This is a genomic window from Pseudomonas sp. RIT-PI-q (assembly GCF_001297125.1).
Lineage (GTDB): Bacteria > Pseudomonadota > Gammaproteobacteria > Pseudomonadales > Pseudomonadaceae > Aquipseudomonas.
Genome location: NZ_LHPC01000056.1, coordinates 57,076 through 114,746, shown reverse-complemented (window position 1 = coordinate 114,746; position 57,671 = coordinate 57,076). Strand labels below are relative to the sequence as shown.

The 57,671-nt window shown below is 59.8% G+C and carries 47 protein-coding genes and 1 tRNA gene (2 of these 48 only partly in view); 19 read left to right on the top strand and 29 right to left on the bottom strand.

The window, feature by feature from the left end:
- Positions 1 to 1,363, top strand: partial view of a two-component system sensor histidine kinase CreC gene (creC, locus tag AEQ67_RS30340; RefSeq protein WP_059407437.1) — the 3' portion only. It extends 56 nt beyond the left edge of the window; the window shows 1,363 of its 1,419 coding nt (coding positions 57-1,419); its start codon lies beyond the left edge, outside the window; the stop codon is at positions 1,361 to 1,363.
- Positions 1,364 to 1,497: 134 nt separating this feature from the next.
- Positions 1,498 to 2,868, top strand: a complete 1,371-nt coding sequence (gene creD, locus AEQ67_RS30335; RefSeq protein WP_059407436.1) for a cell envelope integrity protein CreD — start codon at positions 1,498 to 1,500, stop codon at positions 2,866 to 2,868.
- A gap of 181 nt (positions 2,869 to 3,049) precedes the next feature.
- Here the strand turns inward: creD and AEQ67_RS30330 are convergent, their stop codons facing one another.
- The 8 genes from AEQ67_RS30330 to AEQ67_RS30295 all read right to left on the bottom strand — a co-directional run bounded on the left by AEQ67_RS30330 (position 3,050) and on the right by AEQ67_RS30295 (position 12,381).
- On the bottom strand, positions 3,050 to 3,679 hold the full coding sequence (locus tag AEQ67_RS30330; protein WP_059407496.1) for a glutathione S-transferase: 630 nt from the start codon (positions 3,677 to 3,679) through the stop codon (positions 3,050 to 3,052).
- 315 nt (positions 3,680 to 3,994) lie between these two features.
- The gene (locus AEQ67_RS30325; protein WP_059407435.1) at positions 3,995 to 4,174 is read right to left on the bottom strand and encodes a hypothetical protein; all 180 of its coding nucleotides are present in this window, start codon (positions 4,172 to 4,174) and stop codon (positions 3,995 to 3,997) included.
- Positions 4,171 to 5,301, bottom strand: coding sequence for a PepSY-associated TM helix domain-containing protein (locus AEQ67_RS30320; RefSeq protein ID WP_059407434.1), 1,131 nt, complete (start codon positions 5,299 to 5,301; stop codon positions 4,171 to 4,173). The genes AEQ67_RS30325 and AEQ67_RS30320 overlap by 4 nt, the downstream gene beginning before the upstream one ends.
- 72 nt (positions 5,302 to 5,373) lie before the next feature.
- The gene (locus tag AEQ67_RS30315; protein WP_059407433.1) at positions 5,374 to 7,803 is read right to left on the bottom strand and encodes a TonB-dependent siderophore receptor; all 2,430 of its coding nucleotides are present in this window, start codon (positions 7,801 to 7,803) and stop codon (positions 5,374 to 5,376) included.
- Between the two features lie 216 nt (positions 7,804 to 8,019).
- Complete coding sequence (locus tag AEQ67_RS30310) at positions 8,020 to 8,994, bottom strand: FecR domain-containing protein (RefSeq protein ID WP_059407432.1); 975 nt, start codon at positions 8,992 to 8,994, stop codon at positions 8,020 to 8,022.
- Complete coding sequence (locus AEQ67_RS30305; RefSeq protein ID WP_059407431.1) at positions 8,991 to 9,509, bottom strand: RNA polymerase sigma factor; 519 nt, start codon at positions 9,507 to 9,509, stop codon at positions 8,991 to 8,993. Before AEQ67_RS30305 ends, AEQ67_RS30310 begins: the two co-directional genes overlap by 4 nt.
- A 227-nt stretch (positions 9,510 to 9,736) precedes the next feature.
- Positions 9,737 to 10,444 carry a 3'-5' exonuclease gene (locus AEQ67_RS30300; RefSeq protein ID WP_059407430.1) on the bottom strand — a complete coding sequence of 236 codons (708 nt, stop codon included), beginning with the start codon at positions 10,442 to 10,444 and terminating at the stop codon, positions 9,737 to 9,739.
- On the bottom strand, positions 10,441 to 12,381 hold the full coding sequence (locus AEQ67_RS30295) for a putative nucleotidyltransferase substrate binding domain-containing protein (protein WP_059407429.1): 1,941 nt from the start codon (positions 12,379 to 12,381) through the stop codon (positions 10,441 to 10,443). The genes AEQ67_RS30300 and AEQ67_RS30295 overlap by 4 nt, the downstream gene beginning before the upstream one ends.
- A gap of 254 nt (positions 12,382 to 12,635) precedes the next feature.
- Between AEQ67_RS30295 and AEQ67_RS30290 the strand changes: the two genes are divergently transcribed.
- Positions 12,636 to 13,097 carry a response regulator gene (locus AEQ67_RS30290; RefSeq protein WP_059407428.1) on the top strand — a complete coding sequence of 154 codons (462 nt, stop codon included), beginning with the start codon at positions 12,636 to 12,638 and terminating at the stop codon, positions 13,095 to 13,097.
- A gap of 194 nt (positions 13,098 to 13,291) precedes the next feature.
- Here AEQ67_RS30290 and AEQ67_RS30285 read toward each other — a convergent pair whose 3' ends face one another.
- The gene (locus AEQ67_RS30285) at positions 13,292 to 15,481 is read right to left on the bottom strand and encodes a malate synthase G (RefSeq protein WP_059407427.1); all 2,190 of its coding nucleotides are present in this window, start codon (positions 15,479 to 15,481) and stop codon (positions 13,292 to 13,294) included.
- 562 nt (positions 15,482 to 16,043) lie between these two features.
- On the opposite strand from AEQ67_RS30285, the gene AEQ67_RS30280 reads away from it, so the two are divergent.
- A complete protein-coding gene (locus AEQ67_RS30280; protein WP_059407426.1) occupies positions 16,044 to 16,562 on the top strand; it encodes a glycine cleavage system protein R in 519 nt (172 codons plus the stop codon).
- Between the two features lie 215 nt (positions 16,563 to 16,777).
- Here AEQ67_RS30280 and rarD read toward each other — a convergent pair whose 3' ends face one another.
- The 5 genes from rarD to AEQ67_RS30255 form a co-directional block, all read right to left on the bottom strand.
- On the bottom strand, positions 16,778 to 17,665 hold the full coding sequence (gene rarD / locus AEQ67_RS30275) for an EamA family transporter RarD (protein WP_059407425.1): 888 nt from the start codon (positions 17,663 to 17,665) through the stop codon (positions 16,778 to 16,780).
- 153 nt (positions 17,666 to 17,818) lie between these two features.
- The gene (locus AEQ67_RS30270) at positions 17,819 to 18,793 is read right to left on the bottom strand and encodes a serine/threonine protein kinase (protein ID WP_059407424.1); all 975 of its coding nucleotides are present in this window, start codon (positions 18,791 to 18,793) and stop codon (positions 17,819 to 17,821) included.
- Positions 18,794 to 18,966: 173 nt separating this feature from the next.
- Positions 18,967 to 20,868 (bottom strand): PhoX family protein, encoded by a 1,902-nt coding sequence (locus AEQ67_RS30265; protein ID WP_059407423.1) that lies wholly within the window; start codon positions 20,866 to 20,868, stop codon positions 18,967 to 18,969.
- Between the two features lie 241 nt (positions 20,869 to 21,109).
- Complete coding sequence (locus AEQ67_RS30260) at positions 21,110 to 21,874, bottom strand: TOBE domain-containing protein (RefSeq protein ID WP_059407422.1); 765 nt, start codon at positions 21,872 to 21,874, stop codon at positions 21,110 to 21,112.
- A 162-nt stretch (positions 21,875 to 22,036) separates the two neighbouring features.
- On the bottom strand, positions 22,037 to 22,777 hold the full coding sequence (locus AEQ67_RS30255) for a ComF family protein (protein WP_059407421.1): 741 nt from the start codon (positions 22,775 to 22,777) through the stop codon (positions 22,037 to 22,039).
- Positions 22,778 to 22,869: 92 nt separating this feature from the next.
- Here AEQ67_RS30255 and bioB point away from each other — a divergent pair, with 92 nt between their 5' ends.
- From bioB to AEQ67_RS30200, 11 genes are all read left to right on the top strand, one after another.
- Complete coding sequence (bioB, locus tag AEQ67_RS30250) at positions 22,870 to 23,925, top strand: biotin synthase BioB (RefSeq protein ID WP_059407420.1); 1,056 nt, start codon at positions 22,870 to 22,872, stop codon at positions 23,923 to 23,925.
- Positions 23,926 to 24,098: 173 nt separating this feature from the next.
- Positions 24,099 to 25,277, top strand: a complete 1,179-nt coding sequence (bioF, locus tag AEQ67_RS30245) for an 8-amino-7-oxononanoate synthase (protein WP_059407419.1) — start codon at positions 24,099 to 24,101, stop codon at positions 25,275 to 25,277.
- Entirely contained in the window at positions 25,270 to 26,001 is a 732-nt protein-coding gene (locus AEQ67_RS30240; RefSeq protein ID WP_059407418.1) for an alpha/beta fold hydrolase, read from the top strand. Before bioF ends, AEQ67_RS30240 begins: the two co-directional genes overlap by 8 nt.
- Positions 25,994 to 26,806, top strand: a complete 813-nt coding sequence (gene bioC, locus AEQ67_RS30235) for a malonyl-ACP O-methyltransferase BioC (RefSeq protein WP_059407417.1) — start codon at positions 25,994 to 25,996, stop codon at positions 26,804 to 26,806. The genes AEQ67_RS30240 and bioC overlap by 8 nt, the downstream gene beginning before the upstream one ends.
- A complete protein-coding gene (gene bioD / locus AEQ67_RS30230) occupies positions 26,803 to 27,483 on the top strand; it encodes a dethiobiotin synthase (protein WP_059407416.1) in 681 nt (226 codons plus the stop codon). Before bioC ends, bioD begins: the two co-directional genes overlap by 4 nt.
- Before the next feature lie 107 nt (positions 27,484 to 27,590).
- Complete coding sequence (locus tag AEQ67_RS30225; protein ID WP_059407415.1) at positions 27,591 to 27,887, top strand: hypothetical protein; 297 nt, start codon at positions 27,591 to 27,593, stop codon at positions 27,885 to 27,887.
- Positions 27,888 to 28,163: 276 nt separating this feature from the next.
- Entirely contained in the window at positions 28,164 to 29,969 is a 1,806-nt protein-coding gene (locus AEQ67_RS30220; protein ID WP_059407414.1) for a phenylacyl-CoA dehydrogenase, read from the top strand.
- A gap of 537 nt (positions 29,970 to 30,506) precedes the next feature.
- Positions 30,507 to 32,651, top strand: coding sequence for a cytochrome c peroxidase (locus AEQ67_RS30215; protein WP_082377993.1), 2,145 nt, complete (start codon positions 30,507 to 30,509; stop codon positions 32,649 to 32,651).
- A 285-nt stretch (positions 32,652 to 32,936) separates the two neighbouring features.
- Positions 32,937 to 34,226, top strand: a complete 1,290-nt coding sequence (locus AEQ67_RS30210) for a GGDEF domain-containing protein (protein ID WP_059407413.1) — start codon at positions 32,937 to 32,939, stop codon at positions 34,224 to 34,226.
- 90 nt (positions 34,227 to 34,316) lie between these two features.
- On the top strand, positions 34,317 to 36,113 hold the full coding sequence (locus AEQ67_RS30205; RefSeq protein WP_059407412.1) for an acyl-CoA dehydrogenase C-terminal domain-containing protein: 1,797 nt from the start codon (positions 34,317 to 34,319) through the stop codon (positions 36,111 to 36,113).
- Between the two features lie 503 nt (positions 36,114 to 36,616).
- Positions 36,617 to 38,395, top strand: a complete 1,779-nt coding sequence (locus tag AEQ67_RS30200) for an acyl-CoA dehydrogenase C-terminal domain-containing protein (RefSeq protein ID WP_059407411.1) — start codon at positions 36,617 to 36,619, stop codon at positions 38,393 to 38,395.
- Positions 38,396 to 38,622: 227 nt separating this feature from the next.
- Here AEQ67_RS30200 and AEQ67_RS30195 read toward each other — a convergent pair whose 3' ends face one another.
- Entirely contained in the window at positions 38,623 to 39,552 is a 930-nt protein-coding gene (locus tag AEQ67_RS30195; RefSeq protein WP_059407410.1) for a LysR family transcriptional regulator, read from the bottom strand.
- A 169-nt stretch (positions 39,553 to 39,721) separates the two neighbouring features.
- Between AEQ67_RS30195 and AEQ67_RS30190 the strand changes: the two genes are divergently transcribed.
- Both AEQ67_RS30190 and AEQ67_RS34445 read left to right on the top strand, forming a co-directional pair.
- Positions 39,722 to 41,005 (top strand): aspartate aminotransferase family protein, encoded by a 1,284-nt coding sequence (locus AEQ67_RS30190; protein WP_059407409.1) that lies wholly within the window; start codon positions 39,722 to 39,724, stop codon positions 41,003 to 41,005.
- A gap of 208 nt (positions 41,006 to 41,213) precedes the next feature.
- Positions 41,214 to 41,372, top strand: coding sequence for a YqaE/Pmp3 family membrane protein (locus AEQ67_RS34445; RefSeq protein ID WP_007904205.1), 159 nt, complete (start codon positions 41,214 to 41,216; stop codon positions 41,370 to 41,372).
- A gap of 132 nt (positions 41,373 to 41,504) precedes the next feature.
- Here AEQ67_RS34445 and AEQ67_RS30185 read toward each other — a convergent pair whose 3' ends face one another.
- The 10 genes from AEQ67_RS30185 to AEQ67_RS30145 all read right to left on the bottom strand — a co-directional run bounded on the left by AEQ67_RS30185 (position 41,505) and on the right by AEQ67_RS30145 (position 52,456).
- Positions 41,505 to 43,328: a S9 family peptidase gene (locus AEQ67_RS30185; protein ID WP_059407408.1), complete on the bottom strand. Its 1,824-nt coding sequence runs from the start codon at positions 43,326 to 43,328 to the stop codon at positions 41,505 to 41,507.
- Positions 43,294 to 44,469 (bottom strand): pyrroloquinoline quinone biosynthesis protein PqqE, encoded by a 1,176-nt coding sequence (pqqE, locus tag AEQ67_RS30180; protein ID WP_059407407.1) that lies wholly within the window; start codon positions 44,467 to 44,469, stop codon positions 43,294 to 43,296. The genes AEQ67_RS30185 and pqqE overlap by 35 nt, the downstream gene beginning before the upstream one ends.
- A complete protein-coding gene (gene pqqD / locus AEQ67_RS30175) occupies positions 44,441 to 44,716 on the bottom strand; it encodes a pyrroloquinoline quinone biosynthesis peptide chaperone PqqD (RefSeq protein ID WP_059407406.1) in 276 nt (91 codons plus the stop codon). The genes pqqE and pqqD overlap by 29 nt, the downstream gene beginning before the upstream one ends.
- A complete protein-coding gene (pqqC, locus tag AEQ67_RS30170; RefSeq protein ID WP_059407405.1) occupies positions 44,713 to 45,465 on the bottom strand; it encodes a pyrroloquinoline-quinone synthase PqqC in 753 nt (250 codons plus the stop codon). The genes pqqD and pqqC overlap by 4 nt, the downstream gene beginning before the upstream one ends.
- Positions 45,466 to 45,595: 130 nt before the next feature.
- Entirely contained in the window at positions 45,596 to 46,507 is a 912-nt protein-coding gene (gene pqqB, locus AEQ67_RS30165) for a pyrroloquinoline quinone biosynthesis protein PqqB (RefSeq protein ID WP_059407404.1), read from the bottom strand.
- 72 nt (positions 46,508 to 46,579) lie between these two features.
- Positions 46,580 to 46,654, bottom strand: coding sequence for a pyrroloquinoline quinone precursor peptide PqqA (gene pqqA, locus AEQ67_RS34440; RefSeq protein WP_009045898.1), 75 nt, complete (start codon positions 46,652 to 46,654; stop codon positions 46,580 to 46,582).
- Between the two features lie 155 nt (positions 46,655 to 46,809).
- Positions 46,810 to 49,233, bottom strand: coding sequence for a pyrroloquinoline quinone biosynthesis protein PqqF (gene pqqF / locus AEQ67_RS30160; protein ID WP_059407403.1), 2,424 nt, complete (start codon positions 49,231 to 49,233; stop codon positions 46,810 to 46,812).
- A 48-nt stretch (positions 49,234 to 49,281) separates the two neighbouring features.
- The gene (locus AEQ67_RS30155) at positions 49,282 to 50,076 is read right to left on the bottom strand and encodes a carbon-nitrogen hydrolase family protein (RefSeq protein WP_059407402.1); all 795 of its coding nucleotides are present in this window, start codon (positions 50,074 to 50,076) and stop codon (positions 49,282 to 49,284) included.
- Between the two features lie 12 nt (positions 50,077 to 50,088).
- Positions 50,089 to 51,771, bottom strand: coding sequence for a flavin monoamine oxidase family protein (locus AEQ67_RS30150; RefSeq protein WP_059407401.1), 1,683 nt, complete (start codon positions 51,769 to 51,771; stop codon positions 50,089 to 50,091).
- Positions 51,772 to 51,994: 223 nt separating this feature from the next.
- Positions 51,995 to 52,456: an Lrp/AsnC family transcriptional regulator gene (locus tag AEQ67_RS30145; protein ID WP_046045363.1), complete on the bottom strand. Its 462-nt coding sequence runs from the start codon at positions 52,454 to 52,456 to the stop codon at positions 51,995 to 51,997.
- A gap of 174 nt (positions 52,457 to 52,630) precedes the next feature.
- On the opposite strand from AEQ67_RS30145, the gene AEQ67_RS30140 reads away from it, so the two are divergent.
- Both AEQ67_RS30140 and AEQ67_RS30135 read left to right on the top strand, forming a co-directional pair.
- The gene (locus tag AEQ67_RS30140) at positions 52,631 to 54,985 is read left to right on the top strand and encodes a glucose/quinate/shikimate family membrane-bound PQQ-dependent dehydrogenase (RefSeq protein ID WP_059407400.1); all 2,355 of its coding nucleotides are present in this window, start codon (positions 52,631 to 52,633) and stop codon (positions 54,983 to 54,985) included.
- A 141-nt stretch (positions 54,986 to 55,126) separates the two neighbouring features.
- Positions 55,127 to 55,807 carry a peptidase M41 gene (locus AEQ67_RS30135; protein WP_059407494.1) on the top strand — a complete coding sequence of 227 codons (681 nt, stop codon included), beginning with the start codon at positions 55,127 to 55,129 and terminating at the stop codon, positions 55,805 to 55,807.
- A gap of 15 nt (positions 55,808 to 55,822) precedes the next feature.
- Here the strand turns inward: AEQ67_RS30135 and AEQ67_RS30130 are convergent, their stop codons facing one another.
- From AEQ67_RS30130 to AEQ67_RS30115, 4 genes are all read right to left on the bottom strand, one after another.
- Positions 55,823 to 56,251 (bottom strand): hypothetical protein, encoded by a 429-nt coding sequence (locus AEQ67_RS30130; protein WP_059407399.1) that lies wholly within the window; start codon positions 56,249 to 56,251, stop codon positions 55,823 to 55,825.
- Positions 56,241 to 56,843: a nucleotidyltransferase domain-containing protein gene (locus AEQ67_RS30125; protein ID WP_059407398.1), complete on the bottom strand. Its 603-nt coding sequence runs from the start codon at positions 56,841 to 56,843 to the stop codon at positions 56,241 to 56,243. Before AEQ67_RS30125 ends, AEQ67_RS30130 begins: the two co-directional genes overlap by 11 nt.
- A gap of 288 nt (positions 56,844 to 57,131) precedes the next feature.
- A tRNA-Ile gene (locus AEQ67_RS30120) sits at positions 57,132 to 57,208 on the bottom strand.
- A gap of 15 nt (positions 57,209 to 57,223) precedes the next feature.
- On the bottom strand, positions 57,224 to 57,671 hold the 3' end of the coding sequence (locus AEQ67_RS30115) for a bifunctional diguanylate cyclase/phosphodiesterase (RefSeq protein WP_059407397.1). The gene runs 3,299 nt beyond the window's last position; the window shows 448 of its 3,747 coding nt (coding positions 3,300-3,747); its start codon lies off the right edge, out of view; it ends in the stop codon at positions 57,224 to 57,226.

The window sequence follows — 57,671 nt, the reverse complement described above, 5'->3', positions numbered from 1 at the left end:
TTACTTCGTGCTCAACACCGTGATGGAAGAAATCCGCCCTGGTGTGCGCCAGTCCACCGAAGAAACCCTGGTCGATACCGCCAACCTGATGGCCGAGATCCTGCGCGATGATTTCAAGGCCGGCAGCCTCAATCACAACCGCTGGCCGGAACTGCTCAAGGCCTACGGTGAACGGCAACCGGCGGCGAGCATCTGGGGCTTGCCGAAGAATCAGGTCAACCACCGGATTTATGTCACGGACGCCAAGGGCATCGTCGTACTGGACTCCAGCGGTGCCGCGGTGGGCCAGGATTACTCGCGCTGGAACGACGTTTACCTGACCTTGCGCGGTGAATACGGCGCCCGCTCCAGCCGCAGCAATCCTGATGATCCGAACTCCTCAGTGATGCACGTCGGCGCACCGATTCGCGACAACGGGCAGATCATCGGCGTGGTCACCGTGGCCCAACCCAACAGCTCATTGCAGCCTTACGTCGACCGTACCGAACGACGCTTGCTGGTTTATGGCGCCGGGTTGATCGGTCTCGGTCTGCTGTTCGGCGCGCTGTTGTCCTGGTGGTTGAGCCGGGCGTTACGGCGATTGACTGCCTATGCGCAGGCAGTGAGTGAAGGCCGTCGGGTCGAGGTGCCGCATTATCGAGGTGGTGAACTGGAGCAACTGGCGACGGCGGTGGAGCAGATGCGTACGCAGCTCGAAGGCAAGGCCTACGTCGAGCGTTATGTGCACACGCTGACCCATGAATTGAAAAGCCCGCTGGCGGCGATTCGCGGTGCGGCGGAATTGCTCCAGGGTGAGATGCCGTTGGCCCAGCAGCAGCGTTTCGTCAGCAACATCGACAGCGAAAGTGCGCGGATGCAGCAGTTGATCGAGCGGTTGTTGAACCTGGCGCAGGTTGAGCAGCGGCAAGGGTTGGAGGAACGGGTATCGGTGCCGTTGGCCGCTTTGGTGGACGAATTGTTGAGTGCTCAGGCGGCGCGGATTGAAGGCAAACAGCTTCGGGTTGAACAGCGGATTGCGCCGGAGTTGAACCTGCTCGGCGAGCCGTTTTTGTTGCGTCAGGCACTGGGTAATCTGCTGGAAAATGCGTTGGATTTCACCCCCGTCGGAGGCGTGTTGCGATTCAGCGCCGCCAGGGTCGGGGAGCACATCGAGTTCAAACTGTTCAACGAAGCTGAGACGATTCCTGACTATGCGTTGCCGCGATTGAGCGAGCGTTTCTATTCGCTGCCGAGACCGGACAGTGGGCGCAAAAGTACGGGGCTTGGCCTTAATTTTGTTGAGGAAGTGGTTAAGTTGCATGGCGGTGCGATGAGCATCGGCAATGTCGATGGCGGGGTGGAAGTTATATTGCGCCTGGCTTAGGACCGAGGCGGCGCATTCGCGAGCAGGCTCGCTCCCACAGGGGCCGGGCCAGTCTCCACACACTCTCCACATTCCCCCCATAAATCCCTCACACACCCAATCCAGACTCTCCCCATCCAAACAGGGAGAGTCCCATGAACCGCAGCCTGACCCTAAAACTCGGGGCGATTGCCCTTCTGATTCTGTTGTTGCTGATCCCGCTCTTGATGATCAACGGCATCATCCAGGATCGCCAGCAACTGCGTGACGGTGTGCTCGAAGACATCGCCCGCAGCTCCAGTTACAGCCAGCAAGTGAGCGGGCCGCTGATGGTGGTGCCGTACCGTAAAGTCGTGCGTACCTGGAAGACCAACGAAAAAACCAACGTGCGTTATCAGGAGGTCGGCGAAGAACGCGGCCGCTTGTTCTTCCTGCCGGAGCGTTTCGAACTCGATGGCCAAGTGCAGACCGAGCTGCGTTCCCGAGGCATTTATCAGGCGCGGCTGTTCCACGCCGACAACCGCATCAGCGGCCATTTTTCGCTGCCGGCGCAGTTGGGCATCAAGGAAGATTTCGCCGATTACCAGTTCGACCAGCCGTTCCTGGCAGTAGGCATCAGCGATATTCGCGGCATTGAGAACGCGCTTAAACTCGAACTCAACGGCCAGAGTCTGGACTTCGTCCCCGGTAGCCAAGTGGGTTGGCTGGGGGAGGGCGTGCATGTAACGCTGCCGTCCTTGGATGCGAAGCAAGCCACGGAACTGGCGTTCGGTTTTGACCTGCGCCTGCAAGGCACCGGCCAGTTACAGATTCTGCCGGTGGGCAAGACCAGCAAGGTATCGCTAGCAGCCAATTGGCCACATCCGAGCTTCATCGGCAACTACCTGCCGGCCCAGCGTGAGGTGACCGATCAGGGTTTCAGCGCTAATTGGCAGACCTCGTTTTTTTCCACCAACCTGCAAGAAGCGTTGAGCAACTGCGTGTCCGGGGGAGGGTGCGAAGCGTTCAGCCGTCGCGGCTTCGGCGTGAGTTTCATTGACCCGGTGGACCAGTACCTGAAAAGCGACCGTGCGATCAAATACGCGTTGCTGTTCATCGTCCTGACCTTCGCCGGCTTCTTCCTCTTCGAAGTGCTCAAAAGCCTTGCCGTGCATCCGGTGCAATATGCACTGGTAGGTGTAGCGTTGGCGTTCTTCTACCTGCTGTTGCTGTCGTTGTCCGAGCACATTGGTTTTGCACTGGCGTATCTGTTGTCGGCGAGCGGTTGTGTGGTGCTGATCGGTTTTTATGTCTGCCATGTGCTGCGCAGCGTGCGTCACGGCTTGAGTTTTTCGGCGGGGTTGGCAGCGTTGTATGGCTTGCTTTATGGCTTGTTGAGTGCCGAGGACTACGCGCTGCTGATGGGCTCGTTGTTGCTGTTTGGGTTATTGGGCGTGTTTATGGTGCTGACACGGAAGCTGGATTGGTACGGGATCGGGCGGAAAGCGGCCAAGCCGCTGGCGTTTGATATCGGGGCGGTGGAATGAGCCGGTCGTTGGGGTTGCGCGAGGATCAGCGCTGGGGCGAGATATTGGTGACGCGGATTGTCCAGTTACTGCCAGTCGAACCTCGGTGGTGCCATCGCGGGCAAGCCCGCTCCCACAGGTACGGCGCTAGCCTTGTGGGAGCGGGCTTGCCCGCGATGGGGCCGGAACAGTCAGCGAAAATCTAGAGCTTAGGCATCGTCGCCAACATCGAAGGCCGCTGACTCACCTCAAAATACCAGGCCGCCAATTGCGGATTCGCCTCGCGCCATTCCAGATCCGGGTGGCGCAAATCCAGGTAACCCAACGCACACGCGACACTGATCGCCGCCACGTCGAAATGGCTGGTCAGCTCGGCAATCGCATCTTTTTCCAGCAGCGCCAGGGCACGGCGGATCTTGTCGCGCTGGCCGTCGAGCCATGCGTCCCAGTGTTTTTCCGGGGCGCGCAGGGCGACTTCGTAACGCGTCAGCACTGCCGCGTCCATGATCCCGTCGGCCATCGAGGCCAGGGTCATGCGGCGCCAGCGGGCGGAACCTTCGCGGGGAATCAGTGGGTTGCCGACGTGCTGGTGGTCGAGGTAATCGAGGATCACCCGGCTGTCATGGATGACGTTGCCATCGGCCAGGCGCAGGGCGGGGATCTTGCTCAGCGGGTTGTCGTCGATCAGGGCCAGGTCCGGGTCGACCGGCGTCAGCACGCAGTTTTGCAGGGCCACGCGGTCTTGCTGACCAGTTTCGTGCAACAGCACCATGACTTTGCGAACGAAGGGTGAGAGCGGGTTGTGGTAAAGGGTCATGCTCGGAGCGGACATGGCGACGTCTCGGTCGGTGGCGGTGTTGCGCAGCATAGCGCGTTGATGCGCTAGCTCAATAGGCACATGCAGGGCCAGGCAACCGACGTCGAGGCGCGCTCATCCTGTAGCAGCTGTCGAGCCTGCGAGGCTGCGTTCGGCTGCGCAGCAGTCGTGATCCGGCGGACGCGGTTTTCCTGAAAGAACACGGTTGCAGGTTTTACGACTGCTGCGCAGCCGAACGCAGCCTCGCAGGCTCGACAGCTGCTACAGAGGCGAGGGCAGCCTCGCAGGCTCGACAGCTGCTACAGAGCCGAGCGCGGCGGCTACAGATTCTTAGTGGCGTTGCAGCAGGCCGCGCAGGGCGAGGAAGGCAGGGACGCCAAGGCCTAGCCAGCTCAGGGCATCCCACACGCCATCGCCCAGCAACGCGGCGAACAATCCCGCGGCACTGAGCAGGGCGATGACCGTGGGGGTGGCGAAGACTTTCCAGAAGTTCGACTGCCGCGGTCTCATGCCGGGATCTCCATTTTTTCGAGCACGGGCTTCAAGGCTTTGCGCCGCACCACCCACAGATAAACCCCGCTGCCGAGCACGATGATGGTCAGCACATCCAGGGTCGCCCAGAGGATTTTCATCGGCATGCCGCCGTAATCACCGAAGTGCAGCGGCTGCGACATGCCCATGGCGTCCATGTACCACGGCCGCTCGGCCACGGCGGGGACTTGCAGGGTGCTGGCGTCGATCAGCACCGGTGTCAGCAGGTGCGACGTCAGGTGGGTGCTGCCTTTCATGAACACCGCGTAATGGTGTTCGCTGGAAAACCGCGTACCGGGGAAGGCGATGAAGTCCGGCTGCATGCCCGGTGCGACTTCCTTGGCGATGTCGAGCAAACGGGTCGCAGGCGCCAGTTGCATCAGCGGTGGCGCGTCGCGATACGGCGCGATCATCACGCTCAGGCTGTCGTTGCGCCACGCCGCGATCAGCAGGTCGGCGCAAGCACTGATGACACCGGTCACGCCGACCACCAGCGCCCAGGTCAGGGTCACCACGCCGATCAGGTTATGCAGGTCGAGCCAGCGCAGGCGGGGGGGTTTGTCCTGGCGCACGGTGGCGAATTTCAACCGGCGCATGAACGGCAAGTACAGCACCGGCCCCGGAATGATCGCCACGACAAACATCACCCCCATGAACGCCAGCAGCAATTTACCCGGCAGCCCGGCGAACATGTCCACATGCAGGCGCAGCATGACCATCATGAAACCGCCATTGGCCGACGGCATCTCCAGCGCTTCGCCGGTGCGTGCATCCAGCATGAAGGTGTGTGACGAATTCGGTTCAGTGCCGGCGGTGGCCGCCATGATGGTGATCGCCGCATTGGGCTCGTCTTCGTCGAAACCGAAATACTGCATGACTTCGCCAGGACGATGCTTTTCAGCCGCCTGCACCAATTGCTGCAAATTCAGCTGCGGGGTGTCCGCCGGCATCTGCTTCAACTCGGCGGCATCGCCTAGCAGGTGGTCGATCTCGTGATGGAAGATCAACGGCAGGCCGGTCAGTGCCAGCATCAGCAGGAACACCGTACAGATCAGGCTGGTCCAGGTGTGGACGAAGGACCAGCGGCGAATCGTTTTACTTTTCATTTCCAGACCTTCAGAAATACCAAAGCCGTCCTCGAAGGACGGCCTGGGTATTGAGCGTGTCAGATCAAGCGATTACCACTTGTAGGTAGCACTGGCGACGACACTGCGTTGGTCGCCGTAGTAGCAATAGAAGCTGTCGCAAGTGGAGATGTAATCCTTGTCGAACAGGTTGGTAGCGTTCAGTGCCAGGGAGGCGCCTTTCAGGCTGTTGTCCAGACGGCCGAGGTCGTAATGAACCGCCGCGTCGAACACGGTGTAGGCGTCAGCCTTGCCCAGCTCGGTGTTGGCCTGATCGCCGTAGGTGTTTCCGGTGTAGCGAACGCCGGCACCCACGCCGAAGCCGTCGAGCACGCCGTTGTGCCAGGTGTAATCGGTCCACAGCGAAGCCTGTTGGTTAGGCATCAGTTGCAGGCGATTGCCTTTGAACGTGCCATCTTGAACTTCGGATTTGGCCAGGGTGTAAGCGGCGATGACCTTGAGGTTCTCGGTCACGTCGGAAACCGCTTCCAGTTCCAGGCCTTTAACTTTCACTTCACCGGTCTGGCTGGTGATCGAAACGTTGTCCGAGTTGGTGGTGGTGACGGAGACGTTTTTCTGCGTCAGGTCGTAAACCGCGGCGGTCAGCAGGGTGTTGCTGCCGGGCGGTTGGTACTTGACGCCCAGTTCCCACTGTTTGCCTTCAGTCGGCTTGAGCGAATCGGTCGGCGAGGCCGTGGCATTGCTGGTCGGCTGGAACGATTCGGCGTACGACAGGTACGGCACAATGCCGTTGTCGAACACGTAGCTGATCGCCGCGTTGCCGCTGAAGTTCTTGTCTCGTTCGGTGTTGGTGGCGTCACCCTTGTTGAAGAACTTGGTGCCGGTGTGGACCCAATCCTCACGACCACCGAGGGTCAGGCGCCATTGGTCGAGGGCCATCTGGTCCTGCACGTACAGACCGGTCTGGTAAGTCTTCTGGTCGTAGTCGTAAAACGCTGCGGAGCGTGGCGGACGTACGATCGGCTGGCCATAAATCGGATTGTTGACGTTGGTGGTCAGACCGTCGCCAAAGATCGAGGTGTAGTTGGTATTGGTGCGCTGGTGATCGAGGCCGATCAACAGGGTGTGATGGATGTCGCCGGTGGCGAAGTCGCCCTGGAAGTTGTTGTCCACGGCAAACTGGCTGATGTCTTCGTCAACACTGGTGCTCGAACGACCTACGTTGCCCTCGGCATCGACCTGAGTGAACGGATAGGCGCCGGGGGTAAGGCCCTGGAACGACAGGTCTGACTTGGTGTAGCGCAGGTTCTGCTTGAACTGCCAGACATCATTCAAACGATGTTCAAAGGCGTAGCCCAGCGCGTAGTAGGTGCGATCGTAGAATTCCCAATCCGGATCGCCCAGATTCTTGTGGTGGGAAATCTTGCCGAGCGGCGAATGGATCTTCGTGCCTTGCACCGGCAGGAACTGGCTGGTGATGCCGGTATCGTCGCGGGTGAACTGGGTCAGCAGGGTGAATTTTGTGTCGTCGTCGATGTTCCAGGTCAGGCTCGGCGCAATGTTGTAGCGCTTGTTGTCGACGTGGTCGATTTGCGTGCCGCTGTCGCGCACCACACCACTCAAGCCATAGAGGAACTGACCTTCGTCGTCGATCTTGCCGGTGCTGGCGAAGTTGATCTGACGGTGATTGTCGCTGCCGTATTGCACCTGGATTTCATTGCTGGATTCGGCGCTGGGGCGGCGGCTGACCATGTCCAGCAAACCGCCCGGCGGGGTCTGGCCGTACACGGACGAGGCCGGACCGCGCAGCAGGGCGAGGCGGTCGAGGTTCCAGGTTTCCTGTTTCGGGTTGGCGTACACGCCTTTAGGCAGTGGCAGGCCATCGAGGAACTGGGTCGGTTCGAAACCACGCACGCGCAACCAGTCGGCGCGGGTGTCGCTGCCGTAGCTGCTGGCGGTGATGCCGGGCATGTAGCGCACGGCGTCGTCGAGGCTGTGCACGCTGCGATCATCCATCTGTTCGCGAGTGGCGACGGAAATCGAACGCGGTACTTCGACCAGTGCGGTGTCGGTCTTGGTGCCAGCAGCAGTGCGCTTGGCCAGGTAACCTTCCACCGGGCCCCATGCGCTTTCAGTCTGTTCCACGCCCATCACGCTGGTCGCTGGCAGCGCCATCACGCCTTCGGGCACGGCCACCAGGCTGAAGGTGCCAGCATTGCTTTGTTCCAGTTGCAGACCGGTGCCACGCAAGGCTTCGCGCAGGGCGCCGGCAGCGTCGAACTGGCCTTTGACCGGGGCCGAGGTTTTGCCCGCTGCCAGCGACGGATTCAGCGACAGCGCCAGGCCGGCCTGACTGGCGATCTGGTTCAAGGTGCTGGCCAATGGCGCAGCCGGCAAGTTGTAGGCGCGAACGCTGGACGCCTGTTCAGCGGCCATCAGCTGACTGCTGGCCAGAGGGGCGCAAAGGGCAATGGCAACCGCCAGCAAACTGGGGCGCAACAAGGTGTCTAGCGAACGGGACATACAGCGGCTCCTGAATGGAAATATTTCTCAATTGCCTAGGTGCCGGACGAGAATTCAAAAGTGATAGGGCTGGATGAAAATTATTTCGATTCAGTAATTGCGCTGTGTCTGAGCCGACGCCATCGCGGGCGAGCCCGCTCCCACAGGTCTTATGTCGTTCACAAAACCTGTGGGAGCGGGCTCGCCCGCGATGGCGTCGGCTCAGACACAGAAATATCAGGGCTTGGCTTCGGTCTTCGCCGCCACCGTCACCCACCACTGCGTATGCTGTTCAATCTGCACCGGCAGCGTCGGCAACAGCGCGCTCAGCGCCTTGTCGGTGTCATGCAGCGGGAAGCTGCCGGTGATTCGCAAGTCGGCAATCTCCGGTGCAACCCCCAAATGCCCGCGACGATAGCGACCGAGTTCATGCACCAGGTCTTCCAGCCGTGCGTTATCCACCACCAACATGCCGCGAGTCCAGGCATCGGCGCCGGGGTTAAGCGTGATGATCGGCCCGAGACCGTTGTTGCGCATCAACACTTGCTGGCCTTCGCGCAGAATCTGTTCCTCTGGGCTCGACTCGGGATGGGCGGCCACGGCGGATTGCAACACGCTCAGGCGCGTCCCTTCTTCTTCGCGCTTGACCAAGAACCGCGTGCCCAGTGCGCGCATGCTGCCTTCGCGGGTTTCGACGATAAAGGGACGGGCATCGCCATGGCCGGTTTCGACGAGGATTTCCCCTTCCTGAAGAATGATCAGCCGCTGCTTCTCATCGAAACGCACGTCCACCGCACTGTGGGTGTTCAGGTTGAGCAGCGTGCCGTCGCTCAGGCGCAGGGTGCGTTGCTCGCCGGTGGCGGTGCGCTGGTCGGCCAGCCAATAGTCGATTGGCAGGTAACGATCACCGGCGAACAGCCCCAGGCCGATCACCGCAACAATACTGGCCACGCCGCTGCCGAGTTTGCGCACTCGGCGGCGAATGCTTTCACGCGACTGCAACAACGCGGTGCGGGCCGGGCCGCTGGCGACGCTGAAACGCTGGTCGAGCATGCCCAACTGACGCCAGGCGCGGGCATGTTCTTCATGAGCGGCGTGCCATTTGGCGAACTCTTCGCGCTCCACCGGGTTGCCGGAATCCAGGGACAATTGCCAGGCAATCGCCGCATCCAGCACCTGCGCCGAAACCGGTTTGGAGCTGACCGGGTTCATACCGGCTCACCGTACAACGCGATGTAGCACTGACGAATGCCTTGCGCCAGGTACTGACGCACTCGCGGCACCGACACACCCAGGCGCTGGGCGATTTCCGCATGGCCGAGGCCGTCGAGACGGTTATACAGAAACGCCGCACGGGCCTTGCTCGAGAGCTTGCCGAGGAGGCAGTCGATGGCCTTGAGGTCTTCGAGGATCATTTGCTGTTCTTCCACCGACGGTTGCTCGCCGGCGGGGATCAGCATCAGTTCGGTGAGGTAGGCCTGTTCCAGCGCGGCGCGGCGGAAATAGTCGAACAGCAAGCCCTTGGCAATTGCCACCAGAAACGCCCGCGGTTCGCGAGGCTCCTTCAGTTCATCACGGCCCAGCAAGCGCACGAAAGTGTCCTGACTCAGGTCTTCGGCTCGTTGCGGACAGGCGACATTGCGTCGAAGCCAGGCCAATAGCCAACCGCGATGGTCGCGATATAACGCACCGACGAGCTCACTGTGGGGGCTTTGGACTGACGACACGCAGCATCACCGATTGGGAAGAGTTAACTAACGAGAATTGTTCGCGATTGTGTCAGAGGCGGGAGAGGTAAGCAATTGGCGCTGGTCGGGTAGGAAGTAAGAGGAAGACCCTGTAGGAGCGAGCTTGCTCGCGAAGGAATTGAGGGCGACGCGTTTATCCAGAATGCCCGCGTTATCGTTGACGTCCTTCGCGAGCAAGCTCGCTCCTACAGGGGGTTGCGTGAAACCTAGAAGGAATGCGTGTGCTGCCGCCGTTTCCACTGGTTCAACCGCTGTTGCAGATTCAACGGGCTATGAATCTGCTGTTGCCGCGCCCGGCTGAACAGAATCAGCGCCAGTTCGGCAGTGGCCAACGCGTCCGCACTGGCGTTGTGACGCTCGAAGACTTCCAGCTTGAACCAATCGATCCACTGATCCAGCCCCGCCTCGCGAATGTGTGCCTGCGGGCAAAGCAGCGGTGCGATATCCGCCACATCCAGGAACGGATGCTGCAACTTGTAGCCCAGATGATCTTTTAACGCGCGCCCGAGCATGTGCTGATCGAATGGCGCATGAAAGGCCAACACCGGGCTGTCCCCCAAAAATTCCATGAAGTCGAGCAGCGCCTGACCCGGATCGCTGCCGGCAGCAATCGCACTCGGGCCCAGGCCGTGGATCAATACGCTGGGGGCCAACTTCATGTCCGCGCATTGCAACGTGCGTTCGAACTGCTGGCTGAAGTCGATCGCTCCGTCCTCGATCACCACCGCACCGATGGACAGCACCTGATCCTTGTTCATGTTCAGCCCGGTGGTTTCCAGGTCGAGCACAACCCAGCGTTGCTCACGCAGGCTGCACTCGCCCAACTCGGCACCCGCCGGCAGGCGTTGCAGACGTTGTTGCAGTTCGCCGGACAACAGTGGGCCCGTGGGGCGCAGCCATGAAAACAGGCTCATAGCTGATACCGCAGGGCCAGGCTGCTTTGCAGGCGTTGAGCCTGGCGCAGGGACTCACGCAGGATCCGTCGATCAAGGTGGTTGAGGCTGTCGGGATCGACCCGGTTGGAGTAGGGCAAATTCTCCCGGGTCTGTAGCTGATGTTGCTGCATGCGGGTTTGCTGAATGAAGTGATACGCCTCTTCGTACGCCGCACCGTCCAGCCGTTCGATAACTTCTTTGTCCACCAATTGGCGAAAACGCTCCAGCGTATTGTTCGCCTCGATCCCATGGGCCAACGCCAGCAATCGGGCGCCGTCGACAAATGGGGTCAGGCCCTGGATTTTCAGATCGAGGGTGGCTTTTTCACCATTTTTGCGCGCCAGCACGAACTCACGGAAACGCCCTACGGGTGGACGGTTGCGCAGGGCGTTCTCGGCCATCATCCGCTGGAACAGCCGGTTGTCATTGACCTGATCGAGAATCCCTCGGCGCAGTTGCTCGCAACCTTGCTCGTCGCCCCAGACCACTCGCAAATCGAAATAGATGCTCGAACCCAGCAGGTTCTCCGGCGTCGCCTCGCGGATAAACGCCGCAAAACGCCGCGCCCATTCGGCCCGGGACAAACACAGCTCGGGGTTGCCGGCCATGATGTTGCCTTTGCACAGGGTAAAGCCGCAGAGCGCCAGGCTGTGGTTGATCTGTTGGGCGATGGGCAATAGCTTGCCGCGAATCTCTGCCGCGTGGGCCGCGTCCCGGGCTTCGAACAGAATGCCGTTGTCCTGATCGGTGTGCAGTGTCTGCTCGCGGCGGCCTTCGCTGCCGAAGCACAGCCAACTGAATGGGATACCGGGGTCGCCTTTCTCGGCGAGGGTCAGTTCGATCACCCGGCACACGGTGTGGTCGTTGAGCAGGGTGATGATGTGGGTGATCTGCGTCGATGACGCGCCGTGTGCCAGCATGCGCTCGACCAGTTGGCCGATCTCGCCGCGCAGTGCCACCAGGTTGTCCACGCGCTGGGCGCTGCGGATCGTCCGCGCCAGGTGCACCAGATCGACCCGTTGCAGGGAGAACAGGTCGCGTTCCGAAACCACGCCGCACAGGCGATGATCTTTCACCAGGCAAACGTGGGCGATATGCCGCTCTGTCATGGCAATCGCTGCATCGAAGGCGCTGTGGTCCGGCGACAGGAAAAACGGCGCCTGGGTCATGTGGCGCTCGATCGCTTCGTTGAAGTCGTTAGTACCGGCGGCCACCACATGGCGTAAGTCGCGCAGGGTGAAAATGCCCAGTGGGGCTTTATGCTCATCCACGACCACGATGCTGCCGACCTGTTGCTCATGCATCAAGGTCACAGCTTCACGCAGAGGTGTGGTCGGGCTGCACACCACCGGGTGGCGCATGGCCAATTCACCCAGACGGGTATTGAGCGAATACTGAGTGCCGAGGGTTTCCACGGCTTTTTGCTGGACTTGCTGGTTGACCTGATCCAGCAGGCTGCTGACGCCGCGTAGGGCAAAGTCACGAAACGCATTGGAAAGTGCGAACAGTTTGATGAACGCCAGCTTGTTCAGCTGTAGGCAAAAGGTGTCTTCGGCGGCCAGGTGTTCGGTGCGGGTCGCACGCTCACCCAGCAACGCGGCGAGGGGGAAACACTCGCCGGTGGTGATTTCGAAGGTAGTTTCAGTCCCGCCCTTGGCCGTGTGCGGGCGCTCACCCACGACCCGACCTTGTTTGACGATGTAGAAATGCTCAACCGGGCCATCGGCGGGTTTGATGATGCTCTCGTTGGGCGCATAAAAACGCAGCTGACATTGCTCAACCAGGTACGCCAGGTGCGCGTGTTCCATCTGATTGAAGGGCGGGAAGCGCTGAAGGAATTGCAAAGTGCCCTGGATGTTCTGCAACACCGCGGTTTTCCCTGCCTGTGTGAAGGCGTCCGCTTTACTCATAACCATTACCGCAGTCTTTTTTTGAATTGTTGTTGTCGGATGACTCGGCCATGGTCGGCCCCTGAGCGCAGGGTGCCCATTGGACGTAAGTCTAGGTAGGCATTGCGGGTGTCGGAAGTTAGGAAATGTCTGACGCAATTGTGGGAAAAACCTCCTACATTGGCTATAGGAAAACTTTCCGACGAAGTGCACATTGAAGGTCTACTTAGCGATGTCTGACGGATGAGCTAGGGAATAGAAATGAAAACGTAGAGTAAGCCATGTCCGACCACGATATTTTGAGTGACGCCGAGCGCGAGGCGCTGAGTGCCGTCATGCTGGAACCTGATCTGCCGCCGCAGCGGGTGCTGATCGTCGATGACGATAAAGACGCGCGCGAGCTGCTGTCAGAGATTCTTGCACTGGACGGGATTCGCTGCATAACGGCGGCCAGTGGCGAAACCGCACTCAAGATGCTGGTAGCAGAAGCGGAGATCAAAAAGCCCTCGATTGGCCTTTTGATCACTGATTTGCGGATGGGCAATGTAGATGGTCTGGACTTGATCCGTCAGATTCGTGAAACGGTACGCGCGGCGCTGCCGATCATCATTGTTTCGGGCGATGCTGACGTAAAAGACGCCATCGCTGCGATGCACCTGAGCGTCGTCGACTTCCTGCTCAAGCCTGTCGATACCGGCAAGCTGTTAACGCTGGTCAAGCATGAGTTGGGAATGAATTTGTAACGTTATCCCCCGTAGGAGCTGCCGAAGGCTGCGATCTTTTGATCTTGCTTTTAAAAAACAGAATCAAAAGATCGCAGCCTCGTTTCACTCGACAGCTCCTACAGGTCTCGTACTTTATTCAGGACGAGACAACAGAAACAAAAAAGCCCTGATCTCTCGATCAGGGCTTTTTTTTGTCCGGCATCAGCACTCAGTTACAGGCCATTGGCAGCCTTGAACTCGCGACGACGACGGTGCAGGACCGGCTCGGTATAACCGTTCGGCTGCTTGGTGCCTTCGACGACCAGTTCGACCGCCGCCTGGAAGGCGATGTTGCTGTCGAAGTTGGGTGCCAGCGGGCGGTACAGCGCGTCATTGGCGTTCTGGCGGTCAACCACCGGTGCCATGCGCTTGAGGCTTTCCATGACCTGATCTTCAGTGACGATGCCATGGCGCAACCAGTTGGCGATGTGCTGGCTGGAAATACGCAGCGTCGCACGGTCTTCCATCAGGCCGACGTCGTTGATGTCCGGCACTTTCGAGCAGCCCACGCCCTGGTCGATCCAGCGCACCACGTAACCGAGAATGCCCTGAGCGTTGTTGTCCAGTTCGTTCTTGATCTGTTCCGCGTTCCACTGCGGGTTCACTGCCAGCGGGATGGTCAGGATGTCGTCCACCGAAGCACGCGCACGTTTGGCCAGTTCGGCCTGACGGGCGAACACGTCAACTTTGTGGTAGTGCAGCGCGTGCAGCGCAGCGGCGGTTGGCGATGGAACCCAGGCCGTGTTGGCGCCGGCCAGCGGGTGAGCGATTTTCTGTTCGAGCATCGCCGCCATCAGGTCGGGCATGGCCCACATGCCTTTACCGATCTGCGCACGACCTTGCAGGCCGGTGCTCAAACCGATATCGACGTTCCAGTTCTCGTAGGCGCCGATCCACTTCTCGGCCTTCATGTCCGCCTTGCGCACCATCGGGCCGGCTTCCATGGAGGTATGGATTTCATCGCCCGTGCGGTCGAGGAAACCGGTGTTGATGAACACCACGCGCTCGCTGGCAGCCTTGATGCAGGCCTTGAGGTTGACCGTGGTACGGCGCTCCTCGTCCATGATCCCGACTTTCAGGGTGTTGCGCGGCAGGCCAAGGACTTCTTCGATGCGACCGAACAGCTCGTTGGTGAACGCCGCTTCTTCAGGGCCGTGCATCTTCGGCTTCACGATATAGACCGAGCCGGTGCGGCTGTTCTTGCGTGAGTTGTTGCCGTTGAGGCTGTGGATCGCCGCAAGGCTGGTCACCAGACCGTCGAGGATGCCTTCCGGTACTTCGTTGCCGTCTTTGTCGAGGATCGCGTCGATGGTCATCAGGTGACCCACGTTGCGCACGAACAACAACGAACGACCGTGCAGGCTCAATTCTTTGCCATCGACGCCGGTGTAGGTGCGGTCGGCGTTCATGGTGCGGGTAAAGGTCTGACCGCCTTTGGAGACTTCTTCCGACAGATCGCCCTTCATCAGGCCGAGCCAGTTGCGGTAGATCACCACTTTGTCGTCGGCATCGACGGCGGCGACGGAGTCTTCGCAGTCCATGATGGTGGTCAGCGCGGCTTCCATCAGGATGTCTTTGACGCCGGCAGCGTCGGTCTGGCCGACCGGAGTGCTGGCGTCGACCTGGATTTCGAAGTGCAGGCCGTTGTTTTTCAGCAGGATCGCGGTCGGTGCCGCTGCGTCGCCGTGGAAACCGATCAACTGGGCGTCGTTGCGCAGGCCGGTGTTGCTGCCGCCTTTAAGGGCGACCACCAGTTTGCCGCCAACGATCTTGTAGCCGGTGGAATCGACGTGAGTACCGGCCGCCAATGGCGCCGCTTCGTCGAGGAAGGCGCGAGCGAAGGCAATAACCTTATCGCCGCGAACCTTGTTGTAGCCTTTGCCTTTTTCCGCGCCGTCGGCTTCGCTGATGGCGTCGGTGCCGTAGAGCGCGTCATACAGCGAACCCCAACGGGCGTTCGAGGCGTTGAGCGCGAAGCGCGCGTTCATTACCGGAACCACGAGTTGTGGACCGGCCATGCGGGCGATTTCGTCGTCGACGTTTTGCGTCGTTGCCTGGAAATCGGCCGCTTCTGGCAGCAGATAACCGATGTCTTGCAGGAAGGCTTTGTAGGCCACGGCGTCGTGCACCTGGGCTGACCCAAGAGCTTGGCGGGATTGGTGCCAGCCATCGATACGAGCCTGGAAATCATCGCGATTGGCGAGTAGGGCTTTGTTCTTCGGTGCCAGGTCATGAATGACCTTGTCGGCATCGGCCCAGAACTTATCGGCGGTGAGGGCGGGACCGGGGATGGCTTCGTTGTTCACGAAGGCGAACAGGACTTTGGCGACCTGCAGGCCACCGACTTGAACGTGTTCAGTCATTGCTTGCCTCACTCTGCTCAGCTATTTCGCTTTTCAGCTCTTCAATTTAACAATGAAGCCTCTGGCATTTAAACCACAAACCCTGCGACCAGTGCATGCCATTTCTGACGGCTGGGTTGGGACCAATCAACGGCTTGGAGGCCTTGCTGACGGGGCTTTCAGGGATGCGACTGCGCCTGTAGGCAGACATCGATCCAACGTTATGTAGTGCGCGCTGCGGCATACTACATGATGAATTGCGCTTGTGAAAATTAGACTAATTACGTCGTTCTGCGACCCCATGACGCATTGCAGTCACGTCGGGGATCGGGATGTTCTCAAAAAACCATTGGATTGTTCCAGTTAAATATAAAAAGTTGTACACGATTTGCTTTTCGCAGGATGAGTGGCGGTGGTCCCCTTCGCGGGCAAGCCTCGCTCCTACAGGTCTTTGTCGTTCCCACGATCACGGTTTACCCGCAACCCTGTAGGAGCGAGGCTTGCCCGCGAAAGCGCCAGGCCTGCCAGCACAGAAACATCCCTTGCCTATACTTCTCTTTCAATAACAAAAGAGGGCTGCGCCATGGACCACCTCGTACTCACTGTTTTCGCTCCAGACAAGCCTGGGCAGGTCGAGCGCATCGCCCAGTGTATTGCCGAGCACGGCGGCAACTGGCTGGAGAGCCGCATGTCACGCATGGCCGGGCAGTTCGCCGGCATTCTTCGGGTGGGCGTGCCGGCCGAAGCCTACGATGAATTGGTCGATGCCCTACAGAAACTGTCGGTCCATGGCATTCGCGTATTGATCGCCGAAAGCGGCATCGAGCAATCCTGCACCTGGAAACCGATTGCGATGGAATTGGTCGGCAATGACCGCCCAGGCATCGTCCGCGACATCACCCGATTGCTGAGCGAGCAGGGGGTGAACCTGGAACGGCTGGTGACCGAAGTACGTCCGGCGCCGATGAGCAGCGAGCCTTTGTTCCACGCCGAAGCGATTCTCGCCGTGCCGCTGACGCTGTCTTTGGACGTGCTGCAATCGAGGCTGGAAACCCTGGCGGACGATCTGATGGTGGAATTGGTGCTGCGCAGCGAGCCCTGACAGGGTTATCCAAGTTATACGTGCACCTGCCTGTGGATAACCTGTAGAGACAGCCCGCCAGGCCACGTCGGCCGGGGCTCTTCAGGATCTGATCAAAAAACCAGCAGTTTCAACAAGTTGCGCACAAACGGCGGGGATCACGCTGTGGATAACCTTGGGAAGGATCGATGCAGGCCACGGGAGACGTGACCTGCAGAGGTTTGTTCGTTTTTTGATCAGCTACGGCGACGCAGACTCATCCAGGCGTCAATGCTGTAAACCGCCAGACCTGCCCAGATAAAGATGAATGCCACCAGTGTGCTGGACGACAAGTGTTCGCCAAACAGCAGAACGGCTTGCAGCAACACCAGCGTCGGCGCCAGGTACTGGAGAAATCCAAGCGTGGTGTAGGGCAAGTGCCGTGCAGCGGCGTTGAAACACACCAGCGGCACCAGCGTCACCGGCCCGGCGGCCACCAGCCACCAGGCTTCGGACGTGGTCCAGAACTCAGGCTGAGCGCTGGTGGCCGTCTGATTGAATAGCAACCAGGCAAGCGCAATCGGCACCAGCATCCAGGTTTCTACCACCAGACCGGGCAGGGCTTTGACCGGCGCCTGTTTGCGGATCAATCCGTAGAAGCCGAACGTCAGCGCCAGCACCAGCGACACCCACGGCAGGCTGCCGACTTGCCAAACCTGTTGCGCGACGCCGACTGCCGCCAGCCCCACCGCCAGCCATTGCATGCGTCGCAGCCTTTCGCCGAGGATCAGCATGCCCAGCAGCACGTTCACCAGCGGGTTGATGTAGTAGCCGAGGCTGGCTTCGAGCATGCGCCCGTTGTTCACCGACCAGACGTAAGTCAGCCAGTTGGCCGCGATCAGCGTGCCGCTCAGGGCCAGGATCGCAAATCGGTTCGGATTGTCACGCAGTTCGCGCCACCAGCCCGGATGCTTCCAGACCATCAGCAGCAAGGCGCCGAAAAGCGCGGACCAGAGCACTCGATGGATGATGATCTCCACGGCGGGCACGCTGGCGATGGCTTTGAAGTAGAGCGGGAAAAGTCCCCAGATGATGTAGGCACTCAGGCCCAGGATGTACCCGCGACGCGGGTTGGCAGCTTGCATGCAGAATCCTTGCTTAGGCAGCTAACAAAGAGGGGATTGTATCGATGTGTCACATTTTTTGTAGGAGCTGGCTTGCCAGCGAAAAACGATGACGCGGTGCATCAGGCAATACCGCGTCATCGTTGTTCGCCGGCAAGCCGGCTCCTACAGGGGTTAGAACAGTTTCAGCGGTTCTTCGTTGAGTGCGGATAATTGCTCACGCAACGCCAACACCTGATCGCCCCAATACCGCTCCGTGCCGAACCACGGAAAACTGCGGGGGAACGCCGGGTCGTCCCAGCGACGGGCGAGCCAGGCGCTGTAGTGCATCAGGCGCAAGGCGCGCAGTGGCTCGATCAGTGCCAATTCACGCGGGTCGAAGTCGTGAAACTCGTTGTAGCCATCCATCAATTCCGACAACTGACCCAGACATTCCTGACGATCGCCCGCCAGCATCATCCAGATGTCCTGCACGGCAGGCCCCATGCGGCAGTCGTCGAGGTCGACGATGTGGAACATCTCGTCGCGGCACATCATGTTGCCCGGGTGGCAATCACCGTGCATGCGGATGTTCTGGTGCGGCGTGGCCTTGTAGACCTCTTCCACACGCTTGAGCAGGTCGCGGGCCACGGACTCGTAGGCCGGTAGCAGGCTCTTGGGTACGAAATTGCCTTCGAGCAATGTGTTCAGCGAGTCCTGGCCGAAGTTCTTCACGCCCAACGCTTCACGGTGTTCGAACGGTTTTGTCGCGCCGACGGCGTGCAGGCGCCCCAGCAACTGGCCGAGGCGATACAGCTGATCGAGATTGCCCGGCTCTGGCGCACGGCCGCCACGGCGGGGGAACAGGGTGAAGCGGAAACCGTTGTGTTCGTGCAGGCTGGCGCCGTTGTGGATCATCGGCGCGACGACCGGTACGTCGCATTCGGCGAGTTCGAAGGTGAATTGGTGCTCTTCGAGAATCGCTTCGTTGGTCCAGCGCTGCGGACGATAGAACTTGGCGATCAGCGGCTCGGAGTCTTCGATGCCGACTTGATAGACACGGTTCTCGTAGCTGTTGAGCGCCAGAATGCGCGCGTCGCTGAGAAAGCCGATGCTTTCGACGGCATCGAGCACGAGGTCTGGGGTGAGGGTTGCAAACGGGTGGGCCATGCTGACTCCTGCGCGCAGCAGGCTGCCGCGTCCGGCCAAGCATGGTAGCGCAGACGGGCGCAGATAGGTGGTGACTGTGCGGACGCCTTCGCGGGCAAGCCTCGCTCCTACAGGGTTCGCGTTAATTTCGCGCATGACGTGTAGGAGCGAGGCTTGCCCGCGAAGAGGCCCGATCAGGCGCCGACGACCCCGCCATCTTCGCGCGAGATGGCCATCACCGAAGACCGCGGCTTGCCATTCGGCAGGTGCTCAGGGAACGTCGACCCGCCGTTCTCCCCCGGATGCTGAATCCCGACAAACAAGGTCTTCTGATCCGGCGAGAAGCTGATCCCCGTCACCTCACACCCCACCGGCCCGACCATGAAGCGGCGGATCTCGCCGGTTACCGGGTCGGCGCAGAGCATCTGATTGTTGCCCATGCCGGCAAAATCACCGGCGTTGCTCGAGTCGCCATCGGTCAGAATCCACAGCCGCCCGGCCTTGTCGAAACCCAGGCCATCCGGGCTGTTGAACATGTTTTGCGGGGTGATGTTCGACGAACCACCCTTCGGTGTACCGGCATGCACGCCGGGGTTGCCGGCGACCACGAACAAATCCCAGGCAAAGGTTTTCGAACCGTGATCGTCGCGGTCGGTGCGCCAGCGCAGGATCTGCCCGTAAACGTTCTTCTCACGCGGGTTTGGCCCGCCCACCGGTTGACCGTCTTCGCCGCGTTTGGCGTTGTTGGTCAGGGTGCAATAGACCTGGCCATCCTTGGGGCTGACGACGATCCATTCCGGACGGTCCATGCGCGTGGCTTTCACCACGCTGGCGGCGAGGCGCGCGTGAATCAGCACTTCGGCCTGGTCAGCAAAACCGCTGCTGGCGTCGATGCCGTTTTTGCCGTGGGTCAGTTCGATCCACTCGCCCTGGCCTTTCGGGTGATCGGCATTGCTGTCGCCCGCGTCGAAGCGCGCCACGTACAAGGTGCCGTGGTCCAGCAGGTCGTGGTTGGCCTTGGGGTTTTTGTGGTTGATCTTGTCGCGGCTGACGAATTTGTAGATGAACTCGCCGCGTTCGTCGTCGCCCATGTACACCACGGCGTGACCGTCGCTGGTTTCGGCAAGGGCCGCGTTTTCGTGTTTGAAACGGCCCAGTGCGGTGCGCTTGACCGGCGTCGATTGCGGATCGAACGGGTCGATCTCCACGACCCAGCCGTGGCGGTTGAGCTCGTTGGGGTTTTTCGCCAGGTCGAAACGCTCGTCGTGTTGATGCCAGTTGATCTCTTTACTGGTCGCCACCGCGCCGTAGCGTTTCTGCGCGGCGTCGAACTTCTGCTCGGCATTGCTGCTGCCGAAGCAGTCGGTGAAGTTCTCTTCGCAGGTCAGGTAGGTGCCCCACGGCGTCTTGCCGTTGGCGCAATTCTGGAAGGTGCCGAGGACATTCTTGCCGTGCGGGTCGGCGCTGGTTTTCACCAGTTCGTGCCCGGCGGCCGGGCCGCTCAGGCTGATCGGCGCGTTGCCGTGAATGCGCCGGTTGTAGCGCGAGCCCTGGACGAATTGCCATTGGCCGTTCTTGCGCTGTACTTCGATCACCGACACGCCTTCGCAGGCCAGCGCCTTGTGCACTTCATCTGCCGATTGCGGCATACCGCCGTGCGGGTAGAGGTAGCGATAGTTGGTGTATTCGTTGTTGATCGCCATCAGCGCCCGATCTTTTTCACCGGGAAATTCGAACAGGCTCATGCCGTCGTTGTTGTCGCCGAACTGGACTTCCTGTTGCTGGGCCGTGCCGTTGCCGCTCGGGTCGAACGCCGGGCCGTTCTTGTGCAGCGGCTGGCCCCAGCTGATCAACACCGAGGACTTGTAGCCCGGTGGCAGGCTGATGGCGTCGCTGGTGGCGGCGGCAATGCTGTCAAAACCCAACAGCTTGCTGGAGCCGGCACTGACACTGGCGGCCAGCACGCTGCGGCTCAGCAGGTTGCCGCCCATAAACATTGCCGCACCGCACAGGGCCCCGGCGCTGATGAAGCCACGACGGCTGAGGCCGACCATTTTCTCGAGGTCGGTGGATTGGTTGTCTTCTAATAGGCTCACATCAGGCTCCCTGCTGGTTTTTGCAGTCACCTTAATGAGCGCGCATGAAGCTTTTGTTGCAGTCCTCTTGCCGCAACTCTCGCGATCCCTGTAGCAGCTGCCGAAGGCTGCGTTCGGCTGCGCAGCAGTCGTAAACCCTGAGCACACGGTTTTCCTGATACACCGCGGTGTTGGTTTTACGACTGCTGCGCAGCCGAACGCAGCCTTCGGCAGCTGCTACAGGGATTGCGTGGGGCTTGGGTTAGAGCGGGGTGCCGAGCAAAATGTTGGAAGGGGCGAACTGCACTAACACGGGTTTGTTCGTGGTGAGATTGAGGTTTTTCAAGTGCAACGGTTCAGCCAGCGCGCACAGTGTCTGGCCATTGGGCAGGCCAATGCGCACTTCGCTGGGGCCGTCTTCGGCGTCGAGAATCTCTTCGATGATGCCCTTCAAGCAATTGTGTCCAGTCGTTGCAGTGCCCTCGACATCTAGCAGATCGAGCCAACCGGCCTTGATCAGCGCGACCACTTCGGTGCCGGTTTCCAGCTCCAGGCGCAGGGTGCTGTCGTGGGTGATCTGCGCATCGATGGTCAAGCCTTCGGCCAGTTCAAGACGGATCAGGTCATTACGTCCTTGGGCTTCGATCGCCACGACCTTGCCGTGCAATTGATTGCGCGCGCTGGTCCTGAGCATCAGTCGACCGAGCAAGTCGAGATCGCTGGCATCTTCGGCGGCTTCCAGCACCTGCGCCTGCAAGACTTGCAGCTTTTGGTACAGACGCAACACGCGCTCACCTTCGCTGGACAGTTTGGCACCACCGCCGCCCTTGCCACCGACGCTGCGTTCCACCAAGGGTTTCTGTGCGAGGTTGTTCAATTCATCGATGGCGTCCCACGCCGCTTTGTAACTCAGGCCGGCGCTTTTCGCGGCGCGGGTGATCGAGCCTTGTTCGGCGATGTGCTGCAGTAACGCGATCCGTTGCGGACGACGGACGATGTGCTGGGACAACAACGTAGGCAAGGACATGGCGAGACGCTTTGGCTGTGGCGATGGGGAAGACGTTGGCGGCTTGGGAGACGGGAGTCAAGTAGGAGCGAGCTTGCTCGCGAGGGTGTGTCAGGCGCATTGGTATCGACTGACACACCTTCGCGAGCGAGCTCGCTCCTACAGGGGGTTTGTGTCGTTAAGTCAGACTGTGTCGCCAGGTTTGGGCGTGCGGGCCAGGCAATAGACGTCGACCCGAGCGGCGCCAGCCTCCATCAACAGGCGAGCCAGGGCCTGGGCCGTGGCGCCGGTGGTCAGCACGTCGTCGACCAACGCCAGGTGACGACCCTTGATGAGCGCATCGGGCGCGAGGGCAAAGGCATTGCGCAGGTTCTTTTTACGCGCCTCGGCGTTCAGGTCCTGTTGGGCGCTAGTGTCCTGGATCCGCCGCAACAGGGTTTCGTCGCAGGGAATGTCGAGACCTGTGCTGAGCCAGCGCGCAAGCATTGCGGCCTGGTTGAAACCTCGTTCACGCAGGCGTTTAGCGGCCAGCGGCACCGGAACCAGCGCGTCTGGTCGGTCGAGGTCTTCACCGAAGCGGTGTTGCAGGGACTGGGCGAGGAGTTCTGCGAGCAGGTGACCGAACGGCCACTTCGCGCTGTGCTTGAAGCGGGTGATCAGGCTGTCGATCGGAAAGCTGTAGGTCCATGGCGCCGCGACCCTTTCGAAGGCCGGCGGTTGCTTCAAGCATTGGCCGCACGTCAGCCCCGACGCGGGTAAGGGCAGGGCGCAAGTCTGACAGTGGTCGCCAAGCCAGGGCAGTTCGGTTTCACAAGCGGTGCAGATCGGTGTCCTTTCATCGGATGCTTCGCCGCAAAGCAAACAAAACTGTTCGTTTTTTAACCAGATGTAAACCGGTCCTTCGTATCGTGGTTGACAGCGCATGAGTCTTCCTTAAATATGCCGAACATCCGTGTCGCGTCTGTGGGTATTCCGTCCCCCAGCCGCTTGCCCAGCATAAAACAAAGGAAACGCCCATGAGCGCCAGCACCACTGCAACCCTGCGTCATGACTGGTCTTTGGCCGAAGTCAAAGCACTCTTCGTTCAGCCATTCAATGACCTGTTGTTCCAGGCGCAGACGGTGCACCGCGCGCATTTCGACGCCAACCGGGTCCAGGTGTCGACGCTGCTGTCGATCAAGACGGGCGCTTGCCCGGAAGATTGCAAATATTGCCCGCAGTCCGGTCACTACAACACCGGCCTGGAAAAAGAAAAGCTGATGGAAGTGCAGAAGGTCCTCGAAGAGGCCGCTCGCGCCAAGGCCATTGGTTCGACCCGTTTCTGCATGGGCGCGGCGTGGAAACATCCGTCGGCCAAAGACATGCCATACGTGCTGGAAATGGTCAAAGGCGTGAAAGCCATGGGCCTGGAAACCTGCATGACCCTGGGTCGTCTCGATCAGGACCAGACCGTTGCGCTGGCCGACGCTGGCCTCGATTACTACAACCACAACCTCGACACCTCGCCGGAATTCTACGGCAGCATCATCACCACCCGCACCTACAGCGAGCGCCTGCAAACCCTGGCCTACGTGCGTGAGTCGGGGATGAAGATCTGCTCTGGCGGCATCCTCGGCATGGGCGAGTCCCTCGACGACCGCGCCAATCTGCTGATCCAGCTGGCCAACCTGCCGGAGCATCCGGAGTCGGTGCCGATCAACATGCTGGTGAAAGTCGCCGGTACGCCGCTGGAAAATGCCGACGACATCGACCCGTTCGATTTCATTCGCATGCTCGCCGTCGCGCGCATCCTGATGCCGCAATCCCACGTGCGCCTGTCCGCTGGTCGCGAAGCGATGAACGAGCAGATGCAGGCCCTGGCGTTCTTCGCTGGCGCGAACTCGATTTTCTACGGCGACAAACTGCTGACCACCGCCAACCCGCAGGCCGACAAGGACATGCAACTGTTCTCGCGCCTGGGCATCCTGCCGGAAGCGCGTGAAGAACACGCCGATGAAGTGCATCAAGCCGCCATCGAGCAGGCATTGGTGGAGCAGAAGAGCAGCGAGCAGTTCTACAACGCAGCCGTCTAACCCTTCGCTGACACTTCTGAAGGAATGCAAAACCCTGTGGGAGCGGGCTTGCCCGCGATGACGGTGTAACCCGCTCCATAGCGGGTGACTGATAGATCGCTATCGCGGGCAAGCCCGCTCCCACATTGGATTGCGCCAATCTTGAGTTTTGTGATCTGACCTTCGAGGCCTGCATGTCTTTCGATCTCGCCGCACGCCTTGCTGCCCGTCGTGCCGAAAATCTCTATCGCCAGCGCCCATTACTCGAAAGCCCCCAAGGCCCGGAAGTGGTGGTCGATGGCCAGCCGTTGCTGGCGTTCTGTAACAATGACTACCTGGGCCTGGCCAATCACCCGCAAGTGATCGAAGCCTGGCGTGCTGGCGCTTCGAAATGGGGCGTCGGTGGCGGTGCTTCGCACTTGGTCATCGGCCACAGCAGCCCGCATCACGCGTTGGAAGAAGCCTTGGCCGACCTGACCGGTCGCCCGCGTGCGTTGCTGTTCACCACCGGTTACATGGCCAACCTCGGCGCGGTCACCGCGCTGGTCGGGCAGGGCGATACGGTACTGGAAGACCGGCTCAATCATGCGTCGTTGCTGGACGCGGGGCTGTTGTCCGGTGCGCGCTTCAATCGGTATCTGCACAACGACGCGGCGAGCCTGGCCAAACGTCTGGAGAAGGCCACCGGCAATACGCTGGTGGTCACCGACGGCGTGTTCAGCATGGACGGTGACATTGCCGACCTGCCGGCGTTGGCGCGGGAGGCAAAGGCCAAAGGTGCGTGGCTGATGGTCGATGACGCGCACGGGTTTGGTCCGCTGGGCGCCAATGGCGGCGGGATCGTCGAACATTTCGGTCTGAGCCAGGAAGACGTACCGGTACTGGTCGGCACCCTCGGCAAGGCTTTTGGCACCGCCGGTGCTTTTGTCGCCGGCAGTGAAGAACTGATAGAGAGCCTGATCCAGTTCGCCCGCCCTTACATCTACACCACCAGCCAACCGCCGGCCCTGGCCTGCGCGACGCTGAAAAGCCTCGAACTGCTGCGCACCGAGCACTGGCGACGTGAGCATTTGAAGACGCTGATCCGGCAGTTCCGCCAAGGTGCCGAGCAGATCGGCCTGGAGCTGATGGACAGCTTCACGCCGATCCAGCCGATCATGGTCGGTGATGCCGGGCGTGCGGTGCGCTTGTCGCAGATGCTGCGCGAGCGCGGCCTGATGGTGACCGCGATCCGCCCTCCGACCGTGCCGGCCGGCAGCGCTCGTCTACGCGTGACCCTGACCGCCGCCCACAGCGAGGCACAGGTACAGCTATTGTTAAATGGACTGGCCGATTGTTTTCAACAACTGGGACCGGAGCCAAGCCATGCGTAATCGTTTGATTCTGCTGCCCGGCTGGGGCCTCGGGATTTCGCCGCTGGAGCCATTGGCGGCAGCCTTGCAGGGGCTGGACGAACACCTGCAAGTCGAGATCGAGCCGTTGCCGGAGTTGGCGTCGAGCACGCTTGAAGAGTGGCTCGATGAACTCGATTCGACCGTGCCACAGGATGTCTGGCTCGGTGGCTGGTCCTTGGGCGGCATGCTTGCCTCCGAGTTGGCGGCCCGGCGCGGCGATCGTTGCTGCGGCGTGCTGACCCTGGCGAGTAACCCTTCGTTTGTCGCCCATGAGCAATGGCCGAGCGCGATGCCTGGCGAGACCTTCGATGCGTTCCTGGCTGGCTGCAATGCCGATCCGCGCATGACATTGAAACGCTTTTCACTGCTCTGCGCGCAAGGCGCCGAAGACCCGCGCGGGTTGTCGCGGCTGTTGCTCGGTGGCGCGCCACACACGTCGGCAGAGGTGCTGATGAGTGGACTGGAGTTGCTCGCACAACTGGACACCCGTCAGGCTTTACAAGCCTTTCGCGGTCCGCAATTGCACTTGTTCGCCGGCCTTGACGGACTGGTCCCGGCCGAAGCGGCGGGCGACCTGCTGACATTGCTGCCGGATGTCGAAATCGGCCTGATCGAACAGGCCAGCCACGCGTTTCTCCTGGAAGATCCTCACGGTGTAGCGGGGGCGATTCAGGCCTTTTTGCATGAGTTCGGCGATGACTGATTTATCCCTTCCCAACCTGCCCGGCGGCTTGCCCGACAAGCGCCAAGTAGCGGCGTCCTTTTCCCGCGCGGCGGCGAGCTATGACAGCGTGGCCGAATTGCAGCGTGATGTCGGCAGCCAATTATTGAGCCGTTTGCCCGATGACTGTGTGCCGGGTCGTTGGCTCGACCTGGGGTGTGGCACCGGGCATTTCAGTCGTGCGCTGGGTGAGCGTTTTCCTGCCGGTCATGGCGTGGCGCTGGACATCGCTGAAGGCATGCTCAATCACGCACGGCCGTTGGGTGGCGCTGCGCATTTCGTTGCCGGTGATGCCGAGCGTTTGCCCTTGCAGGACTCGACCTTCGACCTGGTCTTTTCCAGCCTGGCGGTGCAGTGGTGTTCGGACTTCGCCGCGGTGCTCAGTGAAGCGCATCGGGTGCTGAAACCGGGGGGCATTTTCGCGTTTGCTAGTCTGTGCGTGGGAACGTTGTACGAGTTGCGTGACAGTTGGCGTCAGGTGGACGGCATGGTGCACGTCAATCGCTTCCGCGAGTTCGGGATTTATCAACAGTTGTGCGCGGACAGTGGCTTGAACGTCGCGACGCTGGAAACCCGTCCGCATGTATTGCATTACCCGGACGTGCGCAGCCTGACGCATGAACTCAAGGCGCTGGGCGCGCACAATCTGAACCCCGGTCGGCCCGGCGGTTTGACCGGCAGGGCACGGATCCTCGGCCTGGTCGAGGCTTATGAGCAGTTTCGTCAGGCACAAGGCCTGCCGGCGACTTATCAAGTGGTCTACGCCGTTTTGGAGAAACCCTTATGAGCGCAGCCTATTTCATCACCGGTACTGACACTGATGTCGGCAAGACCACCGTTGCCGCAGGATTGCTGCATGCCGCGCGGTCGGCGGGCATGAGCACGGCCGCAGGAAAACCGGTCGCCTCCGGTTGCGATGTGACGCCCAAGGGCTTGCGCAATGCTGATGCGTTGGCGTTGCTGGCGGAATGTTCGGTGCCGTTGACGTATGCACAGGTCAACCCGGTGGCGTTCGAACCCGCCATCGCGCCGCATCTGGCGGCGCGCGAGGCCGGTGTGGCGTTGACGGTGCACTCCCTGTTGACGCCAATGCAGGAAATTCTCGACATGCAGGCGGATTTCACCTTGATCGAAGGTGCCGGCGGCTGGCGGGTGCCATTGGCGGATCAGGACAACCTGTCGGACCTGGCGATGGCGCTGGACCTGCCGGTGATTCTGGTGGTCGGCGTGCGCCTGGGTTGCATCAATCATGCATTGCTGACAGCCGAGGCGATTGCTCAGGACGGTCTGCAGTTGGCGGGGTGGGTGGCCAATATCATCGATCCGAAGACTTCGCGCCTGGAGGAAAACCTGGCGACGCTCGCCGAGCGAATCCCCGCGCCGTGCCTCGGGCGAGTGCCAAAACTCAAGGTGGTGACGGCGGAAGCGGTGGCCGAGCATTTGCAACTGGATCTGCTTGACTAGCTTTTGCCTATGGCAAGGCACTGTGCCATTAGGGTTTTTGTCGGGTGTTTTGTGCGTGCGTCTGCTTCAATGGCCGCTGTTGATCCTTTGCAAGGACGAGTTCTCCCATGGAAATCTCAGGAAACACCGCTTTTTATGCCGGTCTGAGCACGATTCAGACAGGGCAGAACCGTGTCGATCAAGCCGCCGGGCAGATCGCCAACACGACCATCGAACGGTCGGTGACCAGCCAGTCTTCCGAGGCTCAGGTCGATCGTCTGCGTTCTGTTGATCGCAGTCAGCAATCCGACTTGGCCAGCAATGTGGTCGAGATGTCCCAAGGCAAGTTTCAGGTTGAGCTGGGTGCCAAAGTCGCCAAGGCTTCGGATGAAGTGCTCGGTACGTTGATCGATACGTTCGCTTGATCCCTCGCTGAATCGCCTCTGCAACGCCGCGACTTTTCGCGGCGTTTTTCTGCGTAAGTCCTTCTTCCTCAACTAATCTTTCCTCAATAGCGTGTTGCACGATCAGCGGCGCGGCGTGGCTGTGCGCATGGCATTTTCAAGGCGTGATGACGAACGGCAAAAGATCGGCGCTTGACAAGATTTGGGCGTAAACGTATGTTTCAAACAACTGTTTGACCGTCACAACAAATCAACACGGTCGTTCATTCCCGGTTACATCAGCAGAGGTTTATCGCTATGCCTGACTACAAGGCCCCCTTGCGTGATATTCGCTTCGTTCGTGACGAACTGCTCGGCTACGAAGCGCACTATCAGAGCCTTCCGGCTTGCGCAGACGCAACTCCGGACATGGTTGACGCCATTCTCGAAGAAGGCGCCAAGTTTTGTGAGCAGGTGCTGGCGCCGCTGAACCGCGTGGGTGACACCGAAGGCTGCACCTGGAGCGAGTCCGGCGTTAAAACCCCGACTGGCTTCAAAGAAGCCTACAAGCAATTCGTCGAAGGCGGATGGCCTAGCCTGGCCCACGACGTAGAGCACGGCGGCCAAGGCTTGCCGGAGTCTCTGGGTCTGGCGGTCAGCGAAATGGTTGGCGAAGCCAACTGGTCGTGGGGCATGTACCCAGGCCTGTCCCATGGCGCGATGAACACCATTTCCGAGCATGGCACGCCTGAGCAGCAAGAGGCTTACCTGACCAAACTGGTTTCCGGTGAATGGACCGGCACCATGTGCCTGACCGAACCGCACTGCGGCACCGACCTGGGCATGCTGCGCACCAAGGCTGAACCTCAGGCCGATGGTTCCTACAAAGTCTCCGGCACCAAGATCTTCATCTCGGCCGGCGAACACGACATGGCCGACAACATCGTCCACATCGTGCTGGCACGCCTGCCGGATGCACCGGCTGGCACCAAAGGCATTTCGCTGTTCATCGTTCCCAAGTTCATGCCGAACGCTGACGGTTCGATTGGCGCACGTAACGCCGTGACCTGTGGTTCCCTGGAACACAAAATGGGTATCCACGGCAACGCCACCTGCGTGATGAACTTCGACGCGGCCACCGGTTTCCTGATCGGCCCGGCGAACAAAGGCCTGAACTGCATGTTCACCTTTATGAACACCGCGCGTCTGGGTACTGCGTTGCAAGGTCTGGCTCACGCCGAGATCGGCTTCCAGGGCGGCCTGAAATACGCTCGCGATCGCCTGCAAATGCGCTCCCTGACTGGCCCGAAAGCCCCAGAAAAAGCGGCTGACCCGATCATCGTTCACCCTGACGTACGTCGCATGCTGTTGACCATGAAGGCGTTCGCCGAAGGTAACCGCGCGATGGTTTACTTCACGGCCAAGCAAGTCGACATCGTCAAATACGGCGTGGACGAAGAAGAGAAGAAGAAAGCCGATGCACTGCTGGCGTTCATGACGCCAATCGCCAAAGCCTTCATGACTGAGGTCGGTTTCGAGTCCGCCAACCACGGCGTGCAAATCTACGGCGGCCACGGCTTCATCGCCGAGTGGGGCATGGAGCAGAACGTTCGCGACAGCCGCATTTCGATGCTGTACGAAGGCACCACCGGTATTCAGGCACTCGACCTGCTGGGCCGTAAAGTGCTGATGACTCAAGGCGAGGCGCTCAAAGGCTTCACCAAGATCGTCCACAAGTTCTGCCAGACCAACGAAGGCAACGAAGCAGTCAAAGAGTTCGTCGAGCCTTTGGCTGCGCTGAACAAAGAGTGGGGCGAGCTGACCATGAAGGTCGGTATGGCGGCCATGAAAGATCGCGAAGAAGTCGGCGCGGCGTCGGTGGATTACCTGATGTACTCCGGTTACGCCTGCCTGGCCTACTTCTGGGCTGACATGGCGCGTCTGGCTGCGGAAAAACTGGCTGCCGGCACCTCCGAAGAGGCGTTCTACACCGCCAAGCTGCAAACTGCACGCTTCTACTTCCAGCGCATCCTGCCGCGTACCCGCACTCACGTTGCAACCATGCTGTCGGGTGCCAACAACCTGATGGACATGAAAGAAGAAAACTTCGCACTGGGCTACTAAGCCTTAACGAAGTATTTCAAAAGAGCCGCTGCTCCTTCGGGAGTGGCGGTTTTTTTTGCACTTGAAAAATAATAATACAGTCGCCCACAATTATATTAAGAACACTGTGTCCAGTGAGCTATTAGTTAGTAGTTAGTTTGGTGCATGCCTCAATATTAAATAAGGCTGCATAAATTGTGCAGCGAGCATTAACAGTCAAAACTTGCATTGCAATTATGCTGCCAGTATTTTTAAAAAGTGCCTTGGTTTGCCTGATGCCCAATGAATGCTTGGTTTGGTTGGGGTTGTAGAAAAAATACTGCTGGGGGATAGTGCCCCAATAGTGGGTGATTTACACCGAATCTGAGTGGGTCAGTTACCGCTGTAAATTAATTTGTATTTTGGCTGTTGAAATTATTTGTTACAGCTACAGTACAACTAAGCACCCACCCTGGCGCGATAAATAGCGTTTGAGCCTGGCCAAAGACAAAGTGAGAACTTTGCCCGTTCGCCTATGCCTCGCGCCCGGTAACTCCACATAAAATCGAGAGTGTCATCATGATGACGAACTTGAGCGTTCTCCGAACTATCCGTCTGATCTGCGCGATCGCGGGCGCTCTGCTTGCAGTCAGTCTGCCTGCCAAGAGTGCTTTAGCCGCTGCCCCCGTGCCAGAGGTTGACGTTCCCGGAGTGGAGGTCCCCGCCCTGCAATCGCTGCGCGGCATGACACCGCCCGACCCGTCGGGCACCGAAGGCGGGCGCAAAGTCGATCTGATGACCGATTACGTACTCAATCGCGGCGCCGCGATCCTGCTGGGCAAGGCCCTGTTCTGGGACATGGAGGTCGGCAGCGACAGCGCCACCGCGTGCGCGTCTTGCCACTTTCACGCCGGGGTCGATCACCGGATCACCAACCAGATCAACCCCGGTCAGGCGAGCACCCATTCAAACGTCACGTCGATCTTCAACAAGCCGTTCGTAGCGTCCGATATCCCCGGCGACGTGGCCTCTTACGCGACTTTGTCCGGCGGCAAGGGCGGCCCGAACTACACGCTGAAGAAGACCGACTTTCCGACCCACGTGCTGGCTGATCCGCTCAATCGCAACTCGGCCATTGTCTATTCGAGCGACGATGTGATCGGCTCCCAAGGCGTGTTCGACGCCAACTTCGTCAAGCCGAATCAACCGCGTTTCGACAAGTGCACACAGCAACCGGATGGCGTTTTCCAGGTGGGCGGGATCAATGTCCGGCGCAGTACCGGGCGAAATGCACCGTCGGTGATCAACGCCGCGTTCAACGTGCGCAATTTCTGGGACGGTCGGGCCAATAACGTTTTCAACGGCTTCTCGCCGTTCGGCAACCGCGATCCCGATGCCGGAATCTTCGTGACCAACGATCGCAGCGGCGTTGCAGTGAAGGTGAAACTGGCGCTCAACGATGCCTCTGCCGCTTCGCAGGCCGTGGGACCTCCCGGTAGCCCCGTCGAAATGTCCTGCGGCGGGCGTACCTTCGCCGACATTGGCCGACGCATGCTCGACACACTGATGCTCAAGCAGCAAAGGATTTCATCCACCGACTCGGTACTGGGTCCGGTTTCCGGCGCCCGCCGTCCTACCTACCGAGAGCTGATCAAGGCTGCCTTCCAGCCACGCCTGTGGAACGCGACGCAGCAAGTCTCGCTGGGTGGCGCGCCGTATACTCAGATGGAAGCCAACTTCCCGCTGTTCTTCGGGCTGGCGATCCAGATGTACGAATCGACGCTGATTTCTGATCAAGCGCCGCTGGACGCCTACCTTGACGGTAATACTCAGGCAATGAATGCCCAGCAAGTCGCGGGCATGAACCTGTTCCTCGGCAAGGGCAAATGCGTCAGTTGCCATGGCGGCGCGGAGTTGACCAACGCCGGCAGCCGCTTGCTGTTCCACCCCCGTGAGCGCATCGAGCGCATGGTGATGGCCGACAATCTGACCACGCTGTATGACAACGGCTTCTACAACACCGGTGTGCGCCCGACATCGGAAGACCTGGCGCTCGGCGGGACGGACGCCTGGGGTAACCCACTGTCCTTCAGCCGTGAGTACAACACTGCGTTGCAAGGCGGCAAAGTGCCTGATCCACTGGATATCGACGTGTGCACCTTCGAAGCGCCGTTGAGCGCGGCGATCCCCTGTGACGCTACCCTCACGCCCAATGTCGGTTTCCGCGATTCAGTCGATGGTGCCTTCAAGACCCCGACGCTGCGCAACATCGCGTTGACCGGACCGTATTTCCATAACGGCAGCCGGGCGACGCTTAAACAGGTGATGGAGTTCTATAACCGCGGTGGCGACCGGCGTGGCGAGGATGCGAACAACACCAGCGGTTTCGAGCATCCTGCGGCGAACCAGCACAACACGTCGAACCTCGATCCGGACATGACGAACCTGAACCTCACGCCCGATGAAGTGGATGCACTGGTCAAATTCATGGAAGTCGGCTTGACCGATCCGCGAGTCGCCTGGGAGCGAGCGCCGTTCGATCATCCGTCGCTGGTCATTCCACAAGGCCACGTGGGCGACGAAAACGCCGTGACGTTAAAGCCGGTCAGTCCGAAGATAACGACTCGCCAGGCACTGGATGCGCCGGTGTCACTCAAACCCATCGGCGCAGAAGGTCGCAGCCTCAGCGAAGGGCCATTGCAACCTTTCTACAACGATCTTTGACGAGAACAGCGAGCGCGACGCATACCCTGTAACAGCTGGCGCAGCCTGCGTTCGGCTGCGCAGCAGTCGTAAAACCTGAGTGCACGGTGGGTCTGATGCACCTCAGTGTCTGATTTTACGACTGCTACGCAGCCGAACGCAGGCTGCGCCAACTGCTACGGATCGCGTTAGGGCAATGCAGCTTTAAAAAAACCTCGGTTAAGCACTCAGTAAGTCAGGACCTCTGCCGTTAACGTGGGTGGGCACAATGCCATCTATTGATCTGACGGGTCGGAGCTCTACCCCTTGCCGCGTTCTTCCGCTGTACGTTTCAGCCATTTCCTACCGTCATTGCTGCTTTTGCTCGCGGGGCTTGCGGCTGCCTACGTCAAAGATCTCAACGTCTTCTTCACCTCGTTGTTCAACGTACTGCCCACCCTGGTGCTGTTGCTCGGCGGTGCTTACTGCGCAGTTTACCGACGCCAGCGTGAACTGTTTCTGATGGTCACGGTGTATATCGCCTACTACCTGCTCGACACCCAGACCGACTATTACCGTGACAACGGCAAGGTGCGTGAAGATGCCGCCGTGGTCTTTCATTTGTGCTGCCTGCTGCTTCCGCTGTTGTTTGGCGTGTTCGCTGCCTGGCAGGAACGTACCCATCTGTTTCAGGACATGGTGGCGCGCTTCGCCGTGTTGCTGGCTGTTGGCAGCGTGGCGTTGGGGCTGGAACAAAGTTACCCACAGGCGCTGCTGATGTGGCTGTCGGAAATTCGCTGGCCAGCGCTGCATGGCGCCTGGATGAGTCTGATTCAGTTGTCCTATCCGGTATTCATCGCCGCATTTGTGTTACTGAGCTGGCAATACTGGCGTAACCCGCGACCGTTGCACGCGGCTCAATTGGTCGGTTTGCTCGGGTTGTTCTGGATGTTGCCGAAAACCTTCATCCTGCCGTTCACCCTGAACATCATGTGCAGTCAGGTCATGCTGATGATTGCTGCGGCAGTTGCCCATGAAGCCTATCAAATGGCCTTCCGCGACGAGCTGACCGGGCTGCCCGGCCGCCGCGCCTTGAATGAGCGCATGCAGCGCCTGGGGCGCAATTACGTGCTGGCGATGAGTGACGTCGATCACTTCAAGAAATTCAACGACACCCACGGCCACGATGTCGGCGATCAGGTACTGCGACTGGTCGCCAGCAAGCTGTCGAAAATCGGCGGAGGCGGTAGGGCGTATCGTTACGGCGGTGAGGAATTTGCGCTGGTGTTCGCAGGCAAAACCCTTGAGGAATGCATGCCGCACCTGGAAGTCATTCGCGAAACCATCGCCACCTACAACATTCAACTGCGTAACCAGGACAGCCGCCCACAGGATGACCAGCAGGGCCGCCAGCGCCGCGCGGGTTCCGGCGCCTCCAGTGTGTCGGTCACGGTCAGTATCGGCGCCGCCGAACGAGTGGAACAGCGCACCCCAGAGAAAGTGCTGAAGTCCGCCGACGAAGCGCTCTACAGCGCCAAGGGCGCCGGGCGAAACTGTGTGGTGGCCTTCGGTCAGAACCGCCGTGGCGCCGTGCGCATGGACGCCGCTGCGGGTTGAGTGATGATGGCGCATTCAGCGTCTGGACTGTGATTGTGAGGCAGAGTCAGCGGCAGTAGGTTTGAGGCATCTGCTGCCGGAGAAACGACCATGCCTGAGTACAAAGCTCCCCTGCGCGACATGCGCTTTCTGATCGACCACGTCTTCGACTTTCACAGCAACTACGCCGCGCTGGGCGCCACCGACGCCAGCCCGGACATGGTCAATGCGATCCTTGAAGAAGGCGCGAAATTCTGTGAGAACGTTCTCGCACCGCTCAATCGCAGCGGCGACGAAGAGGGCTGCCATTTCGACAATGGCGTGGTGACAACGCCTACAGGCTTCAAGCAGGCCTTCGCACAATACGTCGAGGGCGGCTGGCATGGTCTGGCGGCCGATCCTGCTTACGGTGGCCAAGGTTTGCCAAGCTCCCTGGGCCTGGTCATCAGCGAGATGGTCGGCTCCAGCAATACGTCCTGGGGCATGTACCCCGGGCTGACCCACGGTGCAATGTCGGCGATCCATGCCCACGGCACCGAGGCGCAAAAACAGACGTACCTGAGCAAGCTCACCGCGGGCCAATGGACCGGCACCATGTGCCTGACCGAAGCCCATTGCGGCACCGACCTTGGCATCATCAAAACCCGCGCCGTGCCGGCGGCGGACGGCAGCTACGCGATCTCCGGCAGCAAGATTTTCATCTCCGCCGGCGAACACGACATGAGTGACAACATCATTCACCTGGTGCTGGCGAAATTGCCGGATGCTCCTGCGGGCACCAAGGGTATTTCGCTGTTCATCGTGCCCAAGTTCCTACCCAACGCCGAGGGTGAAGCGGGGGAGCGCAACGGTGTTTCCTGCGGCTCGATCGAACACAAAATGGGCATCAAGGCCTCGGCCACCTGCGTGCTGAACTTCGATGAGGCCAAGGGCTTCTTGATCGGTGAGCCGAACAAGGGCCTGAACTGCATGTTTACCATGATGAACCACGCGCGTCTCGGCACCGGGATGCAGGGGTTGTGCCTGGGTGAGGCGAGCTTCCAGGGCGCAATCAAGTACGCCAACGACCGTTTGCAGATGCGTGCTTTGACTGGCCCGAAAGCGCCGGAAAAAGCTGCTGACCCGATCATCGTCCATCCCGATGTGCGCCGGATGTTGCTGACCATGAAGGCCTTCAACGAAGGCAACCGCGCGTTGACCTATTTCACCGCGCAGTTGCTGGACGTAGCACACCTGAGCCCGGATGCAACGGCGCGGCAGGACGCCGAAGACTTGTTGGCGTTCCTGACGCCGATCTGCAAAGCCTTCATGACCGACACCGGGCTGGAGGTGACCAACCACGGTATGCAGGTGTTTGGTGGCCACGGTTTCATTCGTGAATGGGGCATGGAGCAACTGGTTCGCGATTGCCGGATCGCGCCGATCTACGAAGGCACCAATGGCATTCAGGCGCTGGACTTGCTCGGGCGTAAAGTGCTCGGCAGCCAGGGCAAACTGCTGCGCGGCTTCACCAAAATCGTCCACAGGTTCTGCGCCGCCAACGCCGAGCATCCGCAATTCGCCAGTTATGTGGCGCAGCTCAACGGGCTGAATCAGCAATGGGGTGAGTTGACCACCAAGGTCGGCATGGCGGCGATGAAAAATCCGGACGAAGTCGGTGCTGCGTCGGTGGATTACCTGATGTATAGCGGCTACATCATCCTCGGCTATTTGTGGCTGCGTATGGCGCTGGTGGCGCAGGCGCAACTCGATGCAGGCAGCGGTGATGTCGATTACTGCCGGGGTAAATTGGCCACCAGTGAGTTTTACTTCAAGCGATTGTTGCCGCGTACCGCCGCTCATCGGGCAGCCATCGAGGCGGGGAGCGATTGCCTGATGCAACTACCGGCCGAGTTGTTTGCGCTTTAGAGCAGTGGGTGTACACCGGTCCGTTTCTGTAGGAGCGGGCTTGCCAGCGATGGTCGTTAACGATGACGCGTTTCAACAGGATAAACGTGGCCCATTTAAGATCTTCGCTGGCAAGCCAGCTCCTACAGGGGGGGACGACACGGCCCCCGGAGCAATGCCTTCGTTACGGCATGCCGAGCCACAGCGAGGCACCGAATGGAGGGGCAAAAGCCCTTGGTTACTTGGGGCCCTTCCAAGTCACTCGCTGTAAGAGCGAAACCGCCAGCCGCCGCTACCGCGGAAACGGGTATGCCCCCATCCCATCCATCCCCACCCCAAACCCTTCTAAAGTAAACAGCATCACACCTTTTGCAACGGACTTTTGATGACTGGCAAGTCAATGACTAAAAATTACAAAACGGTCACTGGCTGACCCTATGTGTCGCAAAAGTTGTTGAGTTACACTCGGACCCAACGACTACACACTCCTATGAATCACCTGTTTAGATCTTGCGAGGTTTGCCATGGCTGACTACAAAGCGCCCCTGCGCGATATGCGCTTCGTCCTCAATGAAGTTTTCGAGGTCGCCAAACTCTGGGCCGAACTGCCTGCACTGGCCGAGACCGTTGATGCGGAAACCGTCGAAGCCATTCTCGAAGAGGCCGGCAAGGTCACCAGCAAAAGCATCGCGCCCCTGAGCCGCGCGGCTGACGAAGAAGGTTGCCATTGGGCGGACGGTGCCGTCACCACGCCGGCAGGTTTCCCACAGGCTTATCAGACTTACGCTGAAGGCGGTTGGGTCGGTGTTGGTGGCGATCCGACTTACGGCGGCATGGGCATGCCCAAGGCCGTTTCGGCGCAGGTCGAAGAAATGGTCAACTCCGCCAGCCTGTCGTTCGGTCTGTACCCGATGTTGACTGCCGGCGCTTGCCTGTCGATCAATGCCCACGCCAGCGAAGAGCTGAAAGCCGCCTACCTGCCGAACATGTACGCCGGTGTCTGGGCCGGTTCCATGTGCCTGACCGAGCCGCACGCCGGCACTGACCTGGGGATCATTCGCACCAAAGCCGAACCTCAAGCGGACGGTTCCTACAAGGTCAGCGGCACCAAGATCTTCATCACTGGCGGCGAACACGACCTGACCGAGAACATCATCCATCTGGTATTGGCCAAACTGCCTGACGCGCCAGCGGGGCCGAAAGGCATCTCGCTGTTCCTGGTGCCGAAGTTCATGGTCAATGCCGATGGCAGCCTGGGCGCGCGTAACCCTTTGAGCTGCGGTTCGATCGAACACAAGATGGGCATCCAGGCGTCCGCGACCTGCGTGATGAACTTTGACGAAGCCGTGGGTTACCTGGTTGGCGAGCCGAACAAAGGCTTGGCCGCAATGTTCACCATGATGAACTACGAGCGCCTGGGCGTTGGTATTCAAGGCCTGGCGACCGGCGAGCGCTCCTACCAGAACGCTGTCGAATACGCCCGCGACCGTCTGCAAAGCCGCTCGCCGACTGGCGCGCAGAATAAGGACAAGGTTGCCGACCCGATCATCGTCCACCCGGACGTGCGTCGCATGCTGCTGACCATGAAAGCCTCGAACGAAGGCGGTCGTGCCTTCTCGACTTACGTGGCCATGCAACTGGACACCGCCAAGTTCAGCGAAGACGCGACTACCCGCAAGCGTGCGGAAGACCTGGTGGCTTTGCTGACACCGGTGGCCAAGGCGTTCCTGACTGACCTCGGTCTGGAAACCACGGTTCACGGCCAGCAGGTGTTCGGCGGCCACGGTTACATCCGTGAATGGGGCCAGGAACAATTGGTGCGCGACGTGCGCATCACCCAGATCTACGAAGGCACCAACGGCATTCAGGCGCTGGACCTTGTAGGACGCAAGATCGTCGGCACCGGCGGGGCGTTCTATAACCTGTTCGCTGACGAGATTCGTCACTTCACCGCGACCGCCAGCGCCGATCTGGTCGAGTTCACCAAACCGCTGAACGATGCCGTGACCACCCTCGACGAGCTGACCGCATGGTTGCTCGACCGGGCGAAAAACAACCCGAATGAAATCGGCGCTGCGTCGGTCGAGTACCTGCAGGTCTTCGGTTACGTCGCTTACGCCTACATGTGGGCACTGATGGCCAAGGCGGCCTTCGGTAAAGAAGCGCAGGACGATTTCTACGCGAGCAAGCTGGGCACTGCGCGGTTCTATTTCGCACGCCTGCTACCGCGAATTCATTCGTTGAGCGCGTCGGTGAAGGCCGGTAGCGAGTCGTTGTTCCTGCTGGATGCAGCGCAGTTCTGACCGTGTAACGCCATGTAAGCATTCTCTTACATAACGTGCTGCTGTTCTCCCATAGATGCAGATTGGATCCACAGCTAATCTAATTCACATGGACGTCGCGCAGGAAGCGCAAAGCAACAACACGGACACGTAGGATTCTGCCAGGACGGCGGAGTGAAATGGATGTCAGGGAAACAGTCTGCAAAGCCCCGCTTCGGCGGGGTTTTCTTTTGCTCGCAAAAAAGTATTCAGCTCAGCCCATCGAGGGTTGTCGCGCTGTTCAAGCGTTCATCCGGTCGATTCATTACTTCCTCCAGCAATGTCCGCAATAAGCCCAGCGAGGCTTGTTGACGTTGCACATCGCGACACACCAGCCCGACTTTCAGCGGCACTCGCGGCTCGGTCAGCGGTTTCCACAGCAATTCCTTATTGCCGTGTGCCTGTTGCGATCGCCCCGGCAACACCGTGGCCAGTCGCGTATGCGGCAGGCTATCGAGAATGCCCGCCATGTTGTTCAGTTCGGCCTGCACCTGCGGGCGTCGACCGAGGCTGGTCAGTTGTGCCTGCCAGATCTGCCGCACCTGAAACTCTTCACCCAACAGCAACATCGGTAGCTCGGCGGCCTGACTCATGGAGACTTTCTTGAATTCGCGCAGTGGATGGTCCGCCGGGATGACCAGGGTCAGTTCATCTTCGTACAGCATCACGCCGTGCAATCCCGGCTGACGAGGCGGCAGGTAACTGATGCCGATATCCAGGGAGCCATTGAGCAAGCGCCGCTCGATTTCCAGCCCGGTCAGTTCATAGATCTGCACCACCAGATGCGGCTGCGCCTTGCGCACCCGTTCCAGCATCTGCGGCACCAGGCTGCTGTGGACAGTCTGCAATACACCAATTGCCAGCGTCCGCAGGGCTTGTCCCTTGAAGTTGCCCAATGCTTCGCGCGCCCGCTGCAAGCCATCGAGCAAAGGCAGGGCGTGGTTGTACAACGTGTGGGCCGCCAGGGTCGGCAGCAGACGCTTGCTGCTGCGTTCGAACAGGCTCACATCGAGGTTCTGTTCGAGGTGGCGAATCTGTTGCGACAACGCCGGTTGAGAGATTGAAAGCCGCTCGGCGGCCCGGCCTACATGGCCCTCTTCATAGACCGCGACGAAATAACGCAGTTGCTTGAAATCCATAAGGTGTACTTATCGAAAATGCTGTGAAATCGAAATGGCTCAACGCCTCGGCTGAGCCTAGTCTAACCGCATTCACAAGGCTTACAGGGCCATAGAGCGCGATGAATACCGTTTACTTCGATGGTGTTTACATAGGTAAGGCAAAAAACCTCACGCGAGGTTTTTTCAGATGAATTTGTTCAACTTGCGTCGCAGTCCACCGAGCCTCGATGACCTGGCCGTGGGTATCGCCCTTCCATCCCAAGGCGACAACCTGTCCAGCGAGTGCCTGATGCCCAGTGTCGAGCGGCCGAAACAGATTTTCGTGCGCGGCCAGGCCTCATGGTTGTGGGACAGCGATGACCGCGCTTATCTGGATTTTTCCCAAGGTGGCGGGGCGAACAGCCTCGGACACAGCCCTTCGGTATTGGTCAACGCCATAGCGATGCAGGCTCAGTCGCTGATCAACCCCGGTTTCGGCCTGCATAACCGCGGCATGCTCAACCTTGCCGAGCGACTCTGTACCAGCACCGGCAGCGATCAGGCGTACCTGCTCAACAGCGGCAGCGAAGCCTGTGAAGCGGCGATCAAACTGGCGCGCAAATGGGGCCAGCGGTATCGCGGCGGCGCTTCACGAATCATCGTGGCCAGTCAGGGCTGTCATGGTCGTAGTCTGGGGACGATTTCGGCGTCGGACAGTTCGAACCTGGTCAACCGATTCGAGCCGCAGCTGCCCGGCTTCAGTCACGTACCTTTCAACGACCTCACGGCGTTGCATGCGGCCGTGGACGCACGGACCGTGGCGATCATGCTCGAGCCGATCCAAAGCGAGGCTGGAGTGATTCCGGCCACCGAGCATTACCTCAAAGGTGTCGAGCGCCTGTGCCGTGAGCTCGGCATCCTGCTGATCTTCGATGAAGTGCAAACCGGTGTTGGTCGTTGCGGCACCTTACTCGCTGAAGAGTCCTACGGCGTGCGGGCAGATATCGTTGTTCTAGGCAAAGGGCTGGGCGGTGGCGTGCCATTGGCGGCGTTGCTGGCGCGGGGCAAGGCCTGCTGTTTCGAGGTCGGCGAAATGGCCGGTACTCATCATGGCAATGCGCTGATGACTGCTGCCGGACTGGCCGTGCTCGACAGCGTGCGAGACAAGGGTTTTCTCGAACACGTCAGGGCAACCGGTCAACACCTGCACGACGGCCTGGAGCGTTTGTCCCATCGCTACGGCCACGGCGAATTGCGCGGGCAAGGGCTGCTCTGGGGACTGACCCTGTCGGACGATTCGGCGGACGCTGTGGTCAAATCAGCGTTGTACGAAGGCTTGCTGCTCAACGCCCCGCAACCCGACTGCCTGCGCTTTACCCCGGCCCTCACCGTCAGCAAAGCCAACATCGACGAAATGCTCTTGCGCCTGGCCCGTGCCTTCTCCCGCGTACGCACCGCGCAACTGCAGTGCCGCAAAGGGATTGCCGTCTGATCAGACCCGTCCTACACGAATTTCCGAACCGTCTCGCGGTATAACGCATCGCCCCACGCCTGATTCTTTTGGCGTGGGGCGTTTTTTTGTCTGCGCAATCACGCTGATCCTGGTATTCGGCCGAGACTCACACTGAACCCTGACGAACGGTACAGGTCGATTAGTTGTATGGCTCACGCGAGCCAACTTCAAATCAGGAGCTGATCCCATGGACTTTATTCGCATCATCATCGCCATTCTGTTGCCGCCACTGGGTGTGTTTCTGCAAGTCGGTTTCGCCGGGGCGTTCTGGCTGAATATTCTGCTGACGTTGTGCGGTTATATTCCGGGGATCGTGCATGCGGTTTATATCATCGCCAAACGCTGAGTTTTTTGGCGTCAGGTAGATCGCTTTCGCGGGCAAGCCTCGCTCCTACGGGGTTTATGCCGTACCTCAAATCGTGTTAACGACATAAAACCTGTAGGAGCGAGGCTTGCCCGCGAGGGATGCGCCGCGGTTTCAACCTGTTTGATCCACCACCCGCCGATAAAACAACCACTCCTGCTCTAGCGCGTGCGCCTGATTGCCGGCCTTTCGAAAGCCGTGACGCTCGTCCGCGTAGTAATGCGTTTCGACCAGAATCCCGTTGTCTTGCAGCGCCGTGACCATGTCGCGGGTTTGTTGCGGCACCACCACCGCATCCAGTTCACCCTGAAAGAAAATCACCGGAACACTGATGTTGCTCGCATGCAGCAACGGCGTTCGTGCGGCATAACGTTCGGCATCCTGCACCGGGTCGCCAATTAGCCAATCCAGGTAATCGCCTTCGAACTTGTGGGTTGCACGGCCCAGCGCGATGGGGTCGCTGACGCCATAAAGGCTCGCGCCAGCGCGGAAGACGTTGTGAAACGCCAGCGCGCAAAGTGTGGTGTAACCACCCGCACTGCCACCGCGGATAAATGCTTTGTCGCCGTCGATCAAGCCGCGCTCGGCGAGATAGGTCACGACCGCGCAAGCGTCTTCCACATCGACGTCACCCCAGCTCAAATGCAGCGCCTGGCGATACGCCCGGCCATAGCCACTGCTGCCACGGTAGTTGAGGTCGGCTACGGCAAACCCGCGTTGCGCCCAATACTGGATGCGCGGATCGAGCATCGGGTAGCACGCCGATGTCGGGCCGCCATGGATGAACACCACCAGTGGCGGTTTCGCGTCACCGGTCATCGCCGGATAAAAGAAACCGTGAGCCTCGCCCGAACCGCTTGGGTAGCGCAGGGTTTGCGCAACGCTGATCTTTTCGGCAGGCAACGGTGCGATACCGCCGGCCAATACCTTGACCTGCCGGGTATTGCGGTCGATGGCGATCACTGCCGAAGGGCTGACAGGCGAGGCAACGATGCAGTAAATGAACTGCTGATCCAGGGCGAGATGGCGGAACCGGCTGTAATCCCCGGTGAAGTCCTCGCTGAGGCCACCGCAAAGACCCAATCGGCCAAAACCGCCTTCGGTCCAGCTGGCCAGGTACGTGTCTTCGCTGAGCGGTAACCAGGTGCTGCCGCCCAACTGCCACGGCGCCGGTCCATGGTCGGCGGCGGCACTGGGCAGAGGGCTCAACCCGTCCGCCGACTCCACCCACGGCTGCCAGAAGCCGCCGCGATCCGTCAGACAATACAGACGGCCGCTGTCATCGAATCGAGGTTGTTGCAGCGACTCTTCAACATCATTGCCCGCCACGCAACGCGGCAGAGCAAATCGGCTCTCGCTCTGACGTTCGGCAACCATCAAGCGAGTCGCTGTCCATGGCTGGTCCGGGCGGCTCCATTCGATCCAGGCCAGGCGACGGGCATCCGGGCTCAGCGTCGGCGCGGCGTAAAAGTCCGCGCCCTCGGCCAGCAAATGACGCGCACCGTCAGCCAGATCAATCGCCACCAGACGATGCCGATTACGGTTTTCCTCTACCGCCAGAACCTGCCCGTTGGCGAACTGCAGATCACCGTAACGGCATTCACTTGAAGTCAGCACCTCAGGCGCGCCCGTGAGTGACTGTCGGTACAGCTGCTGATCGGCCTCGTTGACGAAAACAATCCCGTCATCGGTCAGGCAAAACGCGCCACCGCCATATTCGTACACTCGACTGCGCACGCTGAAGCCCGGCGGCGTCAGGCAAACTCCCGGGCCGTCGCGCCAATGCCAGATTCGACACGCCGCATCTTCGGGTCGGTACTCGTTCCAGAACAAGCCATGCCGGCCGACCTGCAACTCGGCAAAGTCGATGCCGGCTGCAACGGCCTTGGCAGCGCTGAAGGGTTCAGCTTTTAGCGATGAGTCGTGAATTTCGTTCATTGCGAAAGGCCAGTTGTTCGATGGTCTGGGTCGCGTGCTCGGCTTCTTCGCGGGCCTTGAGGATCACGCCGTGATGTTCCGACTTGCTGCACACCGGGTCGGCATTGCTCGCGTCGCCCGTGAGCATGAACGCCTGGCAACGGCAGCCGCCGAAGTCTTTTTCCTTCTCGTCGCACGAGCGGCACGGCTCGGGCATCCAGTCGTAGCCGCGAAAGCGGTTGAAGCCGAACGAGTCGTACCAGATGTGTTGCATGCTGTGGTCGCGCACGTTGGGAAATTGCACCGGCATCTGTCGGGCGCCGTGACACGGCAGTGCGGTGCCGTCCGGGGTGACCGTCAGAAAAATACTGCCCCAGCCATTCATGCAGGCTTTCGGGCGTTCTTCATAGTAGTCCGGCGTGACGAAAATCAGCTTGCACGGATGCCCTTCGGCTTCGAGCTTGGCGCGGTATTCGTTGGTGATGCGTTCGGCGCGAACCAGCTGTTCTTTGGTCGGTAACAAACCGACCCGATTGAGCTGCGCCCAACCGTAAAACTGGCAGGTGGCAAGTTCGACAAAGTCCGCCTCAAGGGCGATGCACAGCTCGATGATCCGGTCGATCTTGTCGATGTTGTGCCGGTGGGTGACGAAGTTCAGCACCATCGGATAGCCGTGGGCTTTCACCGCGCGGGCCATCTCCAGTTTCTGCGCGAAGGCTTTTTTCGAGCCGGCCAGCAAGTTGTTCACTTGCTCGTCGCTGGCCTGGAAACTGATCTGGATATGGTCCAGGCCGGCCTTCTTGAAGTCGCTGATTTTCTGCTCGGTGAGGCCGATGCCGGAGGTGATCAGGTTGGTGTAGAAACCCAGCTTGCGTGCCTCGGCGATCAGCTCTGCAAGGTCCTGACGCACCAGCGGTTCACCGCCGGAAAAGCCCAGTTGCGCCGCGCCCATCTCCCGCGCTTCGCGGAACACCTTGATCCACTGCTCGGTGCTCAGCTCTTTGCCTTGCTCGGCGAAGTCCAGCGGATTGGAGCAGTACGGGCATTGCAGCGGGCAGCGATACGTCAGCTCGGCCAGCAGCCACAAGGGCAGGCCGATTTCCGGTTTGGGCGGTAACTTGCCTGACACGGAATCAGGCAAGTTCGATCCAGTGCTGAGCACGGGCGACCTCCATGAATTGCTCGATGTCATCACCGAGCTCGGGCACGCCGGGGAACTGCGCGTCCAGTTCGGCAATGATCGCCGCGACATCGCGTTCACCATCAATCAGGCCGCCGATCATCGCGGCACTTTCATTGAGTTTAATCATGCCTTCGGGGTACAGCAGCACATGGCCTTTCTGCGCCGGTTCGTACTGGAAGCGGTAGCCGGTACGCCAGGTCGGGGTCTTGCTGCGATCAAAACTCATAAGGTGATTCCTTTGTGCCAGACCCGTTGCTCGGTCACGCTGTGGTACGGCGGGCGATTCAGTTCATAGGCCATGCTCATGGCATCGAGCATGCTCCAAAGAATGTCCAGTTTGAACTGGAGAATTTCCAGCATGCGCTCCTGGCCTTCCCGCGTCGTGTAGTGCTGCAAAGTAATCGCCAAGCCATGCTCGACATCCCGTCGTGCCTGGCCCAGACGCGTACGGAAATATTCGTAACCGGTCGGGTCGATCCACGGGTAATGCTGCGGCCAGCTGTCGAGGCGCGACTGGTGAATCTGTGGTGCGAACAGCTCGGTCAGCGAGCTGCTGGCGGCTTCCTGCCAACTGGCGCGACGGGCGAAGTTGACGTAGGCGTCCACGGCGAAACGTACGCCGGGCAGCACCAATTCCTGCGAGCGCAGCTGATCCGGGTCGAGACCGACGGCCTGGCCCAAGCGCAGCCAGGCTTCGATGCCGCCGTCTTCACCGGGGGCGCCGTCATGGTCGAGCAAGCGCTGAATCCACTCGCGGCGGATCTCGCGGTCCGGGCAATTGGCGAGGATCGCGGCGTCTTTCAGGGGGATGTTCACCTGATAGTAGAACCGGTTGGCGACCCAGCCCTGGATCTGTTCGCGGGTCGCCCGGCCTTCGTACATCGCCACGTGATACGGGTGATAGATGTGGTAGTAGGCGCCCTTGGCGCGCAGGGCGGCCTCGAATTCGGTGGGGGACATTGCGGTGTCAGTCATTGCGGTTCTCCGGGGAATAACCGGTGGATTCTTTGGTGTCTGGTCGGACGCCTTCGCGGGCAAGCCTCGCTCCTACAGGGGAATGCGTTCCAAATGTAGGAGCGAGGCTTGCCCGCGAAGAGGCCATCCGCTACAGCACAATACTCATGCCGTCATACGCCACTTCAACCTTACGCCGCGCCAACTCCGCACGCTCGGGCGAATCCTCATCGAGTATCGGGTTGGTGTTGTTGATGTGGATAAGCACTTTGCGCTGCTTGGGCAGTTGTTCCAGCACTTCCAGCATGCCGCCGGGGCCGTTCTGCGCCAGGTGGCCCATTTCCCGGCCAGTGCGGGTGCCGACGCCACGGCGTTGCATTTCGTCGTCATCCCACATCGTGCCGTCTACCAACAGGCAATCGCTGCCGGCCATGATCTCCAGCAACGGTGCATCGACCTTGCCCAGGCCCGGCGCGTAGAACAGTTTGCCGCCAGTGTTCAGGTCTTCGACGATCAGGCCGATGTTGTCGCCCGGGTGCGGATCGAAACGGTGTGGCGAGTAGGGCGGCGCCGCGCTGCGCAGTGGCAACGGAGTAAAGCGCAGGCTCGGGCAGGCCGGGATGGTGAAGCTGCGGTCGAGCTCGATGCGGTTCCAGTTCAGCCCACCGTTCCAGTGGGTCAGCATGGTAAACAACGGAAAACCGGTGCTCAGGTCTTCGTGGACCATGTCGGTGCACCAGACATGATGCGGGCAACCTTCGCGCAGGCTGAGCAGGCCAGTGGTGTGGTCGATCTGGCTGTCCATCAGGATGATCGCGCTGATGCCGGTATCGCGCAGGGCACGGCCTGGTTGCATCGGGGTAAAGCTCTGGAGCTGGGCGCGGATGTCCGGCGAGGCGTTGCACAGGATCCAGTTCACACCGTCATCGGAAATCGCGATGGACGACTGTGTCCGCGCCTTGGCCCGCAGGCTGCCATTGCGAAAACCTGCGCAGTTCACGCAGTTGCAGTTCCACTGGGGGAAACCGCCGCCGGCGGCGGAACCTAGAATCTGGACAAACATGGCAGCTCCATCATTTCAACGCTGAAAATAAAAACGCCTCGGCGAGCCGAGGCGTTGCACTTCAATACAAACTTAGCGGCTTGCGAAGTACATGGTGACTTCAAAGCCGATACGCAGGTCGGTGTAAGCAGGTTTGGACCAGGACATGGGAGCGTTCCTTCAGGTGATGGGACAGGTGAGATCTATACATATAGTCCACCTCCAGCCGGAGATGTTCAGATAGTTAGGTGGCTATGTTACTCAAAATTACAGAGCGATTGGCCTGCAATCTCGGAAAAAGCTAATTGCGCCACCGGTAATGATCATTTTGCCGCTTGCCAAGGCGCGCTCGGGCAAGGCCCGCTGGCCAGGCAGCGCCAGCCGCCTTCGGCGTTGTTCAGTCGCTGAGCGGCGGCATGCAGGGCGGGGCGGTCGATGGCCAGAATCGCCAAGGGCAGTTGCGTCAGATAATCCGACGAGTGGCCGGCCAGTTTGCCCTGCCAGAGCAGTTCGGCGGCCTGCCCGTTGGGCAGCGCCGCGCTATCAAATTGATCGGCCAGTGCTTGGCGCTGGGCGATGAAGGTTGCTTCATCGATGCTGTCGATCAGGCCGGGCAATCCCTTCAGGAAATGTTCGATGTGTTGCAGCAGGTCCAGCGATACGACGCTCGGTGATTGCACGCCGAACAGCAGCCCGGTCTGCCCATGAATCTGCCGCAGGGCGCTGAACACGGCATAACCGAGTTGCAGTTCCACCCGCAGGCGCTGGTAAAACGGCGTCTGGCAGAGGTGAGCGAGCAAACGCCAGGCTGCTTCATCGGCGATGGCCTGGGTGGCGGTCGGGCAGAAGAGCAGCAGCGCGTGTTCGCTGGAACCAGTGTCGACGCTGCTCCATAGATGCTGTGAGCCGATCGATAGCGGTGGCGTCAGGTGATTGTCCGCAGCGCCGGGCACACGACTCAAGGCCAGGCCTATCGCCGCTTGTGTCTGGGCCGATAGGCCTGTCGCCAGTCCATCCCAGCGTGCACTCGACCAGAGTTGCCGCCAGTCGTCGGAGTCAGTGGCGTGCGCCAGGCAGCGATCGGGAAGCACCTTGAGCAGCTGTCGAATCGGCATCAGCGCAGGTGTTTTTTGTGAGGAACTGGCGACGGGTTTTGTCAGCTCTTTCAGCGTATGTTCGAGGATTGTGGGCATTGGTTGCTGTAGCCCGGTCATTTTCAGCAGCCATTCATTGCCCGAAGCACTGAAGGAAAAGTCGACACCCGCCTGACGCGCGTCTTCGCGCAACGACAGCAGGTGATTTTCCAGGCTTGCCTGGAGGTTGCTGCCAGGCGCCGATTCCAGACGCCAGCGCAGATAAACGGCGCCTTCCGCGGTGTTATCCGGCAACGCCTGACTGAATTGCATCGGTGAACGTTCGCGACGGGTGCGCGACCGATCCTGAGCAAAAGTCCGCAGGCCACGGTGGGCGCTGGTCTGGCCACGAATCAGGCCGGCATTTGCGGTCGGAGCTTCGGCGCGCAAAAACGGATTGGGTGTCGGCAGTTGCCATGGGCCACTGAAGTTATCCACAGCGCCGATTTGTTTAAGGATTTCCTTGAGGGCGGCAATGCCTTGTTCGGATAAACCTGTTTCACGTTGTTCGCTGTCCAGTCGGGCCAGTTGCAAGGCAGCGCTGACTTGCTGCTGGCGCTGGAGCAGGGCGGCGTACTCGTCGCGCAATTCGGCCCAGTCTTGCTGGGCGGCAAAGAAGCCGAGCCAATCGAGAAGATGTTCGCCAATACCTGTGAGCACTACATTGGCGGGCACTGTGAATTCGATGTGTAACAAGGCTTGCCCGGCGAACTGATACAGCGGCGCGGCTTTCAGGTTGTCGACAAGCCCTTGCGCTCGCAATTGCGCCAGCAACCCGCCAGGTTTCGCGGCACTCAGCCAATGGCACAGGAACGCCAGCGCTTCGGGCGACGAGTCGGGCAGTGCTTCGAAGGCGAATAGCACATCCAGTCGACGTTCACCGGCCTGTTGATAACTGTTGTGCGAAGAATCCATCAGGGCTGTAGGTGCTAGTTGCGGGGTTTTTTCTCCTACAGGCATCACCGCGCCAAAACTCAGGGCCATGGCCTTCAAGTCATCGAGACTTTGCGGCCCGGCTAGGCTCAATGTCATCTGCCCGGTCTGATAAAACCGCTGATAGAAATCCTGCAACGCGTGCTGAAACTCGGGGTGTGGCACCGGCAGGCTGTAGCGGTTGCCGGCATGAAACGCCCGCAACGGATGCGCCGCCGAGAGCCCGTCGAACAGCGCGAATTGCTGTTGGGCGGCCGCATCACGGGACCAGGCGACAAATTCTGCATGCAGCACTTCCCGTTCCCGCCGCTGATCGTCCGGATTCATACGCGGATGAGCGAGCATGTCTGACAGACGCTCCAGCCCACCACTGAATGCCTGAGGCGGCAGTTCGAAAAAGAAGTCCGTGGTGCGTTCACTGGTCCGCGCATTCACCTGCCCGCCATGCCCCTGGACGTAGGCCATCAGCCCTTGTCCCGCAGGAAAGCGCTCCGTCCCGAGAAACAGCAGATGCTCAAGAAAATGTGCGAGTCCGGGCCAGGCCAGCGGCACGTCATGGCTGCCGGCGGAAACCCGCAACGCCGCCGCGCAGCGCTTCAAATCAGGAGCATGACGCAGCGTCACCCGCAGGCCGTTGGCCAGGGTTTCAGTGTGGGGGCGAGGGTGATTCAGCGCAGGCATGAGCACTTCCAGGACAGAGAAGCGCTAATGCTAGCGGATAACGGTGGATCAGCGCTTGTTCAGCTCGCCGTAAAGCTCGGGACGGCGATCGACCAAGTAGCGATTGGCAGCACGGGAGTCGACCATCAACTGACGATCCAGCTCGCCGACAATCAGCGCTTCATCAAGACCGGCCTGGGCGATTCGGCTGCCATCCGGCGCGGCGATGCTGCTCTGGCCGCAATACTGGATCTCGCCTTCGTGCCCGCAATAGTTGGCGTAGGCCACATAGCACTGGTTTTCGAAGGCCCGGGCGCGGACGGTGACGTCGGCGACGAAATCGAAGGGAATCATGTTCGCCGTCGGCACCAGGATCAGCTCGGCGCCGGCCAGGGCCAGACGCCGCGCGTTTTCCGGGAACTCCAGGTCGTAGCAGATCAGGAAGCCGAGCTTCCAGCCGTTGAGTTCAACCACCGGGAGCTCATCGGACCCGGCGCTGAACATCGAGTGATCGAGGTCGCCGAACAGATGAGTCTTGCGGTAGTTGCACAGGCGCTCGCCATTGGCGTCGATCAGCTGCACGGCGTTGTAGATATGCCCGTCCTCGGTGCGCTCGGGGTAGCCATAGAGAATGGCGATCCCCGCCATCTTGGCAATGCGCGCGATCTGTTGCGCCGACTCACCGTTGTGCACCTCCGCCAGCACACTGACGGCGTCGGTGCCGATGTTGTAGCCGGTCAGGAACATCTCCGGCAGCACCAGCAAATCGGCGCCTTTGGCTTCCAGCGCCAGTTGATGCAGGCGTTGCAAGTTGCCTGCGACATCCAGGGGCAGCGGTGGACATTGGTAAAGGGCTACGCGCATTTCGGATTCCTCTTACTCGGGCAAGGCGATCGGACCGATCTCGTTGAACACATCACCTGGACCCGGGTTCTCGGCGTGAGTTTCACCGCCGAAGTGTTTCATGATGCCCCACACCGCATTGAGCGAGGTCTGCACTGCGCCTTCGACCCACGCTGGCGTCCACGAAACATCGTCGCCAGCGATGAAAATCCCGCGCTGCTCGGCCGGCATACCGTCCTGCATGAAGTGCGCGTACATGCGCTGGTTGTAGCGGTAATGGCCGGGCAGGGCGCCTTTGAATGCGCCGAGGAAATGCGGATCGGCTTCCCACGATACGGTGATCGGGTCGCCAATGATTCGCGCGGCAATGTCGACTTTCGGGTAGATCTTCTTCAACGCATCCAGCGCCAGTTTCACGCGTTTTTCCACCGGGTGCGGGAGCATTTTCAGCGCGTCGCTCATCCACGAGTACGACAGGCAAATCACGCCGGGCTTGTCGTCGCCGTTGTCGAACAGATAAGTGCCACGGGTCAGGCGATCGGTGAGGGTCATGCTCATCAGGTCGCGACCGGTTTCCGGATCCTTGTCCTTCCAGAATGGCCGGTCGACCATCACGAAGGTTTTCGACGATTGCATGTAGCGGGTGCGGTCGAGGGCCATCCACATTTTTTGCGAGAACAGGGTTTCGTCGCATTCGATCTGGGTGGTCAGCAGCCAGCTCTGGCAAGTGGTCAGCACGGCTGCATATTCGCGGGTGTCGCCGTAGTTGTCGGTGACGGTAAAACGGCCGTTCGCGGCGTGGGCGATTTTCTTCACGCCGGAACGGGGCGCGCCCCGGTGCAACGAACTGAGGCTGGTGCCTTCGGGCCAGTGCACGCAACGTTCCGGCACATGACGCCAGATGCCCAGCGGCACTTGTTCGACGCCGCCGACCACCAAGTGCTGGTGGTCGTCGCAGTTGGTCATCACCACGCGGAAGATTTCCAGCATCGAGTTCGGGAAGTCCGAGTCCCAGCCGCCGGTGCCGAAGCCGACCTGGCCGAACACTTCGCGATGATGGAACGACAACTTGGCGAAGGCTTTGGAGGTGGCGACGAAGTCGTAGAAGGTGCGGTCGTCCCACAGCGGAACCAGGGTGTTCCACAGCTCTTTCAGGCGTGGCACGTCGCGGTCGCGGATGGCTTGCTGGATATCGGAAAACTGCGAACCCGCTTCCAGTGCATCCGCCCAGGCGTCAGCCACTTCCTGGAACAGTGCAGGAAGGTCCGCCAGTTTTTGTGCGTAATGGGTTTTGCCTTCCAGATCGATCACCGTGCTGCCCGATGCAGGGGTCAGCGGGTTCGGGAAGGGCTTGGTCTCAAGGCCGAGTTTGTCTACATAGTGATAGAACGCGGTGGAGGACACCGGGAAGCGCATGCCGCCCAGTTCCGCAATGATGCCTTCGGCACCGTTGAACGCCTGGGAGCGCAGACGACCGCCCATTTTCGAGGCTTCGTAAACGACCGGTTTGAGGCCCAGTTTCATCAATTCGTAAGCGGCCACTAAACCGGCGATGCCCGCACCGACAATCGCTACCTCGGCACCGTGGTTGTGCTCAGGAATGCTGCCCAGGCCGGCCGGGTGTTCGATCCAGTCGTCGAAGGCGAAAGGAAAGTCCGGACCGAAAATGGTGACTGGTTTTTTACCGTCTGCAGGATGGCGATTGTTCTTGTTCATGGCTGACCTTGCTGGCGACCCGACGCGGAATGCGCATCTGAGTATAGGAAAAGATGCCAGCCATTCTAGAGAGCGTAGAACACGTTAATAAGACGCAATGTGTCGTCGTTTTGCCAGTTAGTTGATCAAAATGACGATCGAATGCTACACACCGTCAATGTAGGAGCGAGGCTTGCCCGCGAAGAGGCCCGTCCAGACCCCAGAGAATCTCAAGGTTTAAAACTCAAACCGGCTGCCCCCGATCAATCTTGCTACTCAAGATGATCGACGTCGTCGTCTTCTCCACCCCGTCCACACTGCCAATCTGATCCAGCAACTGATCCAGCTGCTCTGGCGAGTCAGTGCGCAACCACGCCACATAATCAAATTCGCCACTCACCGCACACAGCTGCTGCACCTGAGCCATCGCGCTGAGCCGCCGCAGCACTTCCTTGCCAGACCTCGGTTGTACCGTAATCCCGACGTACGCCTGCAATCCACCGTCCACCACACGTTGACCTAAACGCACCCCATAACCGGTGATCACCTTGCTCTTTTCCAACCGCGCCAGGCGCGATGTAACGGTGGTCCGGGCAATGCCCAACTGCCGAGCAAGCATGGCCACGCTCTCGCGGGCATTGATCTGCAGGGCCGCGATCAGTTGGCGGTCGATTTCGTCAAGAACGGGCGGGCGAGTGTCAGGCAAGGGGCGTCTCCAGCGGCGCAGATCAATGGCCAGCATGTTACAGGCACATCCCGCGCAGCGGATGTTTGATCTGGTTTCGCTACCGTTCATGCCATTTCTGTCTGCGACAATTTGCCATAAGTAACTAAGTGGTACATTATTTCGCGCTTGTCACAAATGGGGAAAATTACCGACATGAATACTTCTGGGGCTGCCGGCGGCGGCAAATGGTTGCTGGTGGGGCTGGGTGTCCTGATCGCATTGATCGGACTCGGTCTGGCCGGAGGCGGTGGCTATCTGGTTTCGCTCGGCGGCAGCTGGTACTTCCTGCTGATGGGCCTGGCGATGCTGATTTCCGGGCTGATGATCGCCCGTTGTAAACCACAAGGCGCCTGGCTGTATGGCGTGGCGCTGATCCTGACCGCGATCTGGGCGGTGTGGGACAGCGGTTTCGAATACTGGCCGCTGGTTTCGCGCGTACTGACCTTTGCCGTGATCGGCCTGGTTGTCGCACTGATCTATCCAACGCTGGCGCGAGCATCGGGCGCGACTGCGAGCCGAGGTGCTTATGGCTTGGCTGGCATTCTGGGCGTCGGTGTTGTCGCAACGATGGCTTACATGTTCGTGCCCACTCACGTGGTCAAGGCCAGCAGTGAACCTGCGGTGACACCGGTCGTGCCGGGCACCGAACAGAAAGACTGGGCCCATTGGGGCAACACCACTGCTGGCAATCGATTTGCCGCGCTGGATCAGATCAACAAGGGCAACATCGACAAATTGCAGGTGGCCTGGACCTTCCGCACCGGCGACATCCCGCAAAGCACCGGCGCCGGTGCTGAAGACCAGAACACGCCGCTGCAAATCGGCGACACGGTCTACACCTGCACCGCGTACGGCAAAGTCTTCGCCCTCGACGCTGACACCGGCGCCCAGCGCTGGAAGTTCGATCCGCAAGGCACAGCGCCGAACTGGCAGCGCTGCCGTGGCCTGGGTTACTCCGAAACACCGACGACTTCGGACAACTCGCCATCCGCCTGTACGAAACGTCTGTTTCTGCCGACCGGTGATGCCCGTCTGATCGCGATCAACGCCGAAACTGGAAAGCCATGCGAGGAATTCGGTAACAAAGGCACCGTCGATCTGACAACCGACATGGGCGAAGTGAAGCCTGGTTACTACCAGCAAACCTCGACCCCATTGGTCGCCGGTGACGTGGTGATCGTCGGTGGCCGCGTGGCCGACAACTATTCGACTGGCGAACCGCCTGGCGTCGTCCGTGCTTACGATGTGCGCAGCGGTGAACTGGTCTGGGCGTGGGATCCGGGCAACCCGAACACCACTAAACGTCCGCCGGCGGGTGAGACCTATACCCGTGGTACGCCGAACGTTTGGTCGGCCATGTCCTACGACGCCAAACTCGGTCTGGTGTACCTGCCGACCGGCAACGCCACCCCGGACTTTTTCGGCGGCCAGCGCACCGAATTCGATGACAAGTGGAACTCGTCCATCGTCGCCATCGACGTAAAGACCGGTCAGGTGCGCTGGCACTTCCAGACCACTCACCACGACCTGTGGGACTTCGACCTGCCAGCGCAACCGCTGCTGTACGACGTTCCTGACGACAAGGGCGGCATGCAGCCAGCCTTGGCCCAAGTCACCAAACAAGGCGAGATCTTCCTGCTCAACCGCGAAACCGGCGTGCCGATCGCCCGCGTCGAAGAGCGCCCGGTGCCTCAAGGTAATGTGCCCGGCGAACGCTACTCGCCGACCCAGCCGTTCTCGGTGGACATGCCGTCAATCGGCAACAAGACCCTCACCGAATCGGACATGTGGGGCGCCACGCCGTTCGACCAGTTGATGTGCCGCATCCAGTTCAAAGGCATGCGCCACGAAGGCGTCTACACCCCGCCGGGCATGGACCGCGCCCTGCAATTTCCGGGCTCCTTGGGCGGTATGAACTGGGGTAGCGTCTCGGTGGACCCGAACACGAATTACATGTTCGTCAACGACATGCGCCTGGGCCTCGCCAACTACATGATCCCGCGCGACAAAATCGCCGCCGGGGCCAGCGGCATCGAAATGGGCGTCGTACCCCAGGAAGGCACACCGTTCGGCGCCATGCGCGAACGCTTCCTCTCGGCGGCTGGCATTCCGTGCCAGAAACCGCCGTTCGGTACGATGTCCGCCATCGATCTCAAGACCCATAAACTGATGTGGCAAGTCCCGGTCGGCACCGTACAGGACACCGGCCCGCTGGGCATCCGCATGCACTTGCCGATCCCGATCGGCATGCCGACGCTGGGTGCCTCTCTGGCTACACAATCGGGCTTGTTGTTCTTCGCCGGCACTCAGGATTTCTACCTGCGCGCTTTCGATACCGGCAACGGCAATGAGATCTGGAAGGCTCGTTTGCCGGTGGGGAGTCAGTCGGGTCCGATGACTTACGTTTCGCCGAAAACCGGCAAGCAGTACATCCTGCTGACGGTGGGCGGTGCGCGTCAGTCGACGGACCGTGGGGACTACGTGATTGCGTACGCCTTGCCCAAGTAAAGGCTGAATCCCAGGTACGAAAAAGCCACGCAATTGCGTGGCTTTTTTGGCTGAGCGCTACGTCATCAACGGGATCACGCGATGGACATTAAATGGTCACTCGTAGTCGAATACGAAATCGAAGGATGCGAGGCGATGAGCATGACCAAGAAGCTGCCTCCCGCTATACGGGACCATGCAGTGCAGATTGCCCATCATGAAATGGGCCACTACGTCATCGCGCGAGCCTTGGGGTTTGCAACGGGCGGCGTGACCCTGACAGTGACCATGGACTTGAGGCATCACGGGGGCGCTTCCATCATCTTGGCGCGACCCATTTCGTCGATGGACGCGATGAAGGAGCATTTGGAGGCCCGAATGATGGTCCTCTTTGCTGGCGCTATGGCGCAGACGTTATCTTCAAAAGAACCCACCAAAAAACGTGTCGATAAGTCCAAAGCGACAGCCATCCTGAATGGAGAGCTGGGTGCAGAACAGGACTATGCAAAAATAAGAGAGTTACGGCACTTGCTGCGCAATATCGCCTACCCCGATACAGATCCAGCATCGTCTGAGCGCATTGCAGCTGAGCTAAAAGAGATTACTGATCGCGTGTGGCTGCGAACTCAGACAATCGTGGAGGCATTGGCCGATACGATTACCGAATTGGCAGGAACGCTGGTAGACGGCATGGTCATCGTGGAGCAGTGGGGTAGGGCGGCGGATACGTATGAGGTTGTGTTGACGGGTGAAATGCTTGAGCGGTTGCGGTTGGTGCAGGGTATTCCAGCGTTTAGCGTTGGACTGAACAGCTGCAATGATGCCGGTCAGCACAGAGAATAACGAAGGGCCAAAGAATTATTTGCTTGCCACCATAGCGTCTTGCACCAGTGGCAGCAGTGCATCGGTTGCCGCTAACAGTTCACCCAGAAGGGTTTCGTCCACATCCATATAGCCTTCGTACTCAGCCAGATTTCGGCGCTCGTGACAGAGGGCGAATAGGCGAACTTGAGTCTTGTCCAAACCGAGAGTGTGGATCAGGCATTGAAACACCAGATAGCGACGATCGGAGCGATAACCCTGCAAGCGCATGGCTGTCAATGCCAGGGCATGGGCGGTGTTGTAGGCCAGGTCGAAACGGCTGGCAAAGGACAGGGCCGTGTTATGAGCATCCTTCAGGCGGTCTGTTGCCGATCTCAGCAGCCCCTCACATTCTTTACGATCTGGCGGTTCAGCCTTGAGGGTGCCGCTGCGCACGAGGTTTTCCAGGTTATCGTTACTGCCCATTGGATGTCGCTTCAGGATTACGGCCAATCAAGTCGATTTTTTCCTGCTGCTCAACCCGCACTACAAAGCTGTTGCCGGCTGCTTTCTTGGCTTGCCAGTCGGCCAAGGTGTAGAGCGTCGGGTTGATGGTGCGGCCAAGCTGCTCCTCTACGGGGAGCACTCGCTCCATTACGTCGCTGTAGCTGAGTTTTTCGCCAATCAACATGAGATCAATGTCACTGCCGGCATGCTCGCTGCCTTTAGCAACAGAGCCGTAGATAAACGCCCACACCAATTGGTCAGTCAGAGGCGTCAGAGCTGCGCGCAGTTGCTCTGCAATCCCAAAGGTCTTACGCACAATACCCAGCAACTCGGCATAGATCGGACACTCGGGGTTGGCTTGATAGTGCGTCTGATTGCCTCGTCGAGTCATGCTGAGAATGCCTGCGTTATGCAGACGCTCCAGCTCACGCATCAGGCTGCCCTTGCCGACCTGTGCCCAGCGGGATATTTCATTGGCATAGAAGCTCTGATCCGGTTTGCCAAACAACATGCCCAGCACTTTTTGCTGGGTTGCGGTAAAGAGAGCATCGCTGAGCGGGATAGCAGGCATGGTTGGATCTATAAGTCCCAAAAAGGGAACGATAGGTCCCTTTTTGGGAATTTTCAACCTTGCTGTGATTAGGTGCTGTTCGATTGGTTTGCTCCCTTCGCCGAAGGGTCAGCGATGTTCAGAGAGTATCCCGTCGAAGAAAAGCCCAACAAGGCATCAAAGTGCCCAAACGCAAGTTTCGGAGTTTGCCTACAAGGTCCTCAGACGTCATCCGATATTTCGTCACCTTCAGCAACCAGAGTTAAACGTCAGATACACGAAAGCCGCGCAATGCGCGGCTTTCTTGTTTGGTGGGCCCACACGGACTTGAACCGTGGACCAAAGGATTATGAGTCCTCTGCTCTAACCAACTGAGCTATAGGCCCTCAGTAGGCCGCGGATTATAGCGACGGTTTCTCGGCTGTGCTATCCGAAAAGTCTGAAACTCGTATACGAAGAAACGTCGCGGCGAATTCCTCCGGTGGCAAGGGCAGGCTGACGATGTAACCCTGGATCTGTTCACAGCCTTCGGCGGCCAGGAATTGTTGCTGCGCGAGTGTCTCGACGCCCTCGGCGATCACTGTGAATTGCATACTGCGCCCCAGCGCGATGATGGCGCGGACGATGGCTGCATCGTGCGGGTCATCCGGCAGGCCGCGGACGAAAGACTGGTCGATCTTGAGAATATCCAGTGGCAAGCGCTTGAGATAACTCAGGGATGAGTAGCCGGTGCCGAAGTCATCGATCGCCAGTTGCACGCCCAGGTGTTTGAGTTGATGCAGCACCGCCAGTGCTTCTTCCGCCTGGCTCATGATGAAGTTTTCGGTGATTTCCAGTTGCAGGAAATCA

Excerpts from the sequence above, each read along its gene's own strand:
- creD (WP_059407436.1), top strand. The coding sequence starts at position 1,498 with ATGAACCGCAGCCTGACCCTAAAACTCGGGGCGATTGCCCTTCTGATT.
- AEQ67_RS30330 (WP_059407496.1), bottom strand. The coding sequence starts at position 3,679 with ATGTCCGCTCCGAGCATGACCCTTTACCACAACCCGCTCTCACCCTTC.
- AEQ67_RS30325 (WP_059407435.1), bottom strand. The coding sequence starts at position 4,174 with ATGAGACCGCGGCAGTCGAACTTCTGGAAAGTCTTCGCCACCCCCACG.
- AEQ67_RS30320 (WP_059407434.1), bottom strand. The coding sequence starts at position 5,301 with ATGAAAAGTAAAACGATTCGCCGCTGGTCCTTCGTCCACACCTGGACC.
- AEQ67_RS30315 (WP_059407433.1), bottom strand. The coding sequence starts at position 7,803 with ATGTCCCGTTCGCTAGACACCTTGTTGCGCCCCAGTTTGCTGGCGGTT.
- AEQ67_RS30310 (WP_059407432.1), bottom strand. The coding sequence starts at position 8,994 with ATGAACCCGGTCAGCTCCAAACCGGTTTCGGCGCAGGTGCTGGATGCG.
- AEQ67_RS30300 (WP_059407430.1), bottom strand. The coding sequence starts at position 10,444 with ATGAGCCTGTTTTCATGGCTGCGCCCCACGGGCCCACTGTTGTCCGGC.
- AEQ67_RS30295 (WP_059407429.1), bottom strand. The coding sequence starts at position 12,381 with ATGGTTATGAGTAAAGCGGACGCCTTCACACAGGCAGGGAAAACCGCG.
- AEQ67_RS30290 (WP_059407428.1), top strand. The coding sequence starts at position 12,636 with ATGTCCGACCACGATATTTTGAGTGACGCCGAGCGCGAGGCGCTGAGT.
- AEQ67_RS30285 (WP_059407427.1), bottom strand. The coding sequence starts at position 15,481 with ATGACTGAACACGTTCAAGTCGGTGGCCTGCAGGTCGCCAAAGTCCTG.
- AEQ67_RS30280 (WP_059407426.1), top strand. The coding sequence starts at position 16,044 with ATGGACCACCTCGTACTCACTGTTTTCGCTCCAGACAAGCCTGGGCAG.
- rarD (WP_059407425.1), bottom strand. The coding sequence starts at position 17,665 with ATGCAAGCTGCCAACCCGCGTCGCGGGTACATCCTGGGCCTGAGTGCC.
- AEQ67_RS30270 (WP_059407424.1), bottom strand. The coding sequence starts at position 18,793 with ATGGCCCACCCGTTTGCAACCCTCACCCCAGACCTCGTGCTCGATGCC.
- AEQ67_RS30260 (WP_059407422.1), bottom strand. The coding sequence starts at position 21,874 with ATGTCCTTGCCTACGTTGTTGTCCCAGCACATCGTCCGTCGTCCGCAA.
- AEQ67_RS30255 (WP_059407421.1), bottom strand. The coding sequence starts at position 22,777 with ATGCGCTGTCAACCACGATACGAAGGACCGGTTTACATCTGGTTAAAA.
- bioB (WP_059407420.1), top strand. The coding sequence starts at position 22,870 with ATGAGCGCCAGCACCACTGCAACCCTGCGTCATGACTGGTCTTTGGCC.
- bioF (WP_059407419.1), top strand. The coding sequence starts at position 24,099 with ATGTCTTTCGATCTCGCCGCACGCCTTGCTGCCCGTCGTGCCGAAAAT.
- AEQ67_RS30240 (WP_059407418.1), top strand. The coding sequence starts at position 25,270 with ATGCGTAATCGTTTGATTCTGCTGCCCGGCTGGGGCCTCGGGATTTCG.
- bioC (WP_059407417.1), top strand. The coding sequence starts at position 25,994 with ATGACTGATTTATCCCTTCCCAACCTGCCCGGCGGCTTGCCCGACAAG.
- bioD (WP_059407416.1), top strand. The coding sequence starts at position 26,803 with ATGAGCGCAGCCTATTTCATCACCGGTACTGACACTGATGTCGGCAAG.
- AEQ67_RS30225 (WP_059407415.1), top strand. The coding sequence starts at position 27,591 with ATGGAAATCTCAGGAAACACCGCTTTTTATGCCGGTCTGAGCACGATT.
- AEQ67_RS30220 (WP_059407414.1), top strand. The coding sequence starts at position 28,164 with ATGCCTGACTACAAGGCCCCCTTGCGTGATATTCGCTTCGTTCGTGAC.
- AEQ67_RS30215 (WP_082377993.1), top strand. The coding sequence starts at position 30,507 with ATGATGACGAACTTGAGCGTTCTCCGAACTATCCGTCTGATCTGCGCG.
- AEQ67_RS30205 (WP_059407412.1), top strand. The coding sequence starts at position 34,317 with ATGCCTGAGTACAAAGCTCCCCTGCGCGACATGCGCTTTCTGATCGAC.
- AEQ67_RS30200 (WP_059407411.1), top strand. The coding sequence starts at position 36,617 with ATGGCTGACTACAAAGCGCCCCTGCGCGATATGCGCTTCGTCCTCAAT.
- AEQ67_RS30195 (WP_059407410.1), bottom strand. The coding sequence starts at position 39,552 with ATGGATTTCAAGCAACTGCGTTATTTCGTCGCGGTCTATGAAGAGGGC.
- AEQ67_RS30190 (WP_059407409.1), top strand. The coding sequence starts at position 39,722 with ATGAATTTGTTCAACTTGCGTCGCAGTCCACCGAGCCTCGATGACCTG.
- AEQ67_RS34445 (WP_007904205.1), top strand. The coding sequence starts at position 41,214 with ATGGACTTTATTCGCATCATCATCGCCATTCTGTTGCCGCCACTGGGT.
- AEQ67_RS30185 (WP_059407408.1), bottom strand. The coding sequence starts at position 43,328 with ATGAACGAAATTCACGACTCATCGCTAAAAGCTGAACCCTTCAGCGCT.
- pqqD (WP_059407406.1), bottom strand. The coding sequence starts at position 44,716 with ATGAGTTTTGATCGCAGCAAGACCCCGACCTGGCGTACCGGCTACCGC.
- pqqC (WP_059407405.1), bottom strand. The coding sequence starts at position 45,465 with ATGACTGACACCGCAATGTCCCCCACCGAATTCGAGGCCGCCCTGCGC.
- pqqB (WP_059407404.1), bottom strand. The coding sequence starts at position 46,507 with ATGTTTGTCCAGATTCTAGGTTCCGCCGCCGGCGGCGGTTTCCCCCAG.
- pqqF (WP_059407403.1), bottom strand. The coding sequence starts at position 49,233 with ATGCCTGCGCTGAATCACCCTCGCCCCCACACTGAAACCCTGGCCAAC.
- AEQ67_RS30155 (WP_059407402.1), bottom strand. The coding sequence starts at position 50,076 with ATGCGCGTAGCCCTTTACCAATGTCCACCGCTGCCCCTGGATGTCGCA.
- AEQ67_RS30150 (WP_059407401.1), bottom strand. The coding sequence starts at position 51,771 with ATGAACAAGAACAATCGCCATCCTGCAGACGGTAAAAAACCAGTCACC.
- AEQ67_RS30140 (WP_059407400.1), top strand. The coding sequence starts at position 52,631 with ATGAATACTTCTGGGGCTGCCGGCGGCGGCAAATGGTTGCTGGTGGGG.
- AEQ67_RS30135 (WP_059407494.1), top strand. The coding sequence starts at position 55,127 with ATGACCAAGAAGCTGCCTCCCGCTATACGGGACCATGCAGTGCAGATT.
- AEQ67_RS30130 (WP_059407399.1), bottom strand. The coding sequence starts at position 56,251 with ATGGGCAGTAACGATAACCTGGAAAACCTCGTGCGCAGCGGCACCCTC.
- AEQ67_RS30125 (WP_059407398.1), bottom strand. The coding sequence starts at position 56,843 with ATGCCTGCTATCCCGCTCAGCGATGCTCTCTTTACCGCAACCCAGCAA.